The following is a 57,671-nucleotide window of genomic DNA, read 5'->3' as shown; positions in this document are numbered from 1 at the left end:
GGTGTCCTTCTGAGGGGGCAGGGGCGTCGGTTCGACGCGGGGTTGACTTATTTTCATGACCTAGGCTGCCTTTTCTGGCCGCGCGCACAGGAGGGCGAGCCGTTCCTCGTTGATGTCGTCGCCTTCAGCGGTGGCAACTACTTTGCCCCGATCAAGGATTTCGACGCGGTCGCAGAGTCCGACGAACTCTTCGAAGTCTGTGGATGCGAGCACAACTGCCAGCCCTTGGCTGGCGAGCTCCCGAATGGTGTTGGCTATCTCCTGTTTGGCAAGGGCATCGACGCCCTGCGTGGGTTCATCCAGGATCAGGGCAACGCCTCCGTAGCCTGCTGCCCGGGCTACGACGACCTTTTGCTGGTTGCCGCCCGAGAGTAGTCCGATGACCCGGGAAAGGTCGTTGGGCTTGACGCTGAAGCGATTTACCAAGTCACGTGCTCCTGCGAACTCCTTCTTCCCGCTCAGGGTGCCCCCCTGGGTGAACGAGCGAAGTCGGCCCAGAGTGATGTTTTCTTTGACGGTCATGGGTAGGACGATTCCTTCGCGGCGGCGTTCCTGGGGAACGCTCGCGATTCCTGCGCGAATGGCGTCGGCTGGAGTTCTCGGCGAATAGTCCTCGCCGTGGAGCAGCATGGTCCCAGCCGTGGGTAGTTGGGCGCCGGCCAAGATTCGTACCAGTTCGCTGCGTCCGCATCCCACTAGTCCAGCTATACCGACAATTTCGCCGGACCGGACGTGGAAATCCACTCCACGCAGCCGTGCGCCTGTGACTCCGGAGGCGGACAGCACTACGCTGCCTTCTCGCTCGGAGGAGCGGGGTATGCGGGTCCTTTCGATCTTCTTGCCTACGACGCGGGTGACGATGTCGTCGATGCCCAATTCTGCCGTTGGTTCGTCGGCGACGAGTTTGCCGTCGCGGAGAATCACCATATGGTCGGCGAGGCGTTTAACTTCTTCCGTTCGGTGACTGACATAGATAACTGTCCCACCGTTGGCCTTGAGTTCCTCCAGTGACGTCAGGATAGTTTCGACTTCGCTTGCGGGCAGAGACGCTGTCGGTTCATCTAGAACGACGACATTGCGGGCGAAGGCTTTTACACCTGATTCCTCCTCGTCCTGAAAGGCGCGGGCGAGGCCGATCATCGTCCGATGCGAGGGGTTGAGTTTGCCCACCAAGGTCCCAGGATGCTGTTCGACGCCGAACTTTGCCAAAGTCGCGGCGACGTGGTCGTACTGCTTTCGGTGATTAATGGGCCCAAGCACGCCTGGGGCCCGAAACCTGTCCACGAAGGCAAAGTTGTCAGCTATGGACAGGCTGTCGACCAGGCCTACGTCCTGATGAAGGAATCGCAGGCCCTGCCTATGCGCGGTCTCCGGAGTAAGGGGCAGGGGCACGTCCTGGCCTCCTACTTCGAGTCTGCCTCCTGTGTCTGGCTGGTAGACGCCGGCGAGTATTTTGATCAAGGTTGACTTGCCGGAGCCGTTCATGCCCAAGAGTGCCGTGATCTTCCCCCTCGGTACGGCAAATGAAACGTCGTCCAGGGCCTTCTGTCCCGCGAACGTTTTGGAAAAGTTCGTGATTTGGAGCGCCGACGGCGCCGCCTCACGTGATGAAGATTGGGGATCCATAGGAGGCCTCTCACAGCTCACTGGGTATTTTTGGGGCGACATAATGACCTGTCGGCCTCAACGAAGGGTGACGCTCTCGGGCGCGCACCCTGATCGCTCAGGGACTAACTCGCATTGTCGAATGTGTATTAAACGGTCGGGCTAAAACGCCGAAGATGCCGGGTACGTGGCTAGAAGGGTGTGTCAAAACCGCCGAAGATGTGTTCAATGAGCCACTCACCCGACGACGCCTTAACCAGCTTGGTCTTGTAGAACCCGGTCGTTACAAGTTTGACCTCTCCCCCACTGGCAGAGGTGAGCAAGAGGTAGGAGGTCACCTCAGCGGAATCGGCGTCCTGTGAGATGAAAGCGTGGTTCGTCATGTTGTGCCGGCGCTGGTCCGGTTGGTTGGCCATGTGCTCCTGAAGCCAAGACGAGATCGCCTCGCGTCCGCGAATCGGTTCGATGCGGAACTCGCCGGCGACAGAGCCTTCCCACACGGCATCCTCGGTGAATGAATTGCCCAAAGCCACGATCTGCCGCTCATCGTACGTCCACGCATAACGCGCCAAGGCGTCGAGGATGGCCAAACGGTCAGCGAGATGGAACTCGTTTACGGGAACCGCGTTATTGGGCACCGGCACAAAAGCCTGGGAACGGCCCCAGGAAGGAAGGGGGGACTGAACTTCGGTAGTCATCGTTGACCTCGCAATTGAGAAGTGGCAACAGGGTGAGGCTAGGTCTACCCCGCAGATTGAGAATAGTAAAAGGCTTTACTTCTTGTAGGAAGGACAATAGACCACTCCGGGCCGTGGCGCTAGACCTTGGCTCTAACATCTTCCGCATTGACACGACATGCTGGACTTGAGGTAGTAAAAAGTTTGATGATAGGGCGATCGCCCGCAGGGCATCGACCGAACGGAGAGCACGATGGCAGACCTTTCCGGCAGACAGGGGACACGACCGAGCATGGGCACAGGCTCAAGTGACGCAATCAGCGACGAATCGCAGCCCCCCGATGTGTCGCACAGTGATTTTCTATCCTTTTCCGATATCGCTGTGGGCGTGACGCATCGGCGGCTACCTCAGGTTGACCCAGGCGCAATGCAAATGGTCCTACTACTGCATAGGGTCAGTAATGCAGTCATTTATGACCTTGAGTCGACGGTTCATCGCCCCGCAGGCTGGAGCTGGGCGGCCTTCAGGCTCCTCTTTACGGTCTGGGTGTCGGGAGCAATTGAATCGAAGAAGGCCGCAAAATTGTCCGGCATGAGCCGCGCTGCCGTGTCCAGTCTCACGAACACCTTGGAAGCTGCCGGGCACATGACCAGAGAGCCTGATCGGTCGGACCGGCGCGGCGTCATACTCGCGCTAACTCCCGACGGTGCGAAGTCATTTGAGCGCATCTTCCTTCTCCATAACGAGCGGGAGCAGGAATGGGCGTCGCCCCTGTCCCCCCAAGAGCTACAGACCTTCATTGACCTGCTCGAAAAGCTCAACCACGCGGGGCAGCAGGCATGGGTGAATCACAGGGACTAAAAGTAAAATGCTTGACAATCAAGCCTTGAACGTTTTGAATACAGGTAGCCCTGCCTGTGACTTGCATCTCGCATCAGCTGCTGCACTTCCTCCAACGGGTGCGGCATGCACAGCCGGATGGTCGAAATCAAACCATGCTGCGGCTGATCACGACAAGTGTGGTTCCAACCCTTTCACGGAAAAGAGAGTCCTTGTGGCGAAGTCAGCGTTGTTCCAGCCGCTTAGGATCAGAGATACGACGATCCGTAACCGCATCTGGGTGTCACCCATGTGCCAGTACTCGGTCGATGACCATGACGGCATCCCGCACGATTGGCACTTGGTCAACTTGGGGCAGACCGCTGCCGGCGGTGCCGGGCTAATCTTCGCAGAAGCGACTGCGGTAAGCCCTGAGGGCCGGATAACGAGTGAAGACACCGGCATGTGGAACGACGATCAACGGGATGCATGGGCGCGGATCGCCCGTTTTATTCATTCTCAAGGCGCCGCTGCAGGGATCCAGCTCTCGCACGCAGGGCGCAAGGCTTCCGATTACAAGTTGTTCCACGAAAAATGTGGAACAACCAAACCCCTCTCTGAGGGAGGCTGGAAAACCGTAGCTCCGTCTGCCATCGCCTACCCGGGGTTCGACATTCCCCTGGAACTTGAGACCGCCGGAATCGACGAGGTGGTGGATGACTTTGTCGCGGCTGCGGTTCGGTCCAAGGATGCAGGATTCGACGTTATTGAGATCCACGCGGCTCATGGCTACCTGCTCCATCAGTTCCTGTCCCCGCTCAGCAATCTCAGGACGGACGAGTACGGAGGCAGCCTGGAGAACCGTGCCAAGCTCCTTCTCCGCATCGTAAAGAACGTGCGCGAAGCCATCGGCGAAGGCCTCGCCCTTTTCGTGCGTTTCTCCGGTACGGACTGGACCGAGGGCGGATGGGACGAAAGCCAGAATGCGAAAGTGGCCGCTTGGTGTAAGGACGCCGGCGCTGACTTCTTCGACATCTCCAGCGGGGGTATTTTGAATGGCATCTTTATCTCTGTGGAGCCCGGATATCAGGTTCCCCTGGGAGAACACATCAGCAAGCACGGGGACGTTCCCGTGAATGCAGTTGGACTCATTACAACCTCGTCACAGGCGGAAGCCATCGTAGCCTCCGGACGAGCGGAGGCCGTCATGCTGGGGCGGGAAATGATCCGCGACCCCCATTTCGCACTGCGTGCCGCCCACGAACTCGGCGAAGAAATCGACTACTGGACGCGCCAGTACAGGGGCGCCACCTACCACTAACCCTCACCACCCGATTCGCTTGAAGAAAGGTCCCATATGCCAAGGGCAGTGATTTTTGGAGCCACCGGATTCGCCGGGGGCCACATCCTGCTGGAACTTCTTTCCAGAGATTTCTCTGTGACGGCTGTTTCCCGCAGCGGTCAGGACAGCATGGAGCAACCACGAGTGACGTGGGTACAGGGCTCGGTTCTGGACGCCTCGCTTGTCCATCAGGTCAGCGAGGGCGCCGACGTGATTATCTCCGCGGTCAAAATGACGGACGACGCTCGCTTGGCCTCCGCCGTGCCGCATCTTCTGCAGGCTGCAGAAACCTCAGGTGCCAGGCTTGCATTCGTGGGAGGATCAGGCACCCTTCTGACCGGCGACGGGAAGATCACAGTGCTCGAGCAACCCACATTCCCGGAAGCATTCAAGCCGCAGGCAACTCAGCAGGCAGAAGTTCTCGACATCCTGCGCTCATACCGGGGTCCTGCAAACTGGTTTTACCTCAGTCCGCCGGCCCAGTTCGGGGCGGCCTTCGCGGGTACAAAGCAGGGTTCTTATCGGAAGGGTAAGGACCATGTCCTGGCTGACTCCAACGGCAGGTCCACCATTTCTGGTAGTGATTACGCGCTGGCATTGGTCGACGAGATTTGCAATCCGCAGCATCACAATGAGAGGTTCACTGTCTCATACTCGTAGCCGGCATTCTGAATATCCGGCGTTAAGACCGCCGGGGCGCCTCCGGCGTCCCGGCGGTCTTTCCGTTGCACCACAGAAGCGAAACGTCTGCGCCGCGCAAGCACGACCCTTTAATTGCCGAAACCAGATGACGACGGCGTCAAGGATGACGCCCGCGCGGCGGGTCAGTGCAGAGCAGGCTGGTCTTACCGGGTGGCGATGGTGCGCCATGGTTTGAAGAGGCGGAAAGACCTCGCAACAGTGTTGCGGCGCTTGTAGGCATCGGAGTCTAAGTTCACGGGGCGGCCGCCTCGTGAACCGCGGTGCTTGCGATTCTCGATCTGGTCAGAGGGCACGGCGTTAGAGTTCCAATGCCCCGGTTTACGCAGTGGTGGGCGTTTTCCCGAGATGAGTTACCTTGGCCCGGTTGATGGTCGAATCCACCGAAGCAGCCCAGGCTTCTGGCCCCGCAGTGTCCGCCTCAGCCAGAAGTCTGGCATGGATCCGATCCCGCGTCCCCTCAGAAGAAGCGAAACACCGGGCGCCTGGCGAGCACCACTGGTTCTGACCCCAAAATGGGTGACACCCCTCCAGCATTTCGACCTTCGTGGTGCTGATTTTGGGAGACACTCCCCAATAAGTAAGGGGCGGGAGTGTCCTCCCGCCCCTTACTTCCTATCATTATCAGCTTCCCGCCGCGTTACTCCGGTACTACCTGCCCCCCGAAGACGTGGGCATCTCGAACCGGAAGAGTGACCACAGTAGGCCAATCGATAAACTCCCCCGTATCCTCATTTAGCGCCGCCCACTCTCGGGAGGCAAGTGCCTTCCTGGCGTCCTCGTCGCTGGCGAAGCTGTACTCCGAAACCGCATCGTAAGCAGGGGCCGAATCTTCCAGTAAAGGAGCACCATCGTGCCGTACCGGCTGCTGCCGGTAAGACACCAGTCCCGGCACACGCGAGGCAAGCTCGAAGTGTGTCGTCAGGTAGTGATCAGTGAACTGCTCGAAGGTCAATCCAGGCTTACGCCGGGTGAGGAAGACTACTGTGTAAGCCATAAATATCCTTTTCTATCGTGCGCAGGCTCGCTACCGGCTGGTTGGTTGGTGCCTAGTTGGCGGTTCGACCGCCGTCGATAAGCAGATCGGTTCCGGTAATGAACGAAGACTCATCGCTGGCGAGAAAGAGGGCGCCGTAGGCGATTTCTTCCGGCCGACCTGCCCTGCCGAGGGGGGTCCGGACAATGTCGGGATGTTGGTTGCCGAACTGCTCCAGCACGGCCTTGGTCATCGGTGTGTCAATGAGCCCGGGGAGTATGGAGTTGACCCGGATATTGTCTTTGGCGAATTCAACAGCTGCCGTCTTGGTTAGAAGGCGCACGGCGCCCTTGGTCCCTGTGTAAGCGGCGCAGTCGCCGCTGCCTACCACACCATAAATGGAAGACAGGTTGATGATAGAGCCTCCCCGCCCGCCCTTGCGCATCAGGCCAACACTGTGCTTCATACCAAGCCAGGTTCCAGTTTGGTTGACTGAGAGGATCCAGTTCCATTCTTCGAGTTCTGAGGCTTCGATACCGGCAAGGCTGATAACACCCCCATTGTTTATCAAGACATCCAACCGCCCGAAGTGTTCCTCGGTTGAGGCGATCGCGGCCTCCCAGTCAGTCTCCTGTGAAATATCCAGAACGATTGGAAGCGCTTCGCCGCCTGTGGATTCAATTTCCTCTGCCAGCATCTTTACGCGCTCGTGCGAAATGTCGGCGATGACAACCTTCGCGCCTTCTCTGGCAAAAAGTTTGACCTCTTCCGAGCCCTGGCCTCCGGTCGCGCCTGTAATAAGAGCGACTTTGCCCTCAAGTCTTCCTGACATGATTCCTCCTTGTTAGTTTGCCGGCGCGCTAGAAGCCGCGGTCGTAGGGCCCTGTTGCCCTGGCGTAAGTGGGAATGGGAAGATCAAGCTCAACTCCTGCTGTCTTGGCAGCATTGAGGGTCCAGTGCGGATCCCTTAGGAGTGCCCTGCCCACGAAGACAAGGTCAGCGCTTCCGGAGGACACAACCAGCTCCGCTACCTCCGCGGTGCTGATCGATCCAACTGTCCCCGTAAGGACACCGCAGGACTCTTTGATCCGCTGCGAGTATTTAGCTTGGTATCCGGGGAAGATACGGCCTGAATAACCCGGGGTGATGTTTCCGCTGGAAGCGTCGATCAGATCAGCACCCAAGCTGACCAGCTGCTTTACCAACCCATCAGTTTCTTCAAGCGAAATACCCCCGTCTACTCCATCCTCGGCCGAAACACGGACGAAGACCGGCTTTTCGGACGGCCACACCTCCCGGATGGCGGCCATGACATCGAGCGTCAGTTTGGCCCTGCCCTGGGCCGATCCTCCGTACTCGTCCGTTCTTAGGTTTGAGATAGGCGAGAGAAATTCATGGAGCAGGTAGCCGTGGCCGGCATGAATTTCAAGGCAATCGAACCCTGCCCGGTCAGCCCGCACAGCAGCCTGACGATATGCATCGACAATGCTCCGGAGTTCGGCAACATCCAACGGCTGAGGGGCAGGAAATTCACCGTAGGCGATAGCGGAAGGACCAACGCCTTTACCCTGCGCCGTCGATTTTCTGCCTGCGTGGGCGAGCTGAATCCCGATCTTGGCGCCGCAGTCGTGGGCGAAACCTGTAAGGCGGCTCAATCCTTCGATCTGAGTGTCTGCCCAAAGACCCAGGTCCTGACGGCTGATGCGCCCGCGTGGTTCGACCGCCACGACTTCTGTCATGACCAGGCCTACGCCGCCCAGAATACGTGCGCCGTAGTGAACGAAATGCCGTTCAGTTACTAGTCCATCGTCACCGGCCATGTACATGAGCATCGGGGACATCGCGACCCTGTTTTTCAGGGTCATTCCGCGGATTTCCAGCGGTTCGAAAAGGGAGCTCATGGTTACCACATCGCCAATCCGCCGGTAACCGGCAGGCTGGCTCCGGTAATGCTCCGCGCACGCTCTGAGGCGAGGAATGCCACCGCTTCGCCAATTTCTTCTGCAGTTTGTCCGCGACGGAGGGGAATCTTTTCCTCCTGCATGGCCCACTGTTCTGGCGGAAGAGCCTCCCACAATGGTGTCTTAACGACTCCAGGGCAGACGGCGTTGACGTTGATTCCGTAAGGACCAAGTTCCAAGGCCAATGTCTGGGTGATTCCGACAACGGAGAATTTTGAGGCGTTGTAGGGGGCGTATTCAACAATGGCCTGCTTGCCGCAGAACGAGGCGATATTGACGATTTTGCCGGACTTACGCTCGCGGAAGTACTTAGCGACGCTCTGGCAGGCAAAGAACAACGCTTTGCTGTTGATGTCGTTGATGAAGTCCCAATCCTTTTCCGTGACCTCATCAAAGGGCTTTTGCATCGCTACACCGGCATTGTTTACCAGGATGTCCAGGCCCCCGAAGGTCGCAAGAGCCTCATCCTTAATGCGGCCCATGGAGCTGAGATCCGATACGTCCTGCTGCAGTGCCAAGGCTGCGCCGCCTGAAGCCTGGATGCTCGCGGCAGTCGTCTTGGCCCTGGCCTCGTCAAGGTCGGTGACCAGTACTTTGGCGCCGTGCGCGGCGAGGGTAAGGGCGATGCCCTGCCCTATTCCCTGCCCGGCACCGGTCACGATCGCTACTTTGTCTTGAAGACTACTCATGTCCTGACTCCTTCGTCTGGAGATTGTCAATTAGGGGTTGCTGAAACCGTATGCCAACCCGGCCAAAGTAGTCAAGGGTTTTACGAAATCCTCGCAGTAAACGCTTATCCCCTACGCATAGCCAAATCTGGATCTCGCCCAACCTCAGCCCGAGCGCAGGGCGTTGGCCTGGAGGCAACGGGAGTTCGTGGGGTGCGCCAAGTTATCCGACCAACTTGACCTTGGACCTACTGCTTACAAAAGGTGACGGGAAAGGTTTACCACGCATCGACACACAGCCTTAGATGCATAGGACGAGGCGGCCCGGTCTGGGCTCCAGTCCGGCTTCCCATGAACATACTTTGACATCGGCGTCTTGGTGGTCCGCGGCAGGCGCCGATCTCCAAGTCTTACTGAAGTAATTCCGTTGAGTGACTTCGAGATCGGCGCCGCAGATCACGTCCGACGTCGGCCCTGCAACTGGTCAGGAGGCTTCTCGGTTCAGCACAAGACGGGCGTAGTAGGCTCCGCCATCAATCTGTTCCCCGGCATTTGCGGAGTTCAGTGAGGCCAGGACATCCTCTTGCGAGACCCGGCCAGCTACTATCAGTGCGCGGAGACGCGCCAGATATTCTTCGTCGGCGCAGCTGGGGTAGTCCGTGTAGCCGGCTTCATCTCCACCGTAGTAGAGCGCGCTGTCGGGCTCGTGAACCTGAGCTCCGTTCAAGTATCGGACTGGCAGATCCGGGTTTGCGATAAATGCTTTCCCAAACCCGACCAAATCGGCCACCCCGTCTAACACTGCCCTTTCGGCAGCTTCGAAGGTTAGCCCGCCAGCGACAACAATTGTCCCGGAGTAAAGCGACCGGAAGTGACTGGTCGGGATGGCGTCGGCGGCGGCTTCTACAATTTCAGATCCTTTGACGTTTGGTTCGACAAGATGAAGGTAGGCGAGACCGTACTTGTCCAGCTCCTTCACGGCTGTTGAATAGAGCTCCAGTTTGTCACTGCTGAACATATCCCCGTACACGCTGGAAGGGGTGAGACGGACGCCCACTTTATTCGACCCCCAGACTGAGATGACCTCCTCGACAATTTCGCGGAGAAAACGGATACGGTTGGTGATGGAGCCCCCATATTCGTCGGTTCGAGTGTTGGAACCCTCACATAGGAACTGATCGATCAGGTAACCGTTAGCTCCGTGAACCTCGACCCCATCAAATCCAGCTTCCAAGGCATTCCGTGCGGCAGCGCCGAACTGCTTTACAACCCTCCGGATCTCCGCAGCCTCAAGGGCTCTGGGAGTTTCAAAGTCCCGCATTCCGCCCGAGGTGAAGATTTGACCGGTTGCCGGTACGGCCGAGGGCGCAACAGGCAAGGCATTATCCTTCTGCAGCGAAGAGTGGGATTGACGGCCGACGTGCCACAACTGCAGGAAAATCCGACTGCCTCGACGGTGGACTTCACCTGTTACCAGCTTCCACCCGTCGATCTGAGCGGCCGTGTAGATACCCGGCGTCCAAGGAAAACCCGTGGCCTCCTGGCTGATAGGGGAACCCTCCGTGATCTGAAGACCGGCGTGTGCCCGCTGACCGTAGTAGATGGCATGCATTTCAGTGGGGACGTCCCCCACGCCAGCCCGGCTGCGGGTCAGCGGTGGTAAAACAAACCGGTTCTTCAGAAGATAGGGGCCAACCATGACCGGGTCTAGTAACGGCCCGTCTGTCAATGCGGCGTTCTTCTCCAGCGACGTTACTGACATATGTTCCTCCACAAGAATTGATTAATTTCCAAGGTGACCTGGGGCATTCACCGCACCCAGCCATCCCGTCGGCATACTTCCGTCGGCCCGCACAATGTAGCTTTTGGTGTAGCCGGCCATAAGTTGCTATGCAAGAAAGTAGTAAAATGTTTTACCATTTGGTAATCAAGGCTCCAGTCTCAGCCAGCATCTGTCAAGCAAAGGTCGCCATTGAGTCGTCAACCCACACGGGGTCGCTGGGAGCATTAGCAGTGACCGGGAAGTCCAGTGACCAGTCGCAAACGGCCAGTGGCCCTACCGGTCGGGCGACCGAAAAAGGCCTGATCTAGCCGAATAAGTTGCAGTACAGGCGACCCTTGCTGGACTCTTCTGACGTTGTGCCGTGGATCGGGTACCCGCTCAAACGGCGTTTCTCGCCCGGTGACACACTCCCAGCACGATCGACTAACCTTACCGGTCGATCGTGCCAGACGTGGGTCTAGCCTTGGTTACTTGACACCGTGCTATTGCTGCGCATAAAGCGTCATACCGGGATCCAGTGACTCAAACGTATAGATAGCCAAGCCCTTCGATCCACCTGCAACCGCGAAGGCTTCATTCGTTCCAGGTCGAATGGAAAAATTGCAGAGAAACTTGTAGCCCTTGGGATCCGGAAATTCCAAATTAGCAACTAGGTCCCCTGCAGCATTAATCACATAACCGGTGCCCTTGCCATATGACCCGATGTAGACGTTTCCCTCCGAATCCACTTCATTTGAGTCCACTCGGATTTGCGGCTCAAATTGATGACTTAGTGTGATGTTTTTGCCAAACGGTCCGTCCGAAACTTTCCCCTCGCCGTCGATACCGATTGCGATGATTTTGCCGGTTTGAAACTCGTTGACAATCAGTTGGCTGTCGTCTGGTGTTAGCGCAATGCCGTTCGGGGTCGTGAGATTATCAGTGACGACCTCGGTTTGCTGTCCATCCGGTGACGTCTTGAAAACATGTCCTTGTGGGTGCAAGACTTCGCCTCGTTGGTCCGTCCAGTAGAGATTTCCCTTTCGGTCGAAAACAAGATCGTCCGGATTAATGGGCTTGTCGGCCGTGCTTGCAGCGATTTCGTGATAGCCGGATCCGTCGGGATTGATCGAGAACAGACGTCCGCCGCCATTCAGAGACTTATCGCTGATGGAAGCCACGAAAAGACGTCCGTCCTTGTGGATCGCGATCGACGACAACGAAGCACCAGGGTATGTAGCAATCGTCTCGAGATTTCTGTCTGACATGCGGAGCCTATAAATTTTCGTGTTCTCTGTAAAATACAGAAACTCGCCCTTGCGATCGAACGCGGGCCCCTCAAGGTAGGCCTCAGGGAAAAATGAATCGTCATTTAGGGCAGCTTCCGGGCCACTAACCTGGGTGAAAAGCTCAGGGCGGAGCGATGGAACATGTCCAACAGCTGCGTCCGGGACATTGGCAGCGCTGGTTTTAACGTCTTTGCCCGGAACATCATTGCTATCGATGCCGCCGCTACAGCCGGCGGTCAGCGACAGTGCAAGCGCTAGCGCTACCAATCCTGTGACACGACTTCCAGTTTTCATGCAATGACCTCTTCTGCAGCCAGCACGAAAGGAACCCTACTCTGGGCCTTCGACCGGCTAAATGGGAAATGAGTTGGTTGGTTGGTCCGATCACGTCTCTCAGCGGACCACAACTACATTGTGGGACAAGGCATCTCCGTCGACTTGACATTGCAGGTAATGGAAAGAGTCATGCAGGAAAATGCATGTCCACAGGCCGAAGCGGTCAGTTCGTGTCGACGCGGCCGTCATTTCTGGCTGTTTGGCCCGAGAATAGTTCGGAAGTGTCCCAGCGTCAGCGATTCGCGTTGGAAGTGCTGACGAATCGCGTCGTCATATGCAGTGCGGCGAGCGAGGTGCTGTATTTGGCGGCGAAAGGGGTGGACTGATGAGTCGAGCGCTCCGACGTTCGCCCCTTACTACTCAATGTCAGCGGACATCGTCGGCCGTGACCAGGAAGCCCTTGTCTGCGACGCCTGATGGACAACTCTGGAGCACCTATTGGCAGGCCGCCGAGACCTACCGCGGCGAGGCAGGCAAGCGCTCCAGACCAAAGGTCGCGTTACTAACAGAAGGCGCCTGTATCGCCTCCCGTAGATGCCCTCACCGGCGATGACAGTCTCCCCCCTATCGACCGGGCCGCCACTCCCTTCACACCTCTGGCATCCAAGGCAAGTCCACCCGAAAGTCATGCGGGGTGTGGGTGGGGACTACATGAACTGGTGTGAACAGGCAGACCTCCAAACAGCAGACGCGTTCCGAATCCGAATACAACGAAAACGTTGACCGGCTCCTAACAGAGCTGCGATCGCAGTCCTCCGAACTGGAACGCTTGCATGCCATCTACGACGAACTGGAAACCAGGAACGGCCTCCTACACAACGAAGTCCTGCGCCTGAAGCGAGCCCAGCGAACGAACGTCCAAGACCTCGCCCGTGTAGCCGCCGTTTTGCTCCAAATTTCGCGTGCTAAGGGCATCGCCCTCGACCCCGTGACACTCGACATCCTCCGTCAGCGAGGCTGGCTGCCATCCAGGACTCGCTCGGGCACACGGCCATGACAATGTCCATTGCCAGGCTCTCCGTACGTTCAGGGCTCAAGTACCTGTTCAAGGCCACGATGCTGGACGACGTCTCCCCTACTCCCCCGGACACCATCAGCTATTACGTGAAAACCGGAACACCTCAGGGTCTTTGGCTGGGTAGCGGACTCCGCGGCATTGCCCGCACATCAGGCGAAAGAGTCACTGAAGCTGACGCGCGTTCCATCTTCCAAAACGCAGCCCACCCCGACAGCAAGGAACCGCTGGGGAGGCCCCTCGGGCAGCCGCCGATCAACCAAGAGACCACCAATACAGAAGCGACTAAACACGCCGTCGCCGGCTTCGACCTCACCTTCAGCGTCCCGAAGTCTGTCTCTACGCTGTGGGCACTCAGCCCTCGTCACCTCCAGGAGCAGATCCTCCAGACCCACTACGAAGCTATCGAAGCAACGCTGGCCTGGATGGAAGAGCAGGTCATCAACACCAGATCCGGGCGGAACGGAGTCGCACAGGTCGGCACTAGAGGAGTCATCGCCGCAGCCTTCGACCATTGGGAATCCCGCGCCGGCGACCCGCAACTCCACACCCACCTTGTCATCGCGAACCGGGTCCAGCGGATTACGGACAGCGCCTGGGCCACCCTGGACTCCCGATCCCTATACAAAGCCGTCGTCGCCGCCAGCGAACACTACAACGGGCTGCTCTTCGATGCCTTGCACACCAACCTCGGTACGGACACCGACATCCGAGCCCCAGCACAAAACACTCATAACCCGAGCCAGCAACTCACTGGCATTGCTGAAGCCCTTGTCCACGAATTCTCCAACCGCTCAAGGCTCATCGACATCGAGACCGATTACCTCGTCAAGCAATGGACGATGGACCACGGAGCTCGCCCGACTGCGACAACCATCGTGAGGTTGCGCCAGCGAGCCACGCTCTCGACTCGAACTCCCAAGAACGTTGAGCCGTCACCGTTGCGAACGCTATCCGCACAGTGGCGCGACAGAGCAAAAGCAAAAGGTTTTGATCCCGAGTCAGTCGTAGCTTCCACCACTCGCCGTTCCCGCATACGCCCATTCCGTATCGGCGACTTCGCCCCTGACTGGATTGCCGCCGTCGGGCTTGTCACTCGACAACGTGTGGCGGCTAAGCGCTCTACGTGGAATCGCTGGAACCTCATCGCCGAAGGTGAGCGTGTGTGCGCCGAGATCCGTTGCGCCTCCTCTGCCGACCGCAACGCGCTGATCGATGCCGTGGCCACCGCGGCGGAGCGTCAATCCGCGCCACTCAACAAGTATCGGTACGGCGTCCCCGCGGATGCGGCCGATGATCTGCGATTCGCCGGGCGCAGCGTCTTCGATTTCCACGGGTCGCGTCTCTATACCGATCAATCGACGCTCGACTTTGAGGAAGAAATCCTTGCGGCGAAGAACAACGACGGCGGGCCGGCCGTACCCGTCGATCTCGCCTTCGAGACACTAACGTCATACAGAAACGGCGAAGGGTCATGCCTCCACGATGACCAACTGACAGCAGCGTCCGAGGTCCTGCTGAGCTCCAGCAGGCTCGACGCCATCGTCGGGCCGGCCGGGACCGGTAAGACGACGACCCTTGGCGCGGTCAAAGCAGCATGGGAGGCAGCGTACGGGATGGGCAGCGTTGTTGGCCTGGCGCCGGCCGCTGCGAGCGCCGAGGTTCTCGGCTCGGAGCTGCGCATGGTTACTGAGAACGTCGCTAAGTGGCTGCATGAATCCGTTGGGTCTGGTGCGGCCGAGCGGGCCGGGCGGTTCTTCCGAGCGGACGATCGACTGCGTAGAGCATCCGTTTCCCGCAGCCCACTCGTTAGTCGCCTTCAACAAGAGGTCGCTCGACTGGCCGCCGAGCAGAACCAATGGCTGTTCCGGCCCAATCAGCTGGTGATTCTCGATGAGGCGTCCATGGTCTCAACGCTTCAGCTTGCAGCCTTGGTCCGCCAAGCCAAGGGAGCCGGCGCCAAGATCCTCCTAGTTGGCGATCCGGCCCAACTCGATTCCATCGATGCCGGCGGTGTGCTTGGTTGGCTTCATCGGCAAGGGGAAGCAGGCCGATTGAGCACGATCTGGCGTTTCAAGGATCCGTGGGAACGGTCAGCCTCCCTTGGGCTGCGTGAAGGACATCCGTCTGTACTCACAGAGTATGAAGACCACGGTCGCGTCAGACATGGCCACTACTCAGACATGGTCGACCACGCCTACTCCGCGTGGCACGCGGATATACTGGCTGGCCGAGTTTCGGTCTTGATAGCTCCGGACAACGAGACCGTTCGGATGCTCAATGAACGGGCTCAAGCCGACCGGGTAAGCCTTGGCGACGTGGACGCGGAACTCACCGTGGTCCTTCGGGACGGGCTGCGGGCCGGTCGTGGCGACATCGTTATTGCCCGTCGGAATGACCGATCCATTCGCGACGATCGAGGTGAGTTCCTTCGCAATGGGACGCTCCTCGAAGTCACGGGAGTCGATAGACGCCATGGTGCCGTCAACGCGATACATAAAGACACCGGAGCTGCCTTACTCTTGCCGAGCAGTTATGTGGAATCATCCCTGGAGCTCGGCTACGCCACCACAGCCCATCGCAGTCAAGGCCTCACTGTCGACACCGGCCACACCGTCGTCACCCCTGGGCGCCTCACGCGGGAACTGCTGTATGTCAGCATGACCCGGGGCCGGCACTCCAACACGGCCTACGTCAGCGAGAACGACCCGGACGTAGACGAGATCCTGGACCCGAGTACCCGTTCGAGCTGGCGGGTGATCCTCGGCGAGGTCCTAGCTGCCGAAGGTGCGGAGCGAACGGCTCACGAGGTACGGGACTTCGAGCGGCAGCACGCCGACAGCCTCGAGCGTCTGAGCTGCGAATACGATTACTTGGCTCAAATCGCTGCGGGTTTGGATCTCGCTAAAGCTATCGACGGTCTTATGCCCGGCCGATCTGAGGAGATGCGCGAATCTCCAGCTTGGTGCGCCGCCGTCGCTGCGTGGCGACGTGCCAACAACATCAGTCGCCTTGGAGCCCATCGCGCCTTGAACGAGACTCTGGGCTCAGAAGCCAATGCGCTGGACCTGACCGCCGTTGCCCACGCCCGGCTTCGCAGGTTCTGCTCGGCGATGCCCCCATCGCCCATCGATCCGTTGACTGAGCCGCTGCCGATAGACCGAGCAGACCTCGCAGCGTTGCTGGACCAAGTCCGACGGCGGATTGGGAACCGTGCGGAGCAGGTCGCCAACGCGGTTCTACTCGATGACCCTGAATGGGCCACACTATTGCGAAACGACATCGAGGCGGGTGCAGATCCGTTCGAGTCGGCCACATTGCTTCGTGATGTGGCCGTGTACAGGGACCAGTGGGGCGTCAGTAGCGCGGCACTCCCCCTTGGTCCAACTCCGGCGGACTGGGAATGGGAACAGCGAGCGCAGTGGGACTACCTGCAGCGAGTAATCGGCCAAGCCGCCACACCAGAGCCAGGGCTAACAGATGTCGGCAACTTGTATGGGTTCGACTCCCCAATAAGCCTGACAAATGCCGGATGGCAGCTTTAAACTGGAAGTCGGAGCAAGTATGCAGATGAACCCAGTCCTCAAGCCGAGATTAGCAACACCCGCTCTGATCGCGACGAGCGCAGTGACGCTGGTGCTTGCCGTGATCCTGATGGTTCTAAGCTTCACGATTTCCGGGACGGCCTGGTTGCCAGTCGCCCTCACGACTCCCTGTGTAGTAGTCCTGCTCTTCTGGGCTCAACGTCTCCGCGGTCAGCGGCAGTGGCAGGCCGAATCCGCTGCTAAATGGAAGCGACTGGAAGACCTGAAAGTGGCCGCCGGGACCACAACCGAGGTCACAGTTCTGACCGTAGACGCTCTGCAGCCGACCGGCTCCTGGATCACCATCAGGTGGAATCGCTTTGATTACATTCAACCAGCATGGATCGAAGCGCTCCCCGACCCCATCTGGCCAGGCTCTGTTCTGCTGATTCAGCCAGATCCGACGCAGGTGCAACCGGGAGCGCCGTGGCCCGAGACCTATCGAATCAGCGGCGACCATGTCTTAGCGTGGGCGCCGCTCGTCTAGCTTTCGCGTCGGCTAATCACCGCTGCCGTTCAATCACCTCCTATCGCCGACGTATCCCCCGATGAAGCCGGTACGAAGAAGGACCTACAGTGGCCGTCCCCTCCAAGACTCCTGATCAACGCGCCTTACCTGCCCGGCCGGGAACCACTGAACGTGATAAACCCGACCGTCATCCACCCACTCAACCAACCCAAAGGTCCTCGTGTACTTGATTGCCCGACCATAGATCTCCCCCACACGAACCAAGGGCTGACTCCCCGGCTCGAACTCAATGATCTGGCCGTCGTCAAGCTTGGGGTGGCTATTGTCGGCGTCAATCTGCGCCATCATCCGGGCGAAAGCGGTGGAGTCTTGCTTTGGTCTCATAGCAACAAGATTAGAACATATGTTCTAACTAGGGTCCCGTGTACAAAATAGAAGCCCACGCCTCTGGAGGGACGTGGGCCATATTAAAGAGGCAAAACGGGTCAAACGTTCATGTCATTCACCGGAGCTCCGCCTAAAGGGGACGCCACCACCGGCGCCTTAGTGGTCACGTTGTACGCGGGCCAGCCGGTCGCCGTCGTCGCTTGTGGTCCTGCAGCTTCCACGTTGGCCTCGGGCTCGGCAACTGCTCGTGCGGAGCGCTGATACGTCGCGGTCCCGAAACGAAGGTCCGGCCCAATAGTGTCAGCGATGATCCGCCGGGCTTCGCGCCGTTCGCCGTCCTTGTCATACGAACGGAACTCAAGCTCTCCCGACACCATCACAGGGTCACCCTTCTTCAGAGACGTCGAAGCGTTCTCCGCGAGCATCCGGAACGCAGACACGTTGTGAAAGACCGGTTCGCCGTCTCGCCAGGTGCCATCCGGGTTCGGAATGCGCTGGTTCACGGCAACGCGGAGCTTCGCGTGCGGAGTACCGGATTCCCCGATGGTCAGTTCGGGATCTGCGACCAGGTTCCCCGTGATAGTGATGGGGATCTTTGTATTCATGATGGGTTACCTTCCTTAGTCGACGGGCCTCTCCCGACGGACATCTGTGCGTTCAAGGACCAGCAATCTCGGGACCATCCAATGAAGCATTCGGTCCAGGGACGCCGGCATACGTCGGATTGTCCGCAACGGTCCGGTCAGCACTGGCGGTGGCGAACTTTCCTCCGAACCCTGGAGGATCCGAGACCGCCAGGATCCCCTTGGTTGCTGCGGTCACCCGCCCCAGGACCGACTTGGCGATGTCGACGCGCGACGTCGGCACCCAGCCATCTGAGGAGCTGTGCTTCAAATCGTTCTCCGCGCGGATGACAGCGTCGGCCCAGCCAGCCAGATAGGAAGCTGACTGCTGTCCACGAACAATGCCGTGGGCCCGCAGGACGGTATAGGCAACCGATTCGGCTTCCACTTCCGCCAAGCCGCGATGGTTCGCGCTGCTGCCATACAGTCGCCCAAGGCGGTCGTCTGGTCCGTGCAAAAGGACGTGACCTAGTTCGTGGGCAAGAACCGCTACCCGCTCCTCGTCGTTCATCCAGGCACCAACTTGAATTCGACGAGCATCAAAGTCGGTATAGCCACTCGTGTAGCCCTGTTGAAATCCCGACACCTCAACCCGGAAGCTGTGTTCCTTCGCAACCTCACGCAGGGAACTCCACAGATCACCCACGTCCGCCCCACCTTGAGCATCCGCGCGAGGCACCAGCAGCGGAGTGCCCTCCGTTTGGGTAACGTCAAAGACAGCCTGCCCGCGCCAACCTGTGATCACGTTCTTCTTGCCTCTGCTGACAGCATCATCAGGTGCAGTCTGATTCGCTGGCAGGAGCTTGCGCTGTCCGTCAGCCAGAATCAGTTCCTGCATCGAGGCCGTCCGCGGCGCGATAACCCAGAGCGCGTGTTCTCCCCGCAGAACCGTTCGCCCATGCCGAGCCCACTCTTTGTAGCCGGCCACCAGAGTCGGCTCTTGGGTGCCGCGCTGTTCCATCTGCATCATCAGCAGGGCGACGTTACCTCCTGAGTACCGCCACAGGGTTGCGGAGGCGTCAAGCAGAACCTGCCAGCGCATGGGCGAATCAATGGCTTCCTCAAGTGCTGTGTGAAGTCCCCTGGTCAGGTCGGCTATGCGCTCCTCAGGTGACAGGCGAACGTTCGACGGCGGCGCGGCGGCTTCTTCAGCCCCGTTTGCGTCAGCATTCAGTTCAGATTCAGAGGCCACGACAGCCATCCTTCGTGCTTCTAGACGGCCCCAAGTAGGGATCACCTATTCATGTCGAGCAAACAAAGCAACGTCATGACGGGGTCAGCTTCGAGTCTGATGGGTGCCCAGCTTCCAGTCCTCGAAGTCCGGCTCGGCTGGCACGATCCTCATGACGGGTTCCTTGTGACTCTGCAACCCAACGCACCCAGCAGTCCGCGTGTGGGTTCGAAGACGCTCGACGCCGTGGGGCAGCCTCTCGTGGAACGCCAGCGGACCGAATCCCGAGTCATCTGACGTGAAGGACGCCGCTTCCGCCCGGTAAAGCGCATACAACTCGGCCACAATCTCCGAGTGCCGCCACCAACAGTCCGGCACCACCGACGTTGTCAGCTGATACGTGGCCACAAACCAGCGAACCCAGTCAAAGAGGCTCTGCCACACCACCTCCGCCTGCGCCGATGACATGTCCCGCCATCGATGAGTCATGCCAGCGTTGCGTTGCGCCGGCTGGAACGAGGAACGGAACAGTTCCGCGGTTAGTTCATCATCCAAGTCAGATACCCGCCCCACCTCAAAGTCAGAATCATCAGCCTGAGTGCTCATGAATCACGCTCGCTGTTCGCTTCTTGCCTATTCAAATGGCCAGCGGCCAATTCCCGCTCGGTCTCCAGCTTCGACCGTCCCAGCTCGGCGGCGTCCTTGCGCCTATGCCAGTCACGTAAGTCCAAAAGGATGGGCCGAGTTCGCCGTCCGAGCATCAGTGCAGTGCCAACAGGAAGGCGCCGGATCTCATCCAGACGGATCACCGGACTCTCTCGAATCTGCTCGCCGTCCTGGCGTCCTTGAGAGGACCAGGAACGAGTGTTTAGGATCAGGCTCCGCTCCCCCAGCAGACCCGCCAGCGAGCGCAGGTCACGCTCATCCGAACCTCCGCCGAAGATCACCTTGATGATCGCAGAATCCCAAATGGTGGCCGCCTCCTCGATCGACCATCCGCTCCGCGCCTGCGAAAGGGACTGCAGAACCACGAGCGTTGAGATGCCGATACCACCACCATCAGAGAGCACCACGGGCAGACCGGGCCACGGCGACAGATTCGCTATTTCGTCGAGGATAAGTGAAAGCGGTGGATCGAGTCGGCCTCCAGGTGCGACGAAGGCCAGCTCTCGCGCGGCGTTATCGATGTCGTCGATCAGAGCGGACAGGTAGGGGCCAGCGGCCGCCGCTCCAGAGCGGGTGCCGATGAGGTAGAGCGTCCCCCGTTGCCTGATGAAGGCCTTGGGATCAAACTCCTGAGCTTCGTCTTGTGGGTTCAGCGCCGCCAACACCCTTGGAGATGAGAGTGGAGCCACGGCTGCTGAGACCCCGATCCAGGAGTTGGAGGTGTTCCTTGGGTCGTCCTCCAAGATCCCCATCAGATCTGCTTGCCACCCCAACGCCGCACCGGGACGCCCCAGAATATCCAGCGCCTCTCTGGCCAACACCGGACTGGACGACCATCTGCGGAATGCGGCTATTCCCTCCCCCGACAGCGCTGCCGCATGGAGCAGGCACTGGAGAACGATCAGCGAGCGCTTTTGCCACGCGGCATTCTCGCCCTTCATCTCTGTGTCTGCAGTGATGACGAGGGCCCGCCGGGTTGCGATGTCCGGGTCACCGCAACCACGTACCGGCGACCAGCGCAGCGTCGTTGGCAGACCCGACATGCCCTGAGGATCAAAGACTGTAACCGGCCTCCCATCAGACATCCGCGCTCGCATCGTGACCACCAGGTTGTCAGCTCGCGTTGATGTGGTGACAACAGCACCGGGCGCATCGAGAATCGCATTGATGACCACGTATAGGCCCTTACCCGAGCGAGGAGCCCCCTGAATGACCATCGACTCTTCAGTGGAAACATGGATAGTCACCCCGCGGGATCGCCCAAGTGTCCACGACACGTCGTGAATGCTCGGCTTGCTGAGGCCCGGGCGAGTGTATCGCCCACGTTTGCGAACCGCTCTGGCTCCGAAGTCCCGAAGTATCTCTGCCCGGCCAGCCACGCCATCCCTGCTCAGGATGTCCTGCCGTAGCCACGCGCCGGACTGTTTCCAGGTTCTCCACGCCAGCGCCGACCCGGCTGCGAGCGCCGCAAGCAATGTGAGGACAACTCCCACAATCCACCAGACTGCCGCCATGTCTAAGGTGCAATTGCGGGAAGCACCAACAATCCAGTCGTGGCGGCCCGCAAACAGCCCGGCGCCTGCAGCGGGGTTGAAGAACGACGGCGGCCTGCCGCCACAGTGCCCCGCGCCAGCAAAGTGGGCAGCTGCCTGGACCAACAGGCAGAAAGCCATGTAACCGGTCAAAGCCCCGAGTCCCACTGAAACCATGGGACTGCTGCTACTCGATCTCGCCCTCACAGGTGCATCCGGCCATCGGTGCCAAACACTTCCAGCTCGTCCGTGGTCACTCTGTTGGCAACGATGAATGAACGGTTCCCAACCTTCCAAAGCCCAACGCCCTTCGGAAGGTTCTCGACGTGCTCGCACTCAGCTTCGGTGAGACCCAGGGCTTCCTTGGTCAGGCGCATGGCGTCATGCTTCTGGCGATAGATGATGCGCGTGTCCGCTTCTGTCAGCAGCCCCAGGGCTTTCTGACGGTGGCCGCTTGTGCTGTCGCCGATCTCATTGAGGTCAGCCACCTTGTGCATGATGAGGAGGTTTGCGATCCCGTAGGTGCGAGCAAGCCGCCATTGCTCGCTCATCTTGGCCAGCATGTAGGGATCGGCGAGCATCCGCCAACCTTCGTCGTACACCACAAGCCGTTTACCGCCGTCGGGGTTTGTCACTGCCGCCTCCAGCCACGTCGCGCTGCAGGCCGCGGCGAGAGACAGTGCCTGCTCGGAGGCCCCGATGAGCGCAGACGTGTCCATGACCATCATCGGCGCGTCGGCATCGAAGGCCACCGTGGAAGGCGCATCGAACATTCCTTCCAGGTCGCCCGAAACTGTGCGCCGCAGGGAGTGGCTGACTGACGCTCCGCCGTCCTTGCCAACAAGGGCTAGCGTTTCCGCGGAAGGACTCAAGAGGTGATCCAGCACCATAGGTAAGGTCGGCGTCGAGTTTTCCGCGGTGGTTTCCATCAGAGCCATGTCGAGAGCGGTGTGCTCGACGGGATGCAACGGTGTTCCCTGACGCATGAGGGACACCAAAGCCACGATCAGTTGCCGGCGCCGCTGCCGGACGACAGCCTTCCACTGAGTGTCAGATAGTGAGCTGGGCCGTGGACCGGCGTCCAGAGGATTGACACGGGCCGTGCGCCCTGGGCCAACGGAAATGACCTTGCCACCCACCGCATTGGCCACCGCAACCCACTCACCCTTGGGATCCGACGCAACAGCCGCTTTCCGCCCCAACGTGATGGAGCGAGCAACGAGCGACTTCCCACACATCGACTTGCCAGTGCCAACAGTGCCAATCACGACGATCGAAGGACCGCTGATGATTCCCTTGTCGTACAGAATCCACGGATCATAGGAAAAGGCTCCCGAACCGAACACATCAGTTCCTATGTAGGTTCCCTCGTGGCCAAGACCTGACTCCGTGATGAAGGGGTAGGCCGCCGCGAAGGTCATGGTCGAGGCGCGGTGAGGTGCCGGCCGCAGCCTATGCGGTCCCCATAGTGACTGCGGTTCCTTACTCCCCCAATCACTGACAAGGCGCTCGCGGTCGCCGCGTCGCTCCAATGCTTGGTCGATTCGCTGGCCGAGTTTGCGCTTCTGCGGCAATGACTCTGCGGTGGCCGCCTTTCTGAGACTCTTGCGTTCGGCGCGAGTGCCCGACGGCGTATAGGTCACCTCTTGGTTCTTGAGGCTCATCGCAATCCCCTTCCCAGAGGCAGTCCGCCCGCAATGAAGGCTGCCCACTGCTGCCCCGCCAGCAATCGAAGTTCGACGAACGCGCCGGCTGCTGCGGACTCGAGTTCGTGGCGGTGTCTGGTCAGATCCTCCAAGGACGCGGCGGTGATCGTCACAAAGGCGGTCGGACGTACATCGCCATGGCCAGCAACAATTTCTTCTTCCCGTTGCGATACTTCTTCTTCCTCGGCTCGCTGCTCCCTCGTCGTAGGTCGGTCGAACCGGGCATTGATCCTGCGACGGGTTTCATGCGCTTCCTGTGCAGATCGGATGTCCCGCAGCGCCTCCAAGGTGGGTACAGCACGAATGACCTGCGTGACCGTGTGCCGGAAGTCGCCGACATAAACCAGCGGGTGCAGGAATCCGGGATACACCTTTTGCCGCGGCCACTCCGCGACCCAGAAGGTCTGATGGAACCCAGAGTCCGTACGGAGGTGAGTCCAGTGCTCCTCAACGGCCATCGGGCTCGAACTCACCCGCCGCTTTCCGGTCGGCCGGTCATCCCGCGACTCGCTGTCTTTCTTCACTGATCCCCGGGAGACCGTTTCAGGATCAAAGGCACCCCTGAACACTTCAAGTAGCCGCGATTCCGAAAGCCACTCGTCCACCCGCACTCCATGAGACGCCAAGGATGTCGTGATTGCCTGTACCTCCAAGCGCAGAACACGCTCGAGTCCGCCTACGCCGCCGCCGGACTCTCTGATGCGCCTCCTCGACTTGGCGGTATCCACAACAACGGACAACAACACGTCGTGACTCATGGCGGATCCGGCAGCGGCTATCAAGTCCTGATATGCCACCTCGCCCCACGAATTGCCCCCAGGGTGGCCGCCATTCTGCACGATGGTCTGGTCGTAGAAATCCTGAAGGGCGGACGAAGGATAGGGAACCGTGTAGTCCTGAACGGCGATTCTGGCTATGTCCGAGCGTTGGGCGAGTCCCGCTTGCACCCGTGACCATGCCTGAGCGGCCCACGCCTTGTCATCGTCGTCGAGGAGAGCGAATGACCGGGTTGTACACCGCAAGACGACCGTTGCTTCTTTGCCCTGAGGGTCAACGACAAAGCACTCTCCCCGCTTGGTCATCTGGAGCTTCAGGCTGCCGAGTCCACCTGGTAGCGCAAGCTTCCCTGCTTTCAGTGCCTTCTCAGGGCGGGCGAGGTATCGGGTCTGTCCCAGGATCAGTCGAACGAAGAACAGCGTGATGAGGCTGACCCAGATGGGATAAGGGATTCGAGCGTGTTGGAGCACTCCCATGAGCATGAGCAGCAGCCAAATGGGACTCATCGTCGTCAGTCCGACCGGGCCTCCCGTCGCAGAGGCAATAATGGCCGTCAGGATGCCGAGGGCTAGGAACACGAGCTGGTACCACTTCAGCCCCATGAAGATGCCGCGGCGCTCGTATCGGGGAAATTTGACGGCCTCGAGGGCCCGGGAATCGTCAGTCATGGGGTTTCTCCGGAGGGAAGTGCCCCTCAGAAGCCTTGGGCCTGATGGGCGGCAATTGGGATGTGGGCAGCGCACTGCCGGGACTTCGCACCTCGGGCTGCCGAGGAGTCCTGGGGCGGTTTGACTTTGGCGGACCGGCGGCCAGGTTCCGGCCTAACCGCAAAGGTGTCGCAGACGACGCTTGCTTGCTCTGGTCGGATACGACCTCTCCACTCACCACGTCGTCCCGCCTTGCGGCACCTCCGCGGGCAGAGTTTGCTCCGTACGATGCCGAAGCGTTTTCACTTGAGGTGAGTATCGGCGTCGCGCTCGTCAGGCTTCGCGGCAGGGGCAGTGAATGTGCGAGCACGCGCGTGGGGAAGTCCTTGCGACTTGAGGGAATTGGCCGCGCTAGTGACGATCGGCCCAACATTGAGGCAATCGTCATGCCACCGAGTTGTCGACTGAACTGTCTGGAGACAGCGCTGCTGCTGCGAGCAAGAACGTGGCCGCCGCCAGCCGTTTGAGCCGCGGCTGCGAGTTCCCCGCCCGCAAAGCTCACCAGCCTCAGCGCCATCAATGGTGCTCCGCAGGCAAGAACCATGCCGACGGTGCCGGCCGCCAACCCGGCAAAGGACGTCGAATCCGCAAACAGCTTGATCGCCGCAGCTAGAACTGTCGCCGCCAGCGGTTTCGCGAGCAAGAGCGCGACGACGACTTCGCACCACCGCCCGGCCCAGGCCTTTGACTTCTCCCAGGGCATCATCATGAGCGCGACCGGTGCGACGGCCGCCAAGACTGCGAGGGCGAACGTCCTGAAGATCATGGAGCACATGAGGATGAACGCCAGAATCCACACGACGATGACTGCCATTACGGTCACAATCGCGGCACCGACAGCTCCGCCTTGGTTGCCCGGCGCCAGAGAGATCACGTTCCATTCGCGCTCTGAACCTTCGGGAGCTCGTTCGAAGCCGAAGAGCCGCATGAACACGACATATGGATCTGTCCCGATCGACTCCAAGAGAGCGGTCGAAGCGGAGTCAGTCACTCGCGTGAGCTGCTGGACAAGGTACACCGCCGCGGCAACCAAAGGTACCGCTGCCGCTCCCCCGACTAGTGCCCTGACCAGCCGGCGAGGTTGCTGGCTGATCAGTCCGGAGAGTAGTTGAAGGATCATCACAACCACCAGCGGTGTCATCATCACGATGACCCACCAGTTGGTTAATCCGCCGATAGCCGCCCACTGTGAATCGTCGACTTCGGAAACGCTGAAGGCCCCTGTGATGAATCCCCACATCCACGAGGCAATGTTCTGAAGGACGTTAGCGAAGATTGAAGTGATGGAACCTTGGACGCCGTCGTTGGCTTGAGAAACCAGTCCGCAGCCCGGCGGCCACCAACCGTTGAGGTCACACTCGATAGGCATGATCGCGCGCGGCTAGAAGCCCAACGGAAAGGCCGTCTGAGACCAGAGTATGTATCCGTTGATGCCGCCAAGAATTGCTGCGACGGGGCCGGTCCACAGCAGGATTACTCCGCCGCCTGAGGCCAGCCTCGAGGATTGGCTCAGTTTGCCGGCCAACAGCATCGCAGCTCCGATGATCGCCACGATCGCAATGACGATAAAGGCGCCGACGAGGATGCCGCCGCCTATCTGCTTGAGGGACTCAAGAAAAGGAAAGTTCGCGTTTGGGGTGATCCCAGGATCCACCGCTGCCAGTACCATCTGGTGCTCCATCCAGTCGTCTTCCTATGGAATGAGCTGATTGGGCTCACGACTTCATGGCGGTCGGGGAATGGAACAACATGACGGCAGCCTCAGATGCAATACGAATTTCGAGTAGGTCAGATTCTTTTGCCGAAAAGTGAGAGACGTATGCCGGAGGAGCGAAGGTGGCCCACCAAAGCGTCCTCACTAGTTCAGTACGCTTTCGTGAGCCAAGTACGCCAAAGCGTAGTGCGCCACAGCATTTAGCTAGAATTCTCGGAGCGAACGCCCGCCAAGTTATACATGAAAACGGCCTTCGCCTACGGACCTAGCCACGATCGCGTCCCCCTCCTCGCCCGCACACACCAAAACGAAACTTCGAACCGGTAGCAGCCGAAGGAACGCCCACCGGTGGCGGGTCTACGCAGAGACGCTAACGGCTCTGGCTGCAGTTTCCACCAGCAGGCACTGAGGACATGTCTGGAGCTCTTTGGCCCATCGGCATGAGGCTGGCCACTCGTCCGTGCGGCCCCAGGCATTTGGCTCAAGGAACTGAGCCAACCACTTGAGCTGGGATGCATACTGCTTAATCTGCACAACGCTGGGATAGACGAAGTCAGCGTGGCTGGCTTCATCAAGAAGATAGTCTTTGCGTCTGTCGATGGAATCCAGTAGCCGGGCAATGGGTGTGCGGGCGCTGCGATGCCGTGCCGAGCCACACTCGCTGTGGACTCGTTCAATATCCTTAATCACCCGGGCAACGTCATCGAAGGCCGCACCTACTCCGCGTTTGTCCAATGAGTCCTCACCCGATTTCGAATACCCCAGACCCAATGGACCTACGACGACGTGGATATCCTTGACAATCATTTCAAGGGCTTGCCGTAGCTGATTTCCTGCTGCGCTCCGCAACCAGAGTCGATTTCCGTCGTCCGGATGCTCGGACAACAAAGTCTCAACGCGTTCCAGGTACTGCGTTGCGGATCTGGGAACAACGACAGCCTGAGGAGGAACAACACTGTTATTGACTTCGATGACCAGTTGGGAAGTTGTAGGCCACCTGTGCCCATGGTGTCGCCACAATTCGCGGACAAACTGATCGTCGTGTGTTAGTACGACAACTTGCCGCCGAACGCCATCGTGCCCCTCCAACAGACGCGCGATGCCCTCGCCGGCCAACTTGTCGCGCGTTAGATGATCAAGCATATCGGTGGGGTCGTCGATAATCACCGGCTGACCAGGGGCTTCCCGCTCTAGGGTGGCCAGGTGAGCTGCCAGTCCAAGCATGTCAAGTTGGGAGTCCGAAAGCCGTCCGATAGCTTTGACCTGCCCTCCTCCCGCAACAAACAAGTCCAGCGACGTCCGCCCTGAAGTGCCTCTCGTTGCCACACGGACACCTGGTGTCTTGTCGGGGGCCAGGCGCGCCATCCACTCGTTAATTGGTTCAGCAAGAAGGCCGCACCTCTCACCGACTGTGCTGTCTAGGTGCGTCTTAAGTGCCGCACTTGCTCGCTTCATTACAGCTTGGCGTTTCTTGGCCCGTCTGGTTTCCACAACTTTTCCAGCGATCAGTTGCGCATTGAGAATGCGCCAATCCGCCTCCAACGCCGCCGGGCGCTTGGCCGTGGCTATCCGTTCCTGTCGTGCCTGCGTTCGCAATTCCTCGCATTGCATGCTCATGGCCTCAAGTGTTTGGCGTCGTACCCCGAGGTCCGTCAGAGACACCGCAAGCGATCGGAGATCTTCCACGATCATCGTGCGGCCGGCTTTTTCTTTGGCACCGGCTATTGCTTGAATCTCAGCGTTCCACTCAACCGACTTTTTCTGCAGCTCAGTATACGAAGCTCGAAATTTAGAGTCTGTTTCTGAAGCCCCCAAAGCCTGCGATATTTCGGCAGGTACAACAGAAAGTTGCCAATCAAGACCTCCTAGAGAAAGTGCATCCATCGATGCTGCCGCACGCGACTGAACGGCCTTCTGCATGGACAGATGCTGCTCGAGTGCAGCTAGATCTTGAAGTATGCGCTCAATTTCGGTCAGCCGCTCGGGCCTAACGGTTCCGTCTTCGCAGGCCGGACAAATCTCATGAGGCTTGGCGGAAGAAAGAAAGGCCCGCAGAAGTTCCATAAGCTCCGGGGCGATCCCCCCACCCGCGACGGGCTGGGGCTGGGCGGCCAGATCCTCTATTCCCTGGATTGACTCCACCAAGCTAGCGATCTGAGGAAGAGTGGGGGGAATCGAGATCGGTTGCGCCAACGTGGCGTCCCAAGGACTCGCTGGAAGAAGCTCGTCCACTGGCTCAGCGCTTAGGACAAGCAGCGCCTCCTGCGTGATCTGATCTCTGATGAATGATTCGTCGGCGTCGCTGGCAGTGCTTGCAACTAGTCGTGCCACTTCCTCCACGAACTCCTGCGGAACAATAGGGGCTACTTCAAGACGCTTCGCTTGCTCTGCCAATAGGTTTTGGGCGCCACTCCATTCTGCAGTCAGTGCGCTCAGACCTAGCGCATCGCCCAAGCGAGATGCCCGATCCGGTCCCTTTAGAGCGATGACTTCGCGAAGCCTCCTGCGCGCCAGCAAATGAACCGGGGGCGCCATTTCCGCAGCCTGACCCCATGTCGCGGCCCATACCGAGTCGACCGCTTCCATACCTTTAGCAGGCCGCCACACGGCATTGACCTTTGCGATTGGCGAACACGGCGAACCGTTTAGAGTGGCATGCTGGACGTGGTGTTCATCCTTCATTTCGCCCTCAAGCTGAGGGTACTGGGCTGCTCTAGTTGTACGTCCGTCCGATAGTAGTTCTATCGCATCAACCAGGCTCGTCTTTCCTGAGCCGTTCTGGGCGTAGATGATGGTGAGGCCGCGAGAGAGCTGGATGGTTTCCAACGGCCCAAAGGCCCGCACGCCCTGAACTCCGAAACTCTCTATCCAGCCGTTAAACGGCTCTTGGGCAATTAACGCCGGGGGTTCAGCAATGCTCTTGACCACTTTCGAAACCGCTGCGTCATCCGGCGAATCCAGCGCCTCGACGGCAGCCATGATTCTACCGGCAATTTCACTACCCAATGTCAAAGAATTCCCCCGTGCTTAGTTGTTCGTTCCACTATCGCCTACCGGAGTACTTTTCAGGATGCGCCACTCTGTGTTCCCGAAAATCTCTCTGACTACACACGGCAAGGTTCAGGATGGTGACCCGGCCATTCATTCCTTGATCAGAACAGTAGATTGAAATAGGCCGTTCCGGGGTTCCAGTCGATCGGATGTAGCAATGTCCCAGCGGACGGGTTGAGCGCGCTATACATCATGCCGTCGCCAGCATAGATCCCCACATGCCCCCAGTTATATGGACCCTGTGGGTTCTGCACGACAAGGTCCCCGATCTGTGGGCTGTCCGTCATTCGCCCGACCCGCCACTGCTCCACACGCGGCAATTCGATCCCAACCTGCCGATAGATCCACTGCACGAATCCGGAGCAATCCCAGGCCTTGAATGCCGTTCCACCCCAGACGTAAGCACCGCCCAACCCTGCCTGGGTGAAGCGCAGAATGTCCTGCCTGATTTGAGACAAACCTTCCGCAGACACCGGATCAGGCCCACCGCTCTCCACCGCGCTGCACGTCGGGACCGTGGTGACACCCTGGAGCAGGTCAACGATCGCGGTCGCCCGTGGTTCCCATCGGGCGTAGAGCTCTGGAAACGCTGAAACTTGGACTGCTTGGGCTGCTTGCCCTTTGCTCATGGCAGACCAGCCCGGCACATCCAGCAAGCCTCGAGGACTACCTTGATTCGGTCCAGAAGGCCCTCCATAGAATGCCCTCGCATTGTAGGAAAGGTCCATCAGCTCTGCGACAGTTCCCCATCCAGCCGCTGGCCGCTGCTGTGCCGAACCTACTGAGTCGTGGTCAATCCCAACCCCGTCATGAGGAAACTGAAATGACGCAGGGACATTCGCGTTGGCGAGCATCCGGAGGGTCGACTCCTGGAGAGACATCATTATGGCGATCACCATCGCCTCCCGAGGAACGCCAAGTTGCTTCCCGACGGAAATGTACCCCTGCGCCACAGCAATCTGCCCTGCGGAGAGTCCAACGGCTTGACCATCCAGCCGAGATCCACTGTTCTCGAGGTCGCTTCGTGTGACAGTGCCGCTACTCGACACACACCCGACAGATGATTCCGGCTTGTCGCCCGCCAAGACTAAAGCGAGGGTACTGACCACAACACCCAGGGAAAGCACGATCACGAGAACGACGGCGGTCGCAGCCCTTACCAGCGTTCGGCGCCTGGCTATGGCCATCGCCAATGCCGGATACGGCATCAGTAGACGATCCGGCTGGTCGAGGCATAGAATCCGACCATTTGGCATCGATCAGGCGGAGCGGTCGCTGCCGGCGGGCAATTAGCCATGACACTGACGGGGGCTGTGTATGAATTGCTGCTACTAACTGTCTGATCAACGACCTTGAGTCGAACCGTGCAGACATGAAGCCCCACCCACGGAGCTGGACGTTCGCGAACTTTCACCAGTTCGTTGTCGCACGCCATGGATTCGAACGTTGCTACCCGGTAGGCACCTTGGCCTGCGAGCGAAGCGAAGGACCCCGGGTTGATGCCCGTTGCCTCAAACTCCTGGACGAGGACGGCCAACGGATTTGATCCGTCAGGGAGCACGAACCACCAACCCCGAATTCGGGCGTACACATCCGAATAGGACGAACTTCGGGTGTCCCAGCTATAGATAGCCACGGCGGTCGCGGAAGCAAGGGCCCGATAATCGACCGTGACAGGCGGAACGGACGCCGGCACCTTAGAGAGTGGAGCTGATGTCGTTGGTTTCGGCGTAGGCGTCGGTGAAGCGCTCGGTGAAGCCTTCCGCGTTTGAGACTCTGCCGATGGGAGATCGGTCCCTCTCGTTGACGGGGACTCCCGCGGTGTGACCAGAACGAGAATGAAGGCGCCAAAGATGGCCGCCAGTGCTAGGCCAAATAACCACCGGCGAGTTCTTCGCCCAGGCCAAAGGGATTCAACCATGTTTTCCTCCTGGCCTGTTCATGCTCACCTCGCCAATGAGCAACATGACTCAAACAGCCGAAGTCATGGAACTGCGAATGACTCGCCATGCCGTTTGATACAACCGACGGGCCGTGCCGATTTGAACTGCCACATATCGATCAGTGACGTTGTACTCCTCGGCAACAGCAGCGATGGCAGCCTGCCGTTCGACGCCGTGATGTTCGGGCAGAACGATTGCTTCGGCCACTCCCCGTAGCAGCGGACTGGGCAGACAGCCAACGGCGTGCCGGCACAAACCGGGCATGTCATGCACAGCTTCAGGATCTACATCCAACGCTTGGCTTACTGTCTTTGCAGTCTGCCGAACCGCGGTGACCGCGTTCCAGCGGCGACGGTCTTGAGGCGACGGTGGTGCGTATCGTCGCGGCTCGGTAAGGCTGCCCACTGCGAGGCGCCATACCGGAGCTGACACAGCGGCCCGAGTCAGCATGAGAACCATGTGCGCCCATTCTTGATCGATGACCTCCTCAGCACCGCGGTAGTCACGGGACACGACTAGCACCGTTAGCTGCTGCAGAAATTCCGAGCTCTCCCCCTCGCCGGGATCTACAAGCAGGGGCAACGTCTTGTGGCCGAGTTCCTTACGGACATGCGCAGCACAGACATTTCCCGCTACTCCTTGCACCCATGCCCCAAATGGAACTCCAGGGATCTGCCGGTAGTGTCCGCGTGCCACCCCGTCCCAGACAGCCATCCTGATGTCTTGCATGACATCGTCCACATCGCACGAGCGGCCGATCCGACCTAAGTGCGAGACGACGTAGCGACGCACGCCTTCTACCGATGCCATCATCTGGTCGACGGGAACTGTCAGGGTCGGCGCCACGGGATTCAGCAGCGAAATATCTACCGGGGATGGCGTTGAATTTACGAATTCAGCGTTGCCCGCCAGGTGTTCCAGGCTCATGGCTCTCACCGCTTCGACTAACGGATTCGAATATCTCCAGCGCCACCAGATGTGGCGGCTCAACGTGGCAGTGACGACACTGACCACAACACAAGCTTCTAAAGAATATTGTCGAAGATAATTAAAGTATCGTCAAGATCCCAGTTCTTACTTTTTGCATGTTGTTCAGTAAGAATGGAGCCATGCCACGGATCACGCAGCCTCACGACGACGCGTGGTCGCCTGACGTTGAAGACGCCGTGGCGACGTTCGGGAACCGATCAAGGAATGAGATTCTGAGGTTCCTGACGGCAAATGGTCCTGCATCCAGAGGGGACATCGTCGCTGCGGTCAGCGCCGGCGAACCCAGCGTCGCCAAACACCTCATAGCCCTTGAACAGGTCGGCGCCATTGAGGTCGATGTGGAGGCCGGACGGCGCCACGGCCGCTCTCCTCGCTACTCAGCGAATCCTGCCCGCATCAAGGAGTTGCTGGACGCCCACCTTCGGTATGTCTTGGAGGAGTAGTCGCGGCACGCTCCCCATTCGGATGCAAGTCGATGTCTCTGTTCAGATACTCGGAGATTGCGCGAAGCGTTTCCGGCGAGACGTCTCCGAGCGTCCTAGCAGCGAATGACTTCACCCGGGCTGCCCTCAGAGACTTCACAAACTCCAACTGCGAGTCGATCCGTTCGGGAACGTCGCCTTCGACGCCGTTCAGCAAATACGAGGGATCGACGTCGAACATCTCGCAGATAGCGCCAAGCAGCTGTGGATCACTGACGAGGCGACCTGTCCCGTCCTTCATGTAGAACCACCTGGCCCTGGAGATCTTGATTCCTCGAGCTCGGAGTCCGGCCTCAATCTCCCTGAAAGTGACGGGCGAACCCCTCTCGGCCACAACGACGTCGAGCAGCAGGTTTAGCCGACGGGCGAGGGTCGCCTGTGGTGACAACTCGCCGTTGCGGCTAGCGTCTTTCGCCGGCATGCTCCACCTTTCGTCTGCCTCGTTCGATTTGAGATGCTGCTGCGTTGCCCTCAGTATTCCGCGAGCGCCGAGGCTAGACAATCAGCTGCACATTGAATCTTTTCCACGATGTACATGAGGCGTATCGTGTTGCTGTAGACCCGTCTACAGCAAGCATCCCTTACAAACCTGAGCCGTGGTTTTGAATGTCCACATCCATCTTGATGAACCGAACACGGAGCCAGATCCTTCGCTTCCTCATCAGAAGTGGGCCATCGACCCCTGGCGTCTTGGCATCAGGGCTTCAAGCTTCTCGAAGGACGGTTCGGCGTCATCTCCTCGTCCTTGAGTCGGCTGGCTACATTCAGGCTTTGGCCGACGAGCGTTACTCCGCTCACGCCTCATTGGTCGAGTGTCAGCTCATTGACCTAGCGGCCCAGTACTCCGTGCAAATGCCTCCTACGCCTGCGCTCCCGCTTGTCCAGGACTAGAGCAAGCCAGCGGGAGACCGTGGAACCACTCCTCGACCGATCGCTCCCACTTTTCGGTGTCGACATTCCACTCCAGAGAGTGACCCACGGATTCAAACTCCACCAATCTGACTAGGTCCGGCCTCAGACTGGCAGCGTTCTTCGATACTTCGAAGGGCGTTGTGTCGTCCTTCTTTCCATGGAGTACGAGGACCGGTTTGTCCAGTTCAGTTGCTCGCGCCAGCCAATCCAGGGAATCGAGAGTTATGGGTTCAGCAAGGCCGGTCAACCACCGGAGGCGCTTGGATCGAAGAATGGTGAAGCCCAGGTGCACAAGTGGCCGAGGAAGTCCGGCCGCCTTGGCGTTCGCTGCCAGGGTCGTTCGCCAGTCGAAGACTGGCGCGTCGAGAACCATCCCGGCTACTCGCGAGGAATTCGGCGACTGGGCCGCTGCTTGAAGGGCGATGGAAGCGCCCAGTGACCATCCGAAAAGGACAAGGCGTTCAGCGCCATTGGAAACGGCGTAGTTGATGCCAGCCTCGACGTCGCGCCACTCTGTCTGGCCGAGACGGTAGCGGCCATCGTAAGACGGCGGGGCGTCGCCGTCGTTGCGCAACGAGACTACCAGCGACGTCAGCCTCAGACGTCTTGCGACTGGTATGCCTCTGAGAGTGCCGGCCCTCCGGCCGCCCATTCCGTGGATGTGGATGGCCCAGACACCGGATGCTTCGACACCGGCGGGCGGATCGAACCTCCACGCTGGGGCGACACCGTTGTCGACTGGAATCGCAACGTCTCGGTACGGCAGACCAAGTTGCTCCGGTTTCGAGTAAACGTACCCGCTCCAGATACCGGCCGTAGCTTGTTTGAGGTCCCCAGAGTCCACTCGCTCAACCGTCCGGGTTACTGTCCTTCGGTCGGGGTGGGACTTGACGACCGGTCCTAGGCATGCGTGGCCTGTCCCCTGCTCATACCAAAAGCTATATCGTCCCGGCGCTCTCGTTTGTTCCGTAGCGGGAAGTTCGATTTCCAGAGATCCGTCTCCAGTGGTGTGCACCGCCCGAACATCCAAATCCTCACGACGACTGTATTTCGGGACTACAACCTGACGAGCGAAGTATGCTGCACCGGCGACGCCTGCAAACAGAGTCCCGGATGCAGCAAGAACTCCGACCCCTAGAGCCCTACGACCGGTTACTGTCGGCATCGTCCACCCCCTGAGCCCTCTTGCGTTCGTCAATCACCTGGCGGAGCCTTACCAGGGTTTCCGATGAGATCCCCTCCAACTGACGAGCGGCGAAGTTTCGCACGCGTGACTCACGCAGGGAACGGAGAAGTTCCAGCTGAGACTCTACGAGCCCTGGTATCTCACCAGCATCATCGAGGAGGTAGTCACGGTCTACGCCGAAGAACTCTGCAAGGTTACGGAGCAGCATGGGATCGGTCGCCAGCGAACTATCACCGCTTCGCATGTAGGCCCACCGCGAGCGGGAAAGTGGCGTTCCGCGTTGACTCATGTGCCGATTGATCTCGGGGTAAGTCAACGCCTCCGACCCCTCGGCCTCATAGAGGTCAAGGAGAAGGTTGAGCTTTCGCGCCAATCGGGCCTGAGGGGTTTCGGAGGAACTGGCATCATCCGTCATATCGCCTGCTCCCCCTTTCGTCGACGAACTGCATCTTTGCGCACGAAAGGTCCCGCAAGATAATTCTCAGCAGCGTTCATGACATTGAGGTCGTGGATGTCCAAGGAACTGCCTAAACCGGGCTCGACTAGTAGAGCATCCTGTACTTCAACAAGCATTCTATGGAGCCGTTGCGCCCGATCCTGAGGGCTGATGACATCGGTGTCCCGCACGAGCCGAACGTCTTGCCGCTTCTTTGTTGTCTTTTCCCAGATTTTCGTGAGGCCCCTGAGTAACTCCTCTTCGGTCGCAGATTCCCTATGCCGCAGAACTCGACGCGCCACAGGCGGGATCGCCAGACCTACGCACAGAAAGGCCATGGCGGCAACGACCGCCGCATCATAAATAGGCGAGACCGCACGCATAGTGTCCAGGCGTCCTTGCAAATGCAGAACGTCCATGACCAGCACAAGCAATACGAGAAGAACGGCGAAGCTACAGCCAACCCCAATGAACGTAAATGCAGTGCGGAAATAGGGTCTCAACATATCTCCGCGAAATCGAAAACATGTAACACCGGTAGCGCTAACCACATAACCGATGTAAACGAACTGGATCGCTGAGTAGATGGCAGCGGGCCACTGATCACCGTAATCCATCATGAACCGAGTAGAACTGCCCTGAGTGACGATGGCCCTGAAGCTGGCTGCGAGACCCATGATCACCACGGCCAAGGGAATTAGAGTTGCCCGGTCTCGTTTCCCGACTGTCTCATCCGGCGTCGCCGCCCGGAGGATAGCTCTCGAGAGAAAGTAGATGCCCACGACCATAGATATGTTGGCCAACAGGTCCACGAGGTTGCGACCGCCCAAGACAGAATCAATGCCCAAGTAGAGCTGATCGACGTTGAGCGTCAGTGAGACTGAAATCGTGACTGCGGCCGTCAGCACGCTATGATCGCGCCGTCTCCTGATTCCAGGGAGGAGACAGATGACGAGTAGCCAAATCAGAGCTGCGACCACAATCTGGATCATTCGAAAACCCTCTCGAACGATCTTGGCTCTTTCGCGCTGTTCCTGATTGCTGCTGCAAAGAGATCCGCGAGCGATTCCGCGGCGGCCTCTAAATGATCAGTGAAGCTGCTGCGAGCCAACACCCGAGACACGAGACCCGCCGAGAGGTTCGGAAAGAGAACCTCCATGTAGTCCGCCGGCACGACAAGTTCGTCGTGCCTCAAGACCATGTGCCCCAGCTCGTGAAGGACGAACTGTTGCCTGTGAAGTCCAGACGGGCTGACTGCATGCAAGATAATTTCGACATCCTCGGTGGACAGCCACAAACCGCAGACCGATCCACCATTCAGTGCTACTGCAGCTTCAATCTGTATTGGCCTATGCCTGACACCTGCGACCACTTCGACGAGTCGTTGCAGGTTCAGGTGAATCGGAAGCGCCAACGAATCGAAGGCGTTCGCGGCGCGCTCCGCCGGTGATAGCCCTGAGGTATATAGGTTCATTGGCACGGGCATCCCCAGTGATGTGTTTCCCCTCGGTTCGTAGTGACGTGACGCAAGTTGCTGCGCCAGGCCGACGTACCCTCAATTCAATTGAACGCCTGCTCTCTGGACATGTCCAGAGAGCAGTACAAGCGCAGAGGTTTTAGTCCACCGTTTGCCGCGAGACATTTAGCGGCGCCGGCCTCTCGTTCGACGGATGTCCTCCTTGGAACCGCTGTGGCCGGTCGGGTTGCGTCATATCTCGCCAGGGCTCTCGCCCTTCGCTCCCAAACGGAATTATTCGCTGGCTGCAGCCCAGTCTTTCGGGTGTGCGATCGGGAGCAGTTGAATTGGGCCGCGAGCCGGAAGCTAACAAGGAACTCCCGTCCAAGCTCATCGTCCGCGTCTCAACAACCCAGCACCCAAGGCCAGTACCGCGAATAGCGAGCAAGCTCAACCCGTGGCGCACCAGCAGACCGACTTTTCTTAGAACCGGAACACCCCGAGACGGCCCGGGCCGTTCGGCGCTTTGCAAAGCGCCAGGCACTCAGCTCCCTTGAACGAGTTCTTAGGCTTTACTCCGAAGTTTGCGTTTCGGAATGGATACAACGGGACTAGTCGTCTGGGGCGGGCTTCGTCACCGTAGGCTTGGAACGGCCTAGCTCGGAAACGGAGGCAGCGATACCCATTCCGGCTCGGGAAGATCCCCAAACTTCGGCCACGTTCCAGAAACGATGTACCTGAAGATCCTGTCAGTTTCTTGATACAGCCATCGCTGCAGCGGAACCATAAGCGTCATGCGGTCATGGAAGCAAACCATTGGCATGGGCTCCACCTGCCACAACGCCGGCCAACGAACATCCTTCAGGGGCGTCTCACTGTCGAAAGAAGCTGTGAACCAAGGGTGTCCCCACAGGTCGGCCGTTGCACTGTCCGGCATCGGATGAAGCCGGGGAGGGGTCACGTTTCCCGGCAGGGCCAGCATTCCGACCGTTGATCTGTGCTTGTCCAGGTTATCCAGCGCCGTCACTAGGGTCAGCACGTGCGCCGCTGGGTCGTCCGCATGCCATGGCTGAACGTCCGCTATTCGCTGGAGAAGTGCAAACGGTATAGACGCTAGCGGCTTGATCTTGTTGTTCCATTTGCGGCTATCGTCAAGGACCGGAAAGTAGACCTCCGTAGGCTTCTGTGGCCCGACGCCTTCAAGGTGGCAGAGCTCGAAGGCCAACAAATCCAGCGCGGCACGCAGGTTGTGGACCGCATCCCCGAAGCGGCTGCCCCATTCCAGTAAGGGGATCTCCGGCTTATCAGGCATAAACATTTCGTAGGAATTGGCCTCCCCGGAGAAGGGCCTGGTCGGCGCCAGAATCGGATTATTCTCCGTCCAGTCGCCGATTTCTCTTTCAAGATCCCGAAAATGGCGGGCTCCCCCGTAGAGCTTCATAGCTGCTGGGCTGGCGTACTGCTTCTGGAACTGTTCCACCATGGACTCAGTTTAGGTCGGCCTCGTAGACAGGTCGTTTCACCTCCTTGGATATGGGATGGTCGGTCAGTGGATAGGTCCAAGGCGACGGCCTCAAGGGGCTCGCTTCAGTGCATGCGGCTCCCAAGCGTAACACTCCCTCGCTTCAGCACGCCCTACGATGAATGAATGACTCCTAGCGGCGACTCAGTAGATGAACGGAAGCATTGGTGGGAACGCCACCCGAACTTAACCTCTGGTCTGGTCGGCCTGGGCGTCGGTCTTCTGACCATCACGGCCGGCGTCTATGGTTCGAACACTGCAGCCGAAACCTCCGTAAAAACAACGAGAATGCAGATCGACGCAGAGGCCCAGCAGAAACAGCGCGAACAGCGCGAACATTCGTATAGGGCGTACCTCGATTCAGCAAACGAGTACTGGCTGGCGGCAAGAGCTATATTCGGAAAGCCTGCTCCAGAAACATCTCAGGAGATCCAGGCGGCCTTCACCAAATTCGTCACCGCACGCTCAAAATTCCAAGGGCAGGTCAACGAGATATCTGTTTATGGGAGTGACGAAGCTTGGTCAGCGCACCAGAAAGTAGCCGCAACCCTGCCCAAATCCTTAGGGCTACCAGAGGGCAAGAACTTTTCCGCTGAAGAGGTGGCCGACGAGGCAACATTCACCACGGCATACACAAACTTCCTCGCCGTTCGCTGTCGTGAAGTAGTACAGCCGTCGCGAAGCGGTTGCGCCGATTGAGTACTGTGACCTGTCTCATTGCTTTGAATCTGGACACACTCGACTTTTGGACGGCTAACGTCACTACGCCTCTTCCCACGGAACGGATAGTTCGTTCTGCTTCACGAAACTTTGCCACCAAGACATACAGTCGGCGGCGAGAGTGCGCGCATCGTAATCCTGGGGTTCGGATGCCGGTGGCTGCCACACGGTGATCTTCACCGTCGGCGACCATCTGCCCTGAGGCATCTTTACTGCCATTACTCGCGCCGTCGCTTTTTCCGGCTGGCCTTGACGCCCGTCTCGAGTGTGGTTCTTGGAGGTGCTCACTACCCCCCCGCCTCACAAAGCACCATCGGTATGCGCTCCACGCCGCTTTCATAACTTTCTCCCTAACCGCGGCCGAAAGCTCAGTATCTCTCTTCATCCATTCGACAAGGTGCCAGCAGTCCTCGAAAAATTTCAAGAGCCGACGCCTGATGACGCGATTATCTTCACGACGACGAGGCTAGGACAGGATCCGGAACCCAGCCTCTGCGTGAGCCTCTTCAATGAATGGAAGACCGAAACCCCCCAGCTTTGGCTTTCGATCAGTATGCCGGCTACAAGTACCTCCCATTGTTGGTGAGGAAGGTGACGATCCGTTCGTCGGACGCAACGGAGCCGCCGGGCATCGACGGGCGTGGCAGCCCCTCCATGCAACGAGACCGGCGGCAGCAGAACAACCACAGGTGGAGCTGTCATCGAACTCCACTCCTCGAACGTTTGAGTTAGCGCGGCCAGGCAGCATGTGGCCTCGTAGATAGTTGGCCATAGCGCCTGGAAGCCTCGTCAAGAAGCAGCCCGGCTTCGTGCACAACAGTGGCGAGCACAGGTAATGACACTTCGCTTCCTAATGAGGAAGCCATTGCTTCACCGTCTGTGGCAGTTCCTTTGTGCTCATTGAAATATATTGACGCCCATTGCTTGCTGTGGGCGAAGCCACTGCACAGCTGCCAGGAGTTAAACCACGTGATCATGGCTCCTTCATGAGCAAATTCAATCGACTTCAGAATGTCACCCGATCCAGCGGGAGCCCACAACTTCCTGCCGGGAAAACCGTCGAGTGTTAGACCCGCCTCAGATGCAATCGCTCTTAGATCCTCATACCCGATGCTCTCCCGGGAGGCGAATGACTTCGACCATTCATGTTGAAAGCCATTGAAGAGTCTTACCTCGCTGCACCAGTGTTGAATGCACCTTCGTATCCTTGCTCGTCGAGACTGTGGGGCCATGAGCCACAACGCTTGACTCGTTGATTCCATGTGAGCGCGAACGAGAGCATACGGACCGTGTAGAGGAGCTGAGACATCGGCACCACCTTCGGTTTCCACGACGATCATTGCCCGAAGGCTGCCCGATATCTGGGTGGCGGTCTTCAACAGGTCGAGGACCAATGGCGACAACGCATAACCACCAAGAATTCGGTCGTCTTCCTCCAGCACACTTCCCGGTTGGACTTCAGGGAAGGTGTGCAGTGTGCTCTCAATCTCTTGATCGTGCTCAAGGCGTGACAAGAGCAGATCCCGGCTGTCAGCCAGTCGCTGCCTTACCTCGGCCGGAACCAGCACTTTCGGCGCTTGCTCGGCCGGTCCATAGGACATCGGTCAGTCCCTTTCAATAGGTTGCCAGTCGATACAAGAGAACCCTCAATCCAGACTCCCTATGAGTCCGGGCGGCTCCGGCGCGCTCCTGAAGAAACTGAAAGGATATTGGACGGAAGCGTTGACTGACTCCAGCGTTCTAGGTGCGCATTGACAGTGGGAGCACCTTTTGCCAGAGCCGTGCGGTAGTCAAGAGCCTTATCGCGTTGCAGTCTCCCAAGTACAACCACCGGATGAATACCTATCCGCTGAGCGTTAGAATCGATCCATCCTCTACGCACGGCTGCAGGCGGAGTCGGGAGTCCCCCTGGAATCTGCCATTCGCCGGCCTTTTCGTCGGCCGCTAGCTCTGTCGGCTCGCTAGACGTGTCTTCATCAATTACCAGGCGCTCGGGCGTCACATGCCCTAGGAGGATGTGCGCAACTTCGTGGAGCAAAGTAAAGAGGACGACGTCGAGTCGTTTACCTCGGCCCGAGAGAGCAATTACCGGTCGCCGGGTATCGTCGTCGAGAAGAAAAGAGGCCCCGTTGAGCTTACTTCCAGGAAATGCTTCGACATAAACGATACGCACGCCAACCGAAGCAAATTCATCAGGGAGCTTTGCAAAATTCTCTGGGGCAGAGACCACTCTGGACAGCCGTTCGGCCAGCCTCGTGAGGCCTTCCGCATCGTATTTACTAACTTGAAGCTTTTGCGCATGCTTACGAGCGCAGGCCAGCCAGGCTTTTTGGGTCGGAGTGGGTTCTTCGTCGCGATTAGAACGGCGTGCTGCGGCGAGAAAGCGCGGAGTATCTTCAATGTGTTGGATTTGGAACAGATCGACCAGTTCGCTTTCCTGTTCCTCTAAAGATCTTCCGGTCAGGATGCCGCGTTTAAGTAGCAGGGAGACTGGGGCGAGTTCATTCATCCGAGCACGGAGCTTGACCTCGTCCAGCTCCTTTCGAGTAGCTGCATTCTGGGACTGGCTCCAGAGAAGATAGGAATTCTGCAGGTTTAGCCAGTACTCCGGGCCCGTGCCGAGAGCTGCCCCAATCTGGGCCGCCGACTCGCGAGTGATTTCCTTCTTGCCGGCGATTATCTCCGAAACAAACTGCGCCGGACGTCCGAGAATCTGGGCAAAGTCACTCTGGGACCAATGACGTGCTTCAAGCTCCTCGGAAAGAAAATCCCCAGGAGGGAAAGCTTCAACGAGCTCGGGGGCCATAGCTATCAGTCCTTCAATGGTAGTCAACGGCTTCAACAACGATGGCTATTCGGCCGCCATGCTGAGTCTGGAACCGAAGAAACAGCCGGTATTGCGTGTCTATTCGAATCGACCATGTTCCAGCACGGTCGCCCTTCAACTTCTCCAGGTGAAGAGACTTCAGTGCTCTCAAATCTTGATCAGTGACCGCCGCATGGAGCTGTTGGATCCTTCGCCTGTAAGCCTTGGTTAGGTTCGGGGCCCAACGTGAAGTGCGGGGGTCTGGCTCGTAGGCGAGTCTCCGGAGATCCTCGTCCTCGTAGTCCACCTGCATTCCGTAAGCCGTCCTTCACCCCTGATGTGAATAACACCCTACAGGAAATGCCCATGTTGTAGTCACTATCATACGTCAAAACTCGTTGTTGCGCATCACCCTTGCTCTTGATGCAAGATGCGACTAGACTAGAAATATCGGGATAGTCCGATATGCAGAAGGGCGGACCCGCGACAACGGATCCGCCCAGCAACTCGAGGTAAGAACCGCAAGTTCCATGGTTAGTGGTAGCAGCGATTCTAACGGAGTCATCGGCGGCCGTGAATGGTCACCCTCCCCCTCGGATGAGTGTTCTGAGGAGGACACCATGGCACGATCAGTTAGCCGCAGCGCCCGGACCGGGCGCTTTGTCACCAAGGCAGCTGCCGCCCGGTCACCCCGGACGACGACCAGTGAGCGGGTCGGCGCCGGAACCGGGAACGGACGTAGCGTGAACCGCTCGGCCGCAACGGGAAGGTTCGTCACCGACTCAACTGCGCGGCGGAACCCCAGCGGAACTATCACACAGCGGGTCTGAACTCAGAGGGCGGATCTCCACGCTCCCCCCGCTGCCAAACCCAGTGAGCTAAGCAAACCGAGCGAATTTAACACAAACAACCGATGCACCAGGAGTAGGCCATGGCCGTAAGAATCACCCACGTACACATTGAGGGATACCCGGAAGATCACCTCCACATCACCAGCTACAAATGGATCAACGAGGCGGACAACAACACGGGCACGAGCAACAAGCCGACGATGGTCGAGTGGATTGACGTGAAAAAGGGCCGCGCCTATGTGGGGACCGGCTCTTCGAAAGTGGAAGTGGGGGTGGTCCGCCCCGATAACGCGGCCGCGTACCTCCGCACTTACGCCGATGGCCAGTGGAACAACAACCTACTGGCCTTGCCCAGGTTCTGATCCCTGCCTCTAGATCCACTCGCGAGGTCACTGCGTCATTTGACGCAGTGACCTCGCTTTGTTGCAGTGTGCCACGCGGCGGGGGTACATTCTGCGTCAGTGCGATCACCGCTAGCCGAACACTTGGCAGAGGCCCGCTCACCGACCGAATTCAGCTCGCCGCGGCAAGCCCTCATCGAGCAACAGCAAAGTATGCTTGGCGTTCTGCTTGAATATAGCCATGCCTGATAAACTCGACGCGGTTCCCGCTGCCCTTCACCTCGTTTGCGCTAAGGGGGCAAACCGGATCAGTTATTTGGGCGCATCTCGCATCTCTGAAGCGTTTGCTAAGGACGCCGCTCCCACGGTGGGCGCGATCTGCGTAGTCGTCCAGGCGGACTACGAATACGACTACGACGATGATATAGATGTGGCAACAGGTGACGCCATCGTAGCCCTCGCGATTGTCAACGGGATCGGCGGCGTGGCGAGCGGGACAGTGAGGGCGACACTGACTCCCGTTCACCGACTGCCTGAAGCTGTCCCAGTCAGTTCTTTGCAAGGAGAGCCTGTCGAACTCGGAGACCTGCCAGCCGACTACCACTCACGAAAACTCGACCCTGAAATTGCCGAAACCCTGCTCAACCACCTCGCGGGTATGGATCCCTCTGTGTCGAAGTGGTTGGCGCAGGTGTTCGGCGAACTCCGCACTTTTCCAACAAGTGTCGAACAATCCCGGGTGGAGGCGAAGGACGCCGTAAAGCTCGCTGCTCAACTTGCGGAGATCGAACTACCGGCAGATGCCTTCGTGTCCCCGCCAGCAGAGACTGAGAACGAGACATTACTCCAAACACTTCTCAACGCAGGCTACGAAGTGGACCTCGAAGAGGAGCTTCTCCCCCTCGACCTCCAGCGTTTCGACGGGAAACTGACTGGAAAGCAGCGTGCGGCGAGCGTCACGGAGTTCACGGATAAGTGGGATAGGACGAAGCTGATTGTCATGTCTGTCAACAAGAAGCCAATTGAGCTGGAACTAGGGGTCGACCTCCTCTACTGGGATCAAATCCACGATTCATTCACCTTCATTCAGTACAAACGGCTTGAGAAGGTCCCCTCGCCTAAGCCGTCCAGCGGTTCAGAGTGGGCGTATTTGAGGAAAGGGGAAATCGAGAAGCAACTCGAGCTGATGCCGAGTGGAAAGGACTCATCGGCGACAGCTGCCGACTGGCGCGCTTTCGGAACGCCATTCTGGTTCAAGTTCGTTCGCGGCGACGCGGGAAGCAAACTCGACGGCAAGACTCTCAAAGGGATGCACATCCCAGCTGATTGGTTGAGGCCTGCGATGAAAGACGAGACGTTTATGTCTGGTCCAAGGGGCGGGTTTCGTGTCACTTACGACAATGCCAAGTACCTCGGGCGAACGGCATTCACGCAGCTAATCTCCAGGGGTTTCGTCGGCACCGCCGGCGCGCGATCCAAGGCATTCAAGAAAGTACTGCGTTCAAAGGATCGCGAGCTAATCATCGCTGTGCGTACGGAGTGGCAGAAAGACACCACCCCCGCAGGCACAGCAAGGGCGCCCAGAGCGTCCAACGGCCTCGACTGAACACTTACATTATGGGCCTGCCCTTCACGTGACTGGATCACCGAGGACCAGGGAGTCTCCCTTTAGCTGACAACCTTTACAGTGACAACCGGCCGCCCTATTCGAGGTGACGGAATATCCTCAAGAACCAGGTGCGGCTGATCTGGCAGCGTGAGCTTGCTGATGTCGGTACAGAGTTGCCCTGCTCCACCCGACCAATTTGGCGGCCTCTTCAGCCGTGCGGCCCTTGGCTCGCTCCTGCTGCACGATCTCGAGTTTCCCGGCGACAACTGCGGGATCTACCAAAAAGGCATGCCGACCTTGGTTTCATTGGCCTCGGCAGCAGCGATACCGACGTTGGCCTGCACAGTGATCAATTCGCGTTCATAGTCAGCCAAGGTAGCCAGCATATTCAGCATCAACCTGCCCGTGCTCGTTGCAGGGTCTATTCCATCAGAAACGAAGCGCCACTTCCCTGCCCTGCAGCAGGTTCACGGTGTTCAGCACGTCGATCAAAGACCTCCCCAGGCGGTCCACCCGTAAGACCACCAGGGTGTCCCCAGCTTCCGCATAGTCGAGGAGCTTCTTATACCCGGCCGCTGACCCGCGGCCCGATTGCCGGAAGTAGCGTCCGAAAACACATCACGCCGCTGCACGCCCACGGACAACGACGAATCCAACTGCAACCGCGCATCCTGGGCAGCTGTACTGACGCTCGTATACCCAAGCCTCCTCATCCAGTCATCCTGCCTCGTGAACTGCATCGTCGAACACAACCGAGACACTTCGCAGCAAAATGACTATCAAGACATACGGTAACCAGAAAGATCCGTGGGATCCGGCGCTTTCATCCATGTAGCCAGCCTCCCTCGGGGAGACATTAGCTGCCTCGTGAACCTTTCCCTTTAGAGACAGTCCTGGACCCTCGCACTTTCGTCATGTTCCTGCGGGTGCTTAAAGCAATGAAAAGCCGAGGCGAACAAACGACGAGGTTTGACATGGACTTGGAATTTTTCGAACCTGCTGAGGCTGCGGCGCTCATGCGCTGCAGCGAAGGATGGCTGCGTGACGGCGCTGCATCGGGACGGTTCCCGCACGCATGCTGGGGCAAGGGAAAAATCGTCTTCACGTCTGATCACATCACGGAGATCGCTAGGCTCAGCGAGGTATTGCCCGGCGCCGACCCGGCAGCGGACAGCCGCGAAGGAAACAACGCCAACACTCGACTCATAGGTACTAGAGCACGCAACCGCATGGCTTCGTAAGGGAACACAAAAAGCTCGGCGCATCAGCGCATGAACGCCGACACCGACCGCTCCGTTGCATCCGCCCCAGCCTGCAGCGCTTCCGGCATCAGGTGCCCATAGACGCCCTCTGTAGTCCTGGTCGAGGCGTGACCCAACCGACGCGAGATAGTGAAGATAGGGACACCATCCTGAATCAACCACGAGGCATGGGTGTGGCGTAGATCGTGAATACGTGGATTCTTCCTCAGGCCGCGATCCTGGGCTGCCTTGACCGCCGGCATCCAGTAGTGGTGCCAGTAGAGTTTGTGAACAATCCGCTCACCTCTGGGTGTCGTGAAAAGCAGGTCACCACCAAGGCGTCCAGCCACCAACGGGATGAGCAGGTCAACCAGCGCCGGGTTCAACCCGATGGTCCGTTTGCCCGCGCCGGTCTTCGTCGGGCCGATATAGAACTGGTTCTGCCCGTCCCGCTTCCATGCCTTATTAATCCGAGCGGTCGCCGGTTTGCCCAGCAGATCAATGTCCGCGACGGTCAGCGCCGTGGCTTCCCCAAAGCGCGTCCCGGTCATCACCAGGAAGTTGGTGAAGTCCTTGTACCGCTCCCCCATACCGTCCATGATCAGACCGAACTCAGCATGGGTGAGGAACATCATTTCATCCTCGGCCTTTTCGACGCTAGGCAACTGCACGCCGCGGCAAGGATTGCGCGTGATGTACCCCAGCATCTCCGCAGTGTTCATCGAAGCAGAGATCAGCCCGTGGACGTTCTTGATCGTCTTCGGCGACCGCCCTTTGGCCATCATCGACTTCACCCAGTAGGCGATCATCCGATAATCCAGCTTGTCGACGGCGACGTGCCCGATGACCTTCTTTACGTGGAGATCAAGCATGGTCTGATACGTCTTCACAGTCCCGCTCGACGGCCGGATCAGGAGGTCGATGTGCTCCTGGATTACTTCGCCAACAGTGGGTATCTTTGCCCTGTTGTCCAGCAGTGCCTGCTGTGCGATTTCGAAGGACTGGCCGTTCGCATCGAGCAACCGCTTGAGCGTTTCCGCCTCATGCGCGGAGTCGACAGTGATGCCCTGCTGCTTCCGGATCTTGGGGTCGCGCCAGACCACCATGAAGGACGAAGAGCCGTCCTTTTTGACGCGTTTCCGGATACTAGCCACATGAAAATGCTAGTTCCGTGTCAACAGATTTGGGGGTTTTGTCAACAGTCAGGGGCCATATAGGCCCCTGACCTGCGACATTACTGTGCCCGAGGTGGGACTCGAACCCACACACCTTTCGATACTGCATTTTGAGTGCAGCGCGTCTGCCAATTCCGCCACTCGGGCGCGGATTACTTGGAAGTTAAATCTCGCTGACTGCTCTCATTTCTGTGAGCAACGCGATCCTTTCCCAGCACGCGAAACTACTCTACATGCAGATAGGCTGATTCAAAGAACCGGGCACGCTGATGCAACAAAAACCAGCCATCAAAGAGTCCACACTAAGATGGACATGAACCCGCCGAACCTTTTCAAGGAGATCCCGTGACCGAACAGACGGAGTCCACACCCACAGCCCAGCCGGCCCGACGCGTTGTCGTAGCCGAGGATGAGACCCTCATCCGCCTGGACATTATTGAGATCCTGAAGGGCGAGGGGTACGACGTCGTCGGCGAGGCAGACAACGGCGAGAAGGCCGTGCAGCTGGCCGAGGAATTGAAGCCTGATCTTGTCCTCATGGACGTGAAGATGCCTGTCATGGACGGCATTTCCGCGGCTGAGAAGATCGTCAAGGCACGTATTGCTCCCGTTGTCCTGCTGACTGCCTTCAGCCAGAAGGAACTGGTGGAGCGGGCACGCGATGCCGGCGCCATGGCGTACGTCGTCAAGCCGTTCTCCCCCGCGGACCTGATCCCGGCCATCGAGATCGCCCTGTCCCGCCACGAGGAAATCAAGGCGCTCGAGAACGAGGTCTCCGACCTCCAGGAGCAGTTCGCCACCCGCAAGCTCGTAGAGCGCGCCAAGAGCCTCCTGACCACCAAGATGGGCCTGACGGAGCCGGAAGCTTTCCGCTGGATCCAGAAGACCTCCATGGACCGCCGCCTCAGCATGCGCGAGGTTGCCGAAACCATCATCAACCAGGTCAACTAGCTTCAAACGCACGACGGCGGCCGCTCACCTCGCACGAGGTGGGCGGCCGCCGTCGTACGCACCAAAGCCGTACGCACCCACTGAGCCAACAAAAATGCGGGCCCCACCAAAAGGCGGGGCCCGCATTCAACAACCGAAGAGCTAGCTCTTGGCCTTGGACTTCTTTTCCGGCCAGGGGCCAACGGGTTCCTTGCGTGAACCGTCGTCGGTCTTGGAGGTGTCGGCGAGGTCGCCCACCTTGTGGACCTTCAGCGAGTTCGTGGAACCGGCCTGTCCGGGAGGGGAACCGGCAGCGATGACAACCAGGTCGCCTTCCTCCACGAGATCCATTTCGAGCAGGCTCTTGTCAACCTGTGCGGTCATCTCGTCAGTGTGGCCCACGGAGGGAACCAGCACCGGCTGGATGCCCCAGGTGAGGGCCAGCTGGTTCCAGACGTGCTCCACCGGGGTGAAGGCGAAGACGGGCTTGACCGGGCGCAGGCGCGAGAGGCGTCGTGCGGAGTCACCGGACTGGGTGAAAGTACAAATGTACTTGGCATCCAGCTGGTCGGCGATTTCGACGGCGGCACGGGTGATTGCGCCACCACGGGTCTTGGGCTTGGTGCCCAGCGGGGGTACGCGCTCGAGGCCGTGAACCTCGGTGGACTCGATGATCCGGGCCATGACCTTGACGGTTTCGATGGGGTACTGGCCCACGGAAGTTTCACCGGAGAGCATGACTGCGTCGGCGCCGTCGAGCACTGCGTTGGCGCAGTCCGAAGCCTCGGCGCGCGTCGGACGCGGGTTGTCGATCATGGACTCGAGGACCTGGGTGGCCACGATGACCGGCTTGGCCCAGCGGCGTGCCAGTTCAATGGCGCGCTTCTGGACGATCGGCACCTCTTCGAGCGGCAGTTCAACACCGAGGTCGCCACGAGCAACCATGATGGCGTCGAAGGCGTCGATGATCTCGTGGAGCTGCTCAACGGCCTGCGGCTTTTCGATCTTGGCGATCACCGGTACGCGGCGACCTTCTTCGTCCATGATCTCGTGGACGCGCTTGATGTCTGAGGCATCACGCACGAACGAGAGGGCGATGAGGTCGGCGCCGCGCTTGAGTGCCCAACGGAGGTCGTCCTCGTCCTTTTCGCTCAAGGCGGGAACGTTGACGGCTACGCCTGGCAGGTTGATGCCCTTGTTGTTGGAGACCTTGCCGCCAACGGTCACGGTGGCAACAACCTTGACGTCGTCAACCTCGATGGCGCGCATGGCCACCTTGCCGTCGTCGATCAACAGGGCATCGCCCACATTGACGTCTTCGGTGAGGCTTTTGAGCGTGGTGGAGCAAATCTCCTTGGTGCCGGGGACGTCTTCGGTGGTGATGGTGAAGGTGTCGCCGACGGCCAGCTCGTGGGGTCCGTCAACAAAACGGCCAAGACGGATCTTGGGTCCCTGCAGGTCAGCCATGATCGCAACAGGCTTGCCCAGCTGCGCCGCAGCCTTGCGGACGTTTTCGTAGGTGATGTCATGCACGGAGTAGTCGCCGTGGCTCATGTTCATGCGGGCAACGTCAACGCCTGCCTCCAGCACCGCGAGGGTGTTGTCGAAGCTGGAGATAGCCGGGCCGAAAGTTGCCACAATTTTTGCGCGTCTCATATACCTACCCTAAGTAGTTCATGCTGATTGAGTAAAAGGTTGTTCCTGCCGGCGCTATAAGACCGCTATCGCCCGGTCGGTGGGGGCGACCGGTGCCGGGAGAATGGTGCTTCCCATCAGGAACTTGTCCACTGCGGCCGCACATGCACGGCCTTCCGCAATGGCCCACACAATCAGTGACTGGCCACGTCCGGCATCGCCGGCAACAAACACGCCCTCGGTGTTCGTCATGTAGTAGCCGTCGCGGGCAACGTTGCCCCGACTGTCGAACTCTGCGCTGACCTGCTCCGTGATTCCTGCCGGCTCAGCACCGGTAAAGCCAAGGCTCAGGAAGACAAGGTCAGCTGGGATGATCCGTTCTGTACCGGCTTTGGGAAGGCGTTTGCCGTCCACGAACTCGGTTTCAGCAACTTTAACTCCGGTGAGTTTGCCGTTTTCTCCAACGAACTCAACGGTGGATGCAAGGTAGGTACGCTCGCCACCTTCTTCGTGGGCGCTGGCGACCTCGAACAGGGTGGGGAACGTGGGCCACGGCTGGTGGGTGGCACGCTCGGCGGGCGGCTGCTTGCCGATCGCGAGGGTGGTCACCGAGGCCGCCTGGTGGCGATGCGCGGTGCCGATGCAGTCAGCACCGGTATCGCCGCCACCGAGGATGACAACGTGCTTGCCACGGGCGTCGATGTGGTTCGCGGGGTCCTCCCCCGCAACCTTGCGGTTGGACGGGACCAGGTAGTCCATGGCGAAGTGGACGCCCTCAAGGTCACGTCCGGGAATGGGAAGGTCGCGCGGAACGGTCGCTCCGGTGGCAACCACGACGGCGTCGTAACGGCGTCGCAACTGCTCCCAGGTCACGTCCGTACCAACTGCGACGCCGGTCCGGAAGCGGGTGCCTTCGGCCTTCATCTGCTCAAGGCGGCGGTCAACCTGTTCCTTCTCCATCTTGAAGTCGGGGATGCCGTAGCGGAGCAGGCCGCCGATCTTGTCATCGCGCTCGTACACGGCAACGGTGTGGCCCACGCGGGTCAGCTGCTGTGCCACGGCCAGGCCGGCCGGGCCGGAACCCACAACCGCGACCGTCTTGCCGGTCAGGCGCGTCGGAGGCAGGGGCTGGACCCAGTCGTTGTCGAAAGCCTGGTCGATGATGGAGACCTCAACCTGCTTGATGGTCACAGCAGGCTGGTTGATCCCCAGCACGCAGGACGCTTCGCAGGGTGCGGGGCACAGGCGGCCCGTGAACTCCGGGAAGTTGTTCGTCGCGTGAAGGCGCTCAATCGCTTCTTCACCCTTGTCCCGCCACACGAGGTCGTTCCATTCGGGAATCAAGTTGCCCAGCGGGCAGCCCTGGTGGCAGAACGGAACGCCGCAGTCCATGCAGCGGCCTGCCTGGCTCTTCAGGACACCCTTTTCCTGGGCTTCGTACACTTCTTTCCAGTCCATGATGCGGACCGGAACGGGACGGCGTGGCTGCGTCTCGCGCTGCCGGACTTTCAGAAATCCGCGTGGATCAGCCACCGGTTACCTCCAGGATTCGAGACCATACTTCTTCGCCATCGGGGTCAAGGCCCTCTTCGATGGCGTCGAGACGGGTTTGCAGGACTGCGGCGTAATCGCGCGGCAGCACTTTGGTGATGCGGGCGGCAGTGTCGTCGAAGTTTTCGAGCAGACGGCCGGCCAGGACGGATTCGGTTTCCTCAAGGTGCTTGGTCAGCAAACCATGAACGATGTCGCGGTCCTCGGCGTCGAGCTCCAGGAGCTGCAGTTCGCCGGTATCGAGGGCCATCTTGTTGACGCGCTCAGGCTGAAGGTCCAGCACATAGGCAGTACCACCGGACATGCCGGCACCGAAGTTGCGTCCGGTGCGGCCGATGATCAGGGTCTGGCCACCGGTCATGTACTCGCAACCATGATCGCCGATACCTTCGACGACGGCGGTCGCGCCGGAGTTGCGGACCAGGAAGCGTTCGCCCACCTGGCCACGCAGGAACATCTCACCGCTGGTTGCACCGTAACCGATGACGTTGCCGGCAATGACGTTGCGCTCGGCCTGGAACACGTTGGTGCGGTCCGGGCGGACGATGATGCGTCCACCGGAGAGGCCCTTGCCCACATAGTCGTTGGAGTCACCGAACATCCGCAGCGTGATGCCTGCGGGCAGGAACGCGCCGAGGGACTGGCCGGCGGTGCCATTGAGCGTGACGTCGATGGTGTCGGTCGCCAGGACATCGATGCCGAAGGTCTTGGTCACCACATGGCCGAGCATCGTACCCACGGAACGGTCCGTGTTGATGACGTCCAGGGTGATCTTGACGGGCATGCGGTCGCTGAGCGCTTCTTGCGCCATGGTGATCAGCCGCTGGTCGAAGTGCTTGTCCAGCTCGTGGTTCTGGCCGGTCATGTTGCGCAGCGGCACGTCGTCGTCGAACTCCAGCCCGTGCAGGATGGGGTCCAGGTCCAGCCCTTCGGCCTTCCAGTGGTTGATCGCTTCGCGGGTATCCAGGACCTCGGCGTGCCCGATTGCCTCTTCCAGGCTCCGGAAACCGAGCTCGGCCAGGATCTCACGGACTTCTTCTGCGAGGAACTCGAAGAAGTTGACCACGAACTCCGGCTTGCCGTTGAACCGTGAACGGAGCTCAGGGTTCTGCGTGGCAACACCAACAGGGCAGGTGTCCAAGTGGCAGACGCGCATCATGATGCAGCCGGAAACCACCAAGGGCGCGGTTGCGAAGCCGTACTCCTCGCCACCCAGCAGGGCGGCAATGACGACGTCGCGGCCGGTCTTGAGCTGACCGTCAACCTGAACCACCACACGGTCACGCAGACCGTTAAGCATGAGGGTCTGCTGGGTTTCGGCGAGGCCGAGTTCCCACGGCACACCCGCGTGCTTGAGCGAGTTCAGCGGCGAGGCGCCGGTACCGCCGTCGTGACCTGAAACAAGCACGACGTCGGCCTTCGCCTTGGTGACGCCGGAGGCCACCGTGCCGATCCCGACTTCCGAAACCAGCTTCACGTGCACACGGGCCGAAGGGTTGGCGCGCTTGGCATCGTAAATGAGCTGGGCGAGGTCTTCGATCGAGTAGATATCGTGGTGCGGGGGCGGGGAAATGAGTCCGACGCCGGGTGTGGAGTGACGTGTCCGGGCTACCCAGGGGTAGACCTTCTGTGCCATCAACTGGCCGCCTTCGCCGGGCTTGGCGCCCTGGGCCATCTTGATCTGGATGTCGTCGGCATTGGTCAGGTACAAGCTGGTGACACCGAACCGGCCCGAAGCGATCTGCTTGATGGCAGAGCGGCGCTCGGGATCCAGCAGGCGGTCAACGTCCTCGCCGCCTTCACCGGTGTTGGACTTGGCGCCCAACCGGTTCATGGCGATGGCGAGTGTTTCGTGCGCTTCCTTGGAGATGGAACCGTAGCTCATTGCACCGGTGGAGAAACGCTTGACGATGCTGGAGACGGGCTCCACTTCCTCGAGCGGGACCGCCGGACGGACACCGTCCTTGAACTTCAGGAGCCCGCGCAGGGTCATCAGGTTCTCGGACTGATCGTCAATGCCCTTGGTGTAGGACTTGAAGATGTCGTACCGGCGTTCGCGGGTAGCGTGCTGCAGGCGGAAAACCGTCTCCGGGTTGAAGAGGTGCGGTTCACCGTCACGGCGCCACTGGTACTCGCCACCGCCCAGCAACGGCTGGTGCGGGTGCTCGATGCCGCCCTCCGGGTACGCCATCTGGTGGCGTGCCGAAACCTCGGCGGCAATCACGTCCAGGCCCACGCCACCGAGCTGGGAGTGCGTGCCGGAGAAGAATTCATCCACGAGGTCCTGGGACAGGCCCAGTGCCTCGAAGGTCTGGGCTCCCGTGTAGGAAGCCACGGTGGAGATGCCCATCTTGGACATGATCTTCAGGACACCCTTGCCAAGGCCCTTGATGAGGTTGTAAACGCCGTCTTCTGCAGTGACGCCTGTGACATCGCCGTTGGAGATCAGCTGTTCCACCGACTCCATGGCCAGGTACGGGTTGACGGCAGATGCGCCGTAACCGATGAGCACTGCAACATGGTGCGTCTCGCGGACGTCGCCGGCCTCAACCACCAGGGCGGTCTTGGTGCGGTTGGCACTGCGGAGCAGGTGGTGGTGCACTGCGCTGACCAGAAGCAGCGAAGGAATGGGAGCCCACTGCGCGTTCGAGTCACGGTCGGACAGCACCACGTACTGCACGCCACGGTTGATCGCGCCGGAGACCTGCTCGCAGATTTCGGTCAGGCGCGCACGAAGCGCCGCTTCCCCACCCTCGGGGCGGTAAAGGCCACGAACCTTCATGGCGATGCGATCGCCGTCGGGGGTTTCGATGTTCGCGATCTTGGCGAGTTGATCGTTGTTGATCACCGGGAACGGCAGGGAGATCTGCGGCTGGCGGACCTGCTTGCCGTCCAAGAGGTTGCCGTTGGGCCCGATGGCGCACTTCAGCGAAGTAACCAACTCTTCGCGGATGGCATCCAGCGGCGGGTTGGTCACCTGGGCAAAGGACTGCACAAAGTAGTCGAACAACAAGCGTGGGCGCTTGGAGAGGACAGCCACAGGCGTGTCCGAACCCATGGCACCGAGGGGCTCGGCACCGGTCCGGGACATCGGTCCCAGCAGGATCTTCAGCTCCTCGGTGGTGTAGCCGAACGTGCGCTGGCGGATATTGACCGACGCAGCGGTGTGAACCACGTGCTCACGCTCGGGGAGCTCGTTGATGTCGATCAGGTTGTCCTTGAGCCATTCAGCCCACGGGTTTGCAGCAGCTACCTCGGCCTTGACCTCGGCGTCGTCAATGATGCGGCCGGCTTCGGTGTCCACCAGGAACATCTTGCCGGGGGCAACGCGGCCCTTCTTGACCACGTTGGAGGGCTCAACCTCGATCACGCCAACCTCTGAGGCGAAGATGATGAGGCCGTCTTCGGTGATCCAATAACGTCCCGGGCGCAGGCCGTTGCGGTCCAGCGTGGCGCCAACAAGGTTGCCATCGGTGAAGGAAACAGCTGCCGGCCCATCCCACGGCTCCATGAGCAGTGAGTGGTACTCGTAGAAAGCACGGCGGGCCGGATCCATGGTGGCGTGGTTCTCCCACGCTTCCGGGATCATCATCATGATGGAGTGCGTGATGGGGCGGCCGGACAGCCAAAGGAGCTCTGCAACCTCATCGAAGGAAGCGGAGTCCGAGGCACCGGGGGTGCAGATCGGGTACAGCTCTTCGGGCACTGAGCCCAGCAGCGGGCTGGCCAGCTGTGACTGACGGGCACGCATCCAGTTGCGGTTGCCCTTGACCGTGTTGATCTCACCGTTGTGGGCGATGGTACGGAACGGCTGCGCCAACGGCCAGGACGGGAAGGTGTTGGTGGAGAAGCGTGAGTGGACGATGGCCAGCTTGGTCTTGAAGCGCTTGTCCGAGAGGTCCGGGTAGAACGGCTCCAACTGGGCGGTGGTCAGCATGCCCTTGTACACAATGGTGCGCGAGGACAGCGACGGGAAGTACACGCCGAACTTGTTCTGGGCACGCTTGCGGATACGCCAGGCGCGCGAATCAAGCTCGTTGTGTTCCAGCTGCTCGCCGGTGGCGGAGGCAAAGAACGGCTGCGAGAAGTACGGCATACAGGCTCGCGCCATGGCGCCTACAAGGTCAGCCACCACGGGTACCTCACGCCAGCCAAGGACAGTGAGGCCCTCGTCGGCGGCAAGGGCTTCAATGCCTGCCTTGGCGGTATCCGCTTCGCGGGACTCAGCAGGAAGGAAGGCAGTGCCCACTACATACTGGCCGGGAGCAGGCAGCTCGAATTCTGTGACGGCCCGGAAGAACTCGTCCGGAACCTGCATCAGCAGGCCCGCACCGTCGCCGGTACCTTCGTCGGCGCCCACGGCGCCGCGGTGTTCGAGATTGCGGAGGGCGGTCAGTGCCGCTTCCACGATGTCGTATCCCGGTTCCCCGCGGAGCGTGGCAATAATGGCCAGGCCGCAGGCGTCCTTCTCCTTATCAGGGTTGTAAAGACCCTGGGCCTCCGGGAGCGCGGCAAAGCGCTTGAACGGAGACATGGCACCCTGCGGTTCGATTTTTTCGGACCAACCGGGGTTATGAAGATGGGTCATGGGAGACGTCCTTCCTCGAGATCGTGCGTATGGAAGGGACAACGTTGGCCCCACCTTGCCTGCCCTGTGACGGGCACAACAAAGCGCTAGTAATTGGAATTGTAGGCCAGCCGATCCAGCGCAACGAACAGTTACGCAGACCTCTGGCCCCGGCTTGACCAGTGAACATCGGTATGCTGCGATCCGGTTTCCGGGGTGCCACGACGCTGTGGACTGGGCCCTACGAGCGGTGACTCTGTTGCCCCTTTACCGAACGCGACTACTTGGTGTCGTCTGCGTTCGGTGTGGATCCGGGGGCCTTCCTTGCGGCAGTGGCAGCAGATACGGAACCCGTGCCGGACTTGGTGTCCTTGCTCGCGTCCCCTGCTGTTTCCTGCGGCTCGTCAACGTGGCCCGAATCGCTTTGGTTATCTGGGAGATTACCACGCGAACCAGTATCTGAGACAGATGCGTCCACATCATGACTGGTGACGCTCGTCACCGACGCCGGCTCCTTTTCCTTGGTCTCATCCGGCTCGCGCCCCGGCAAATACGGGGTATCCGGTACAGGGCGTCCCTTCCGGCCAAGAACCAGGAAGATGGCAAGGGCGGCAATGAACACAAAGATGCTGGTCCACACATTGAGCCGGGTGGTAATCCCGAAAAGGTTAATCTGCTCGGCATCATCGATCCGCAATGCCTCAATCCAGACACGGCCGAGGGTGTAGTACATGGCGTAGAGCCAGAAGAGGCGTCCCCACCGGAAGTTGAACTTCCTGTCCAGGAGCAACAAGATGGCGACGCCGGCCAGGTTCCACAGCATTTCGTAGAGGAACGTGGGGTGGAACAGCGTGCCGGCAGCCATGTCCGGCGGGAAGTTGGCGTTGGCGGGATCAATCTCCAGCCCCCAGGGAAGGGTGGTGGGGGCGCCGAAAAGTTCCTGGTTGAACCAGTTTCCCAAACGGCCGATTGCCTGTGCCAGCAGCAGGCCAGGGGCCGCTGCATCCAGGAAGGCCGTCAGCTTCACGCCGGCCCTCCGGCAACCAATCCAGGCACCCACTGCGCCCAGGACCACGGCACCCCAAATGCCCAGTCCACCGCGCTGTATCTGCGGAATCAGCGAGAGGTCGCCGGTGCCGTCAAAGCCCGGACCGAAGTAGGCATCAGGTGAGGAGAACACGTGGTAGAGGCGACCGCCGATGATGCCGAAGGGAATTGCCCAGATGGCAATGTCCCACAGGCTGCCTTCGGGGGCGCCGCGGCGCTTCCACCGGGCGGACGTCAGCCACAAGCCAACGATGATGCCCGCCAGGATGCAGAGGGCGTATGCGTGGATACGCAGCGTCCCCCACGGCAGCGGAATGTCGAAACCGGACCACGACGGGCTCGGGATACTCATGGGGACCATTGCCGCAGCGTGGAGGACGGTCTGCATTCGCTTCGCTGTTTCCTTTTTCTAGGCTTCTGCAGCTGCGCGGCCCAGGCCGGCGCTGAGATTCTTGGTGAGTTGCCCGACGGCGTCAACGCCGCCATCGCGAAGGGCCGCCACCAGGGCGGTTCCTACGATCACGCCGTCAGCGTAGGCGGCGATTTCGCGGACATGGTCCGGGTTGGACACACCCAAACCGACGCACACACGCTCGGCTCCGGCAGCATGGGCGCGGGACACCACGTCCTCGGCACTGCTGCTGACAGAGGTGCGCGTTCCGGTGACGCCCATGATCGAGACGGCGTAGACGAATCCACGGCTCGCCTTGACGGTCATGTCCAGCCGCTCCGGG

The 57,671-nt window shown here is 59.5% G+C and carries 50 protein-coding genes, 1 tRNA gene and 1 pseudogene (1 of these 52 running past the window's edge); 15 read left to right on the top strand and 37 right to left on the bottom strand.

The features are described from left to right. Positions 1 to 60: 60 nt before the first annotated feature. Both LDN85_RS09585 and LDN85_RS09580 read right to left on the bottom strand, forming a co-directional pair. Positions 61 to 1,626, bottom strand: a complete 1,566-nt coding sequence (locus tag LDN85_RS09585) for a sugar ABC transporter ATP-binding protein (RefSeq protein ID WP_223945224.1) — start codon at positions 1,624 to 1,626, stop codon at positions 61 to 63. Positions 1,627 to 1,796: 170 nt separating this feature from the next. Next, positions 1,797 to 2,303, bottom strand: coding sequence for a nuclear transport factor 2 family protein (locus LDN85_RS09580; RefSeq protein WP_223945223.1), 507 nt, complete (start codon positions 2,301 to 2,303; stop codon positions 1,797 to 1,799). 232 nt (positions 2,304 to 2,535) lie between these two features. Between LDN85_RS09580 and LDN85_RS09575 the strand changes: the two genes are divergently transcribed. The 3 genes from LDN85_RS09575 to LDN85_RS09565 all read left to right on the top strand — a co-directional run bounded on the left by LDN85_RS09575 (position 2,536) and on the right by LDN85_RS09565 (position 5,104). Continuing rightward, positions 2,536 to 3,144 (top strand): MarR family transcriptional regulator, encoded by a 609-nt coding sequence (locus LDN85_RS09575; RefSeq protein WP_223945222.1) that lies wholly within the window; start codon positions 2,536 to 2,538, stop codon positions 3,142 to 3,144. A 193-nt stretch (positions 3,145 to 3,337) separates the two neighbouring features. Beyond that, the gene (locus LDN85_RS09570) at positions 3,338 to 4,423 is read left to right on the top strand and encodes an NADH:flavin oxidoreductase/NADH oxidase (protein WP_223945221.1); all 1,086 of its coding nucleotides are present in this window, start codon (positions 3,338 to 3,340) and stop codon (positions 4,421 to 4,423) included. 36 nt (positions 4,424 to 4,459) lie between these two features. Beyond that, positions 4,460 to 5,104 (top strand): NAD(P)H-binding protein, encoded by a 645-nt coding sequence (locus tag LDN85_RS09565; RefSeq protein ID WP_223945220.1) that lies wholly within the window; start codon positions 4,460 to 4,462, stop codon positions 5,102 to 5,104. Positions 5,105 to 5,783: 679 nt separating this feature from the next. On the opposite strand, the gene LDN85_RS09560 is transcribed toward LDN85_RS09565, so the two are convergent. The 6 genes from LDN85_RS09560 to LDN85_RS09535 all read right to left on the bottom strand — a co-directional run bounded on the left by LDN85_RS09560 (position 5,784) and on the right by LDN85_RS09535 (position 12,093). Beyond that, a complete protein-coding gene (locus tag LDN85_RS09560) occupies positions 5,784 to 6,140 on the bottom strand; it encodes an EthD domain-containing protein (RefSeq protein WP_223945219.1) in 357 nt (118 codons plus the stop codon). Positions 6,141 to 6,192: 52 nt separating this feature from the next. Beyond that, the gene (locus LDN85_RS09555) at positions 6,193 to 6,951 is read right to left on the bottom strand and encodes a glucose 1-dehydrogenase (RefSeq protein WP_223945218.1); all 759 of its coding nucleotides are present in this window, start codon (positions 6,949 to 6,951) and stop codon (positions 6,193 to 6,195) included. Between the two features lie 28 nt (positions 6,952 to 6,979). After that, positions 6,980 to 8,020: an NADH:flavin oxidoreductase/NADH oxidase gene (locus LDN85_RS09550; protein ID WP_223945217.1), complete on the bottom strand. Its 1,041-nt coding sequence runs from the start codon at positions 8,018 to 8,020 to the stop codon at positions 6,980 to 6,982. Positions 8,021 to 8,022: 2 nt separating this feature from the next. Then, on the bottom strand, positions 8,023 to 8,769 hold the full coding sequence (locus LDN85_RS09545) for an SDR family NAD(P)-dependent oxidoreductase (RefSeq protein WP_223945216.1): 747 nt from the start codon (positions 8,767 to 8,769) through the stop codon (positions 8,023 to 8,025). A gap of 463 nt (positions 8,770 to 9,232) precedes the next feature. Next, complete coding sequence (locus LDN85_RS09540; protein ID WP_223945215.1) at positions 9,233 to 10,510, bottom strand: alkene reductase; 1,278 nt, start codon at positions 10,508 to 10,510, stop codon at positions 9,233 to 9,235. A 503-nt stretch (positions 10,511 to 11,013) separates the two neighbouring features. Next, a complete protein-coding gene (locus tag LDN85_RS09535; protein ID WP_223945214.1) occupies positions 11,014 to 12,093 on the bottom strand; it encodes an SMP-30/gluconolactonase/LRE family protein in 1,080 nt (359 codons plus the stop codon). Positions 12,094 to 12,796: 703 nt separating this feature from the next. Here LDN85_RS09535 and LDN85_RS09530 point away from each other — a divergent pair. From LDN85_RS09530 to LDN85_RS09520, 3 genes are read left to right on the top strand one after another with little or no spacing between them, the layout of a single operon-like run. Further along, positions 12,797 to 13,132: a hypothetical protein gene (locus tag LDN85_RS09530; RefSeq protein ID WP_223945213.1), complete on the top strand. Its 336-nt coding sequence runs from the start codon at positions 12,797 to 12,799 to the stop codon at positions 13,130 to 13,132. After that, positions 13,129 to 16,695: a MobF family relaxase gene (mobF, locus tag LDN85_RS09525; protein WP_223945212.1), complete on the top strand. Its 3,567-nt coding sequence runs from the start codon at positions 13,129 to 13,131 to the stop codon at positions 16,693 to 16,695. The genes LDN85_RS09530 and mobF overlap by 4 nt, the downstream gene beginning before the upstream one ends. Next, positions 16,676 to 17,221, top strand: coding sequence for a hypothetical protein (locus tag LDN85_RS09520; protein WP_223945211.1), 546 nt, complete (start codon positions 16,676 to 16,678; stop codon positions 17,219 to 17,221). Before mobF ends, LDN85_RS09520 begins: the two co-directional genes overlap by 20 nt. 84 nt (positions 17,222 to 17,305) lie before the next feature. Here the strand turns inward: LDN85_RS09520 and LDN85_RS09515 are convergent, their stop codons facing one another. The 5 genes from LDN85_RS09515 to LDN85_RS09495 form a co-directional block, all read right to left on the bottom strand. Next, the gene (locus LDN85_RS09515; RefSeq protein ID WP_223945210.1) at positions 17,306 to 17,587 is read right to left on the bottom strand and encodes a hypothetical protein; all 282 of its coding nucleotides are present in this window, start codon (positions 17,585 to 17,587) and stop codon (positions 17,306 to 17,308) included. Positions 17,588 to 17,688: 101 nt separating this feature from the next. Continuing rightward, positions 17,689 to 18,195 carry a single-stranded DNA-binding protein gene (locus LDN85_RS09510; protein WP_223945209.1) on the bottom strand — a complete coding sequence of 169 codons (507 nt, stop codon included), beginning with the start codon at positions 18,193 to 18,195 and terminating at the stop codon, positions 17,689 to 17,691. A gap of 52 nt (positions 18,196 to 18,247) precedes the next feature. Then, positions 18,248 to 19,405, bottom strand: coding sequence for an ArdC-like ssDNA-binding domain-containing protein (locus LDN85_RS09505; protein ID WP_223945208.1), 1,158 nt, complete (start codon positions 19,403 to 19,405; stop codon positions 18,248 to 18,250). Between the two features lie 84 nt (positions 19,406 to 19,489). Then, on the bottom strand, positions 19,490 to 19,990 hold the full coding sequence (locus LDN85_RS09500) for a hypothetical protein (RefSeq protein ID WP_223945207.1): 501 nt from the start codon (positions 19,988 to 19,990) through the stop codon (positions 19,490 to 19,492). After that, positions 19,987 to 21,225: a TraM recognition domain-containing protein gene (locus LDN85_RS09495; RefSeq protein WP_263422083.1), complete on the bottom strand. Its 1,239-nt coding sequence runs from the start codon at positions 21,223 to 21,225 to the stop codon at positions 19,987 to 19,989. Before LDN85_RS09495 ends, LDN85_RS09500 begins: the two co-directional genes overlap by 4 nt. 337 nt (positions 21,226 to 21,562) lie before the next feature. Here LDN85_RS09495 and LDN85_RS09490 point away from each other — a divergent pair, with 337 nt between their 5' ends. Next, on the top strand, positions 21,563 to 21,727 hold the full coding sequence (locus tag LDN85_RS09490) for a hypothetical protein (protein ID WP_223945513.1): 165 nt from the start codon (positions 21,563 to 21,565) through the stop codon (positions 21,725 to 21,727). Positions 21,728 to 21,785: 58 nt separating this feature from the next. Here the strand turns inward: LDN85_RS09490 and LDN85_RS09485 are convergent, their stop codons facing one another. The 6 genes from LDN85_RS09485 to LDN85_RS09460 all read right to left on the bottom strand — a co-directional run bounded on the left by LDN85_RS09485 (position 21,786) and on the right by LDN85_RS09460 (position 30,184). Continuing rightward, a complete protein-coding gene (locus LDN85_RS09485; RefSeq protein WP_223945206.1) occupies positions 21,786 to 23,246 on the bottom strand; it encodes an ATP-binding protein in 1,461 nt (486 codons plus the stop codon). Continuing rightward, positions 23,243 to 24,733 carry an SCO6880 family protein gene (locus LDN85_RS09480; protein ID WP_223945205.1) on the bottom strand — a complete coding sequence of 497 codons (1,491 nt, stop codon included), beginning with the start codon at positions 24,731 to 24,733 and terminating at the stop codon, positions 23,243 to 23,245. The genes LDN85_RS09485 and LDN85_RS09480 overlap by 4 nt, the downstream gene beginning before the upstream one ends. Next, positions 24,726 to 26,141, bottom strand: coding sequence for a type IV secretion system protein (locus LDN85_RS09475; protein ID WP_223945204.1), 1,416 nt, complete (start codon positions 26,139 to 26,141; stop codon positions 24,726 to 24,728). Before LDN85_RS09475 ends, LDN85_RS09480 begins: the two co-directional genes overlap by 8 nt. Before the next feature lie 12 nt (positions 26,142 to 26,153). Beyond that, on the bottom strand, positions 26,154 to 26,453 hold the full coding sequence (locus LDN85_RS09470) for a hypothetical protein (protein WP_050684098.1): 300 nt from the start codon (positions 26,451 to 26,453) through the stop codon (positions 26,154 to 26,156). 390 nt (positions 26,454 to 26,843) lie between these two features. After that, on the bottom strand, positions 26,844 to 29,492 hold the full coding sequence (locus LDN85_RS09465; protein WP_223945203.1) for an AAA family ATPase: 2,649 nt from the start codon (positions 29,490 to 29,492) through the stop codon (positions 26,844 to 26,846). 146 nt (positions 29,493 to 29,638) lie between these two features. Then, positions 29,639 to 30,184, bottom strand: coding sequence for a C40 family peptidase (locus tag LDN85_RS09460; protein ID WP_223945443.1), 546 nt, complete (start codon positions 30,182 to 30,184; stop codon positions 29,639 to 29,641). A gap of 725 nt (positions 30,185 to 30,909) precedes the next feature. On the opposite strand from LDN85_RS09460, the gene LDN85_RS09455 reads away from it, so the two are divergent. After that, positions 30,910 to 31,083: a hypothetical protein gene (locus LDN85_RS09455; protein WP_223945202.1), complete on the top strand. Its 174-nt coding sequence runs from the start codon at positions 30,910 to 30,912 to the stop codon at positions 31,081 to 31,083. A 424-nt stretch (positions 31,084 to 31,507) separates the two neighbouring features. Here LDN85_RS09455 and LDN85_RS09450 read toward each other — a convergent pair whose 3' ends face one another. Further along, positions 31,508 to 32,407 carry a sigma factor gene (locus LDN85_RS09450; RefSeq protein ID WP_223945201.1) on the bottom strand — a complete coding sequence of 300 codons (900 nt, stop codon included), beginning with the start codon at positions 32,405 to 32,407 and terminating at the stop codon, positions 31,508 to 31,510. Positions 32,408 to 32,589: 182 nt separating this feature from the next. Between LDN85_RS09450 and LDN85_RS09445 the strand changes: the two genes are divergently transcribed. After that, a complete protein-coding gene (locus tag LDN85_RS09445) occupies positions 32,590 to 32,913 on the top strand; it encodes a helix-turn-helix transcriptional regulator (RefSeq protein ID WP_091466822.1) in 324 nt (107 codons plus the stop codon). Here LDN85_RS09445 and LDN85_RS09440 read toward each other — a convergent pair. The 6 genes from LDN85_RS09440 to LDN85_RS09410 form a co-directional block, all read right to left on the bottom strand. Next, positions 32,867 to 33,373, bottom strand: coding sequence for a hypothetical protein (locus LDN85_RS09440; protein ID WP_223945200.1), 507 nt, complete (start codon positions 33,371 to 33,373; stop codon positions 32,867 to 32,869). The genes LDN85_RS09445 and LDN85_RS09440 overlap by 47 nt on opposite strands. A 438-nt stretch (positions 33,374 to 33,811) precedes the next feature. Continuing rightward, on the bottom strand, positions 33,812 to 34,708 hold the full coding sequence (locus LDN85_RS09430; RefSeq protein WP_223945198.1) for an alpha/beta fold hydrolase: 897 nt from the start codon (positions 34,706 to 34,708) through the stop codon (positions 33,812 to 33,814). Between the two features lie 298 nt (positions 34,709 to 35,006). Beyond that, on the bottom strand, positions 35,007 to 35,465 hold the full coding sequence (locus tag LDN85_RS09425; RefSeq protein ID WP_223945197.1) for a hypothetical protein: 459 nt from the start codon (positions 35,463 to 35,465) through the stop codon (positions 35,007 to 35,009). Then, the gene (locus tag LDN85_RS09420; protein ID WP_223945196.1) at positions 35,462 to 36,478 is read right to left on the bottom strand and encodes a hypothetical protein; all 1,017 of its coding nucleotides are present in this window, start codon (positions 36,476 to 36,478) and stop codon (positions 35,462 to 35,464) included. Before LDN85_RS09420 ends, LDN85_RS09425 begins: the two co-directional genes overlap by 4 nt. Next, on the bottom strand, positions 36,475 to 36,960 hold the full coding sequence (locus LDN85_RS09415) for a hypothetical protein (RefSeq protein ID WP_223945195.1): 486 nt from the start codon (positions 36,958 to 36,960) through the stop codon (positions 36,475 to 36,477). The genes LDN85_RS09420 and LDN85_RS09415 overlap by 4 nt, the downstream gene beginning before the upstream one ends. A gap of 637 nt (positions 36,961 to 37,597) precedes the next feature. Further along, positions 37,598 to 38,425, bottom strand: coding sequence for a hypothetical protein (locus LDN85_RS09410; protein WP_223945194.1), 828 nt, complete (start codon positions 38,423 to 38,425; stop codon positions 37,598 to 37,600). A gap of 165 nt (positions 38,426 to 38,590) precedes the next feature. Between LDN85_RS09410 and LDN85_RS09405 the strand changes: the two genes are divergently transcribed. Then, entirely contained in the window at positions 38,591 to 39,163 is a 573-nt protein-coding gene (locus tag LDN85_RS09405; protein WP_223945193.1) for a hypothetical protein, read from the top strand. Positions 39,164 to 39,912: 749 nt separating this feature from the next. Here the strand turns inward: LDN85_RS09405 and LDN85_RS09400 are convergent. From LDN85_RS09400 to LDN85_RS09390, 3 genes are read right to left on the bottom strand one after another with little or no spacing between them, the layout of a single operon-like run. Next, positions 39,913 to 40,785 (bottom strand): hypothetical protein, encoded by an 873-nt coding sequence (locus LDN85_RS09400; RefSeq protein ID WP_223945192.1) that lies wholly within the window; start codon positions 40,783 to 40,785, stop codon positions 39,913 to 39,915. Between the two features lie 59 nt (positions 40,786 to 40,844). Next, entirely contained in the window at positions 40,845 to 41,990 is a 1,146-nt protein-coding gene (locus LDN85_RS09395) for a HigA family addiction module antitoxin (protein WP_223945191.1), read from the bottom strand. Between the two features lie 13 nt (positions 41,991 to 42,003). Beyond that, a complete protein-coding gene (locus tag LDN85_RS09390) occupies positions 42,004 to 42,303 on the bottom strand; it encodes a type II toxin-antitoxin system RelE/ParE family toxin (RefSeq protein ID WP_223945190.1) in 300 nt (99 codons plus the stop codon). A gap of 307 nt (positions 42,304 to 42,610) precedes the next feature. On the opposite strand from LDN85_RS09390, the gene LDN85_RS09385 reads away from it, so the two are divergent. The 3 genes from LDN85_RS09385 (at position 42,611) to LDN85_RS09375 (ending at position 44,788) form a co-directional block, all read left to right on the top strand. Beyond that, positions 42,611 to 42,820 carry an ABC transporter ATP-binding protein gene (locus LDN85_RS09385; RefSeq protein WP_223945189.1) on the top strand — a complete coding sequence of 70 codons (210 nt, stop codon included), beginning with the start codon at positions 42,611 to 42,613 and terminating at the stop codon, positions 42,818 to 42,820. Between the two features lie 101 nt (positions 42,821 to 42,921). Then, positions 42,922 to 43,203 carry a DUF3892 domain-containing protein gene (locus tag LDN85_RS09380; RefSeq protein WP_223945188.1) on the top strand — a complete coding sequence of 94 codons (282 nt, stop codon included), beginning with the start codon at positions 42,922 to 42,924 and terminating at the stop codon, positions 43,201 to 43,203. Between the two features lie 220 nt (positions 43,204 to 43,423). After that, entirely contained in the window at positions 43,424 to 44,788 is a 1,365-nt protein-coding gene (locus tag LDN85_RS09375) for a hypothetical protein (RefSeq protein ID WP_223945187.1), read from the top strand. A 120-nt stretch (positions 44,789 to 44,908) separates the two neighbouring features. Here LDN85_RS09375 and LDN85_RS09370 read toward each other — a convergent pair. Then, positions 44,909 to 45,504 (bottom strand): annotated as a pseudogene (locus LDN85_RS09370) (recombinase family protein). Between the two features lie 261 nt (positions 45,505 to 45,765). On the opposite strand from LDN85_RS09370, the gene LDN85_RS09365 reads away from it, so the two are divergent. Further along, complete coding sequence (locus tag LDN85_RS09365; protein ID WP_223945186.1) at positions 45,766 to 46,032, top strand: hypothetical protein; 267 nt, start codon at positions 45,766 to 45,768, stop codon at positions 46,030 to 46,032. A gap of 23 nt (positions 46,033 to 46,055) precedes the next feature. On the opposite strand, the gene LDN85_RS09360 is transcribed toward LDN85_RS09365, so the two are convergent. Both LDN85_RS09360 and LDN85_RS09355 read right to left on the bottom strand, forming a co-directional pair. Continuing rightward, positions 46,056 to 47,186, bottom strand: coding sequence for a site-specific integrase (locus LDN85_RS09360; protein WP_223945185.1), 1,131 nt, complete (start codon positions 47,184 to 47,186; stop codon positions 46,056 to 46,058). 86 nt (positions 47,187 to 47,272) lie between these two features. After that, positions 47,273 to 47,354, bottom strand: a tRNA-Leu gene (locus LDN85_RS09355). Positions 47,355 to 47,552: 198 nt separating this feature from the next. Between LDN85_RS09355 and LDN85_RS09350 the strand changes: the two genes are divergently transcribed. Further along, positions 47,553 to 48,158, top strand: a complete 606-nt coding sequence (locus LDN85_RS09350) for a response regulator (RefSeq protein ID WP_026540371.1) — start codon at positions 47,553 to 47,555, stop codon at positions 48,156 to 48,158. 141 nt (positions 48,159 to 48,299) lie between these two features. On the opposite strand, the gene pyk is transcribed toward LDN85_RS09350, so the two are convergent. From pyk to trpA, 5 genes are all read right to left on the bottom strand, one after another. Next, positions 48,300 to 49,793 (bottom strand): pyruvate kinase, encoded by a 1,494-nt coding sequence (gene pyk, locus LDN85_RS09345; protein ID WP_223945184.1) that lies wholly within the window; start codon positions 49,791 to 49,793, stop codon positions 48,300 to 48,302. A gap of 54 nt (positions 49,794 to 49,847) precedes the next feature. Beyond that, positions 49,848 to 51,305: a glutamate synthase subunit beta gene (locus LDN85_RS09340; protein ID WP_026540369.1), complete on the bottom strand. Its 1,458-nt coding sequence runs from the start codon at positions 51,303 to 51,305 to the stop codon at positions 49,848 to 49,850. Further along, positions 51,298 to 55,911, bottom strand: a complete 4,614-nt coding sequence (gltB, locus tag LDN85_RS09335; RefSeq protein ID WP_223945183.1) for a glutamate synthase large subunit — start codon at positions 55,909 to 55,911, stop codon at positions 51,298 to 51,300. The genes LDN85_RS09340 and gltB overlap by 8 nt, the downstream gene beginning before the upstream one ends. Before the next feature lie 259 nt (positions 55,912 to 56,170). Further along, positions 56,171 to 57,325, bottom strand: a complete 1,155-nt coding sequence (gene lgt / locus LDN85_RS09330) for a prolipoprotein diacylglyceryl transferase (RefSeq protein ID WP_026546622.1) — start codon at positions 57,323 to 57,325, stop codon at positions 56,171 to 56,173. Positions 57,326 to 57,346: 21 nt separating this feature from the next. Then, positions 57,347 to 57,671: the end of a tryptophan synthase subunit alpha gene (trpA, locus tag LDN85_RS09325; protein WP_035760616.1), read on the bottom strand. 488 nt of this gene lie beyond the right edge of the window; the window shows 325 of its 813 coding nt (coding positions 489–813); its start codon lies off the right edge, out of view — the gene reads right to left on this strand; the stop codon is at positions 57,347 to 57,349.

The organism is Arthrobacter sp. StoSoilB20, assembly GCF_019977295.1.
GTDB classification, from domain to species: domain Bacteria; phylum Actinomycetota; class Actinomycetes; order Actinomycetales; family Micrococcaceae; genus Arthrobacter; species Arthrobacter nicotinovorans_A.
Note: the sequence above shows the minus strand (reverse complement) of the source record. Positions and strands in the feature narration are given on the sequence as shown.

Bases quoted from the DNA above. Each gene is read 5' to 3' on its own strand.
- LDN85_RS09585 (WP_223945224.1), bottom strand. From the start codon at position 1,626: ATGGATCCCCAATCTTCATCACGTGAGGCGGCGCCGTCGGCGCTCCAA.
- LDN85_RS09580 (WP_223945223.1), bottom strand. From the start codon at position 2,303: ATGACTACCGAAGTTCAGTCCCCCCTTCCTTCCTGGGGCCGTTCCCAG.
- LDN85_RS09575 (WP_223945222.1), top strand. From the start codon at position 2,536: ATGGCAGACCTTTCCGGCAGACAGGGGACACGACCGAGCATGGGCACA.
- LDN85_RS09565 (WP_223945220.1), top strand. From the start codon at position 4,460: ATGCCAAGGGCAGTGATTTTTGGAGCCACCGGATTCGCCGGGGGCCAC.
- LDN85_RS09560 (WP_223945219.1), bottom strand. From the start codon at position 6,140: ATGGCTTACACAGTAGTCTTCCTCACCCGGCGTAAGCCTGGATTGACC.
- LDN85_RS09555 (WP_223945218.1), bottom strand. From the start codon at position 6,951: ATGTCAGGAAGACTTGAGGGCAAAGTCGCTCTTATTACAGGCGCGACC.
- LDN85_RS09550 (WP_223945217.1), bottom strand. From the start codon at position 8,020: ATGAGCTCCCTTTTCGAACCGCTGGAAATCCGCGGAATGACCCTGAAA.
- LDN85_RS09545 (WP_223945216.1), bottom strand. From the start codon at position 8,769: ATGAGTAGTCTTCAAGACAAAGTAGCGATCGTGACCGGTGCCGGGCAG.
- LDN85_RS09540 (WP_223945215.1), bottom strand. From the start codon at position 10,510: ATGTCAGTAACGTCGCTGGAGAAGAACGCCGCATTGACAGACGGGCCG.
- LDN85_RS09535 (WP_223945214.1), bottom strand. From the start codon at position 12,093: ATGAAAACTGGAAGTCGTGTCACAGGATTGGTAGCGCTAGCGCTTGCA.
- mobF (WP_223945212.1), top strand. From the start codon at position 13,129: ATGACAATGTCCATTGCCAGGCTCTCCGTACGTTCAGGGCTCAAGTAC.
- LDN85_RS09520 (WP_223945211.1), top strand. From the start codon at position 16,676: ATGCCGGATGGCAGCTTTAAACTGGAAGTCGGAGCAAGTATGCAGATG.
- LDN85_RS09515 (WP_223945210.1), bottom strand. From the start codon at position 17,587: ATGAGACCAAAGCAAGACTCCACCGCTTTCGCCCGGATGATGGCGCAG.
- LDN85_RS09510 (WP_223945209.1), bottom strand. From the start codon at position 18,195: ATGAATACAAAGATCCCCATCACTATCACGGGGAACCTGGTCGCAGAT.
- LDN85_RS09500 (WP_223945207.1), bottom strand. From the start codon at position 19,990: ATGAGCACTCAGGCTGATGATTCTGACTTTGAGGTGGGGCGGGTATCT.
- LDN85_RS09490 (WP_223945513.1), top strand. From the start codon at position 21,563: ATGTCTAAGGTGCAATTGCGGGAAGCACCAACAATCCAGTCGTGGCGG.
- LDN85_RS09485 (WP_223945206.1), bottom strand. From the start codon at position 23,246: ATGAGCCTCAAGAACCAAGAGGTGACCTATACGCCGTCGGGCACTCGC.
- LDN85_RS09480 (WP_223945205.1), bottom strand. From the start codon at position 24,733: ATGACTGACGATTCCCGGGCCCTCGAGGCCGTCAAATTTCCCCGATAC.
- LDN85_RS09475 (WP_223945204.1), bottom strand. From the start codon at position 26,141: ATGCCTATCGAGTGTGACCTCAACGGTTGGTGGCCGCCGGGCTGCGGA.
- LDN85_RS09470 (WP_050684098.1), bottom strand. From the start codon at position 26,453: ATGGAGCACCAGATGGTACTGGCAGCGGTGGATCCTGGGATCACCCCA.
- LDN85_RS09455 (WP_223945202.1), top strand. From the start codon at position 30,910: ATGAAGCCCCACCCACGGAGCTGGACGTTCGCGAACTTTCACCAGTTC.
- LDN85_RS09450 (WP_223945201.1), bottom strand. From the start codon at position 32,407: ATGAGCCTGGAACACCTGGCGGGCAACGCTGAATTCGTAAATTCAACG.
- LDN85_RS09445 (WP_091466822.1), top strand. From the start codon at position 32,590: ATGCCACGGATCACGCAGCCTCACGACGACGCGTGGTCGCCTGACGTT.
- LDN85_RS09440 (WP_223945200.1), bottom strand. From the start codon at position 33,373: ATGCCGGCGAAAGACGCTAGCCGCAACGGCGAGTTGTCACCACAGGCG.
- LDN85_RS09425 (WP_223945197.1), bottom strand. From the start codon at position 35,465: ATGACGGATGATGCCAGTTCCTCCGAAACCCCTCAGGCCCGATTGGCG.
- LDN85_RS09420 (WP_223945196.1), bottom strand. From the start codon at position 36,478: ATGATCCAGATTGTGGTCGCAGCTCTGATTTGGCTACTCGTCATCTGT.
- LDN85_RS09415 (WP_223945195.1), bottom strand. From the start codon at position 36,960: ATGAACCTATATACCTCAGGGCTATCACCGGCGGAGCGCGCCGCGAAC.
- LDN85_RS09410 (WP_223945194.1), bottom strand. From the start codon at position 38,425: ATGGTGGAACAGTTCCAGAAGCAGTACGCCAGCCCAGCAGCTATGAAG.
- LDN85_RS09405 (WP_223945193.1), top strand. From the start codon at position 38,591: ATGACTCCTAGCGGCGACTCAGTAGATGAACGGAAGCATTGGTGGGAA.
- LDN85_RS09400 (WP_223945192.1), bottom strand. From the start codon at position 40,785: ATGTCCTATGGACCGGCCGAGCAAGCGCCGAAAGTGCTGGTTCCGGCC.
- LDN85_RS09395 (WP_223945191.1), bottom strand. From the start codon at position 41,990: ATGGCCCCCGAGCTCGTTGAAGCTTTCCCTCCTGGGGATTTTCTTTCC.
- LDN85_RS09390 (WP_223945190.1), bottom strand. From the start codon at position 42,303: ATGCAGGTGGACTACGAGGACGAGGATCTCCGGAGACTCGCCTACGAG.
- LDN85_RS09385 (WP_223945189.1), top strand. From the start codon at position 42,611: ATGGCACGATCAGTTAGCCGCAGCGCCCGGACCGGGCGCTTTGTCACC.
- LDN85_RS09380 (WP_223945188.1), top strand. From the start codon at position 42,922: ATGGCCGTAAGAATCACCCACGTACACATTGAGGGATACCCGGAAGAT.
- LDN85_RS09375 (WP_223945187.1), top strand. From the start codon at position 43,424: ATGCCTGATAAACTCGACGCGGTTCCCGCTGCCCTTCACCTCGTTTGC.
- LDN85_RS09365 (WP_223945186.1), top strand. From the start codon at position 45,766: ATGGACTTGGAATTTTTCGAACCTGCTGAGGCTGCGGCGCTCATGCGC.
- pyk (WP_223945184.1), bottom strand. From the start codon at position 49,793: ATGAGACGCGCAAAAATTGTGGCAACTTTCGGCCCGGCTATCTCCAGC.
- gltB (WP_223945183.1), bottom strand. From the start codon at position 55,911: ATGACCCATCTTCATAACCCCGGTTGGTCCGAAAAAATCGAACCGCAG.
- lgt (WP_026546622.1), bottom strand. From the start codon at position 57,325: ATGCAGACCGTCCTCCACGCTGCGGCAATGGTCCCCATGAGTATCCCG.